The sequence below is a fragment of the Salinivibrio sp. PR6 genome, from assembly GCF_001995955.1.
In the GTDB taxonomy this organism is placed as follows: domain Bacteria; phylum Pseudomonadota; class Gammaproteobacteria; order Enterobacterales; family Vibrionaceae; genus Salinivibrio; species Salinivibrio siamensis.
Genome location: NZ_MUFA01000025.1, coordinates 1 through 42,827, shown reverse-complemented (window position 1 = coordinate 42,827; position 42,827 = coordinate 1). Strand labels below are relative to the sequence as shown.

At 50.6% G+C, this 42,827-nt stretch carries 39 protein-coding genes, 2 pseudogenes and 1 other annotated feature; of the genes and pseudogenes, 18 read left to right on the top strand and 23 right to left on the bottom strand.

Going from position 1 to position 42,827, the window contains the following annotated elements:
* From BZG72_RS16360 to BZG72_RS14795, 3 genes are all read left to right on the top strand, one after another.
* A partial coding sequence (locus BZG72_RS16360) for a hypothetical protein (RefSeq protein ID WP_206744445.1) occupies positions 1-229 on the top strand: 229 nt, incomplete at its 5' end.
* Positions 230-369: 140 nt separating this feature from the next.
* Positions 370-1,515, top strand: a complete 1,146-nt coding sequence (locus tag BZG72_RS14800) for an efflux RND transporter periplasmic adaptor subunit (RefSeq protein ID WP_077667143.1) — start codon at positions 370-372, stop codon at positions 1,513-1,515.
* Positions 1,508-4,636, top strand: coding sequence for an efflux RND transporter permease subunit (locus tag BZG72_RS14795; RefSeq protein ID WP_077667142.1), 3,129 nt, complete (start codon positions 1,508-1,510; stop codon positions 4,634-4,636). The genes BZG72_RS14800 and BZG72_RS14795 overlap by 8 nt, the downstream gene beginning before the upstream one ends.
* On the opposite strand, the gene BZG72_RS14790 is transcribed toward BZG72_RS14795, so the two are convergent.
* From BZG72_RS14790 to sohB, 3 genes are all read right to left on the bottom strand, one after another.
* On the bottom strand, positions 4,623-5,546 hold the full coding sequence (locus BZG72_RS14790; RefSeq protein ID WP_077667141.1) for a TIGR01212 family radical SAM protein: 924 nt from the start codon (positions 5,544-5,546) through the stop codon (positions 4,623-4,625). The two genes, BZG72_RS14795 and BZG72_RS14790, sit on opposite strands and share 14 nt — an antisense overlap.
* Positions 5,547-5,690: 144 nt before the next feature.
* Complete coding sequence (gene topA / locus BZG72_RS14785; RefSeq protein ID WP_077667140.1) at positions 5,691-8,321, bottom strand: type I DNA topoisomerase; 2,631 nt, start codon at positions 8,319-8,321, stop codon at positions 5,691-5,693.
* Between the two features lie 386 nt (positions 8,322-8,707).
* Positions 8,708-9,760, bottom strand: a complete 1,053-nt coding sequence (gene sohB / locus BZG72_RS14780) for a protease SohB (protein WP_077667139.1) — start codon at positions 9,758-9,760, stop codon at positions 8,708-8,710.
* 125 nt (positions 9,761-9,885) lie between these two features.
* On the opposite strand from sohB, the gene BZG72_RS14775 reads away from it, so the two are divergent.
* Positions 9,886-10,629 carry a YciK family oxidoreductase gene (locus BZG72_RS14775; protein WP_077667138.1) on the top strand — a complete coding sequence of 248 codons (744 nt, stop codon included), beginning with the start codon at positions 9,886-9,888 and terminating at the stop codon, positions 10,627-10,629.
* Between the two features lie 45 nt (positions 10,630-10,674).
* On the opposite strand, the gene BZG72_RS14770 is transcribed toward BZG72_RS14775, so the two are convergent.
* From BZG72_RS14770 to rnm, 5 genes are all read right to left on the bottom strand, one after another.
* Entirely contained in the window at positions 10,675-12,801 is a 2,127-nt protein-coding gene (locus BZG72_RS14770) for a TonB-dependent siderophore receptor (RefSeq protein WP_241832562.1), read from the bottom strand.
* Between the two features lie 77 nt (positions 12,802-12,878).
* Entirely contained in the window at positions 12,879-13,778 is a 900-nt protein-coding gene (locus tag BZG72_RS14765) for an AraC family transcriptional regulator (RefSeq protein ID WP_077667137.1), read from the bottom strand.
* Between the two features lie 199 nt (positions 13,779-13,977).
* Complete coding sequence (gene rluB, locus BZG72_RS14760) at positions 13,978-14,955, bottom strand: 23S rRNA pseudouridine(2605) synthase RluB (RefSeq protein ID WP_046073429.1); 978 nt, start codon at positions 14,953-14,955, stop codon at positions 13,978-13,980.
* A gap of 307 nt (positions 14,956-15,262) precedes the next feature.
* A complete protein-coding gene (locus tag BZG72_RS14755; RefSeq protein WP_046073430.1) occupies positions 15,263-15,883 on the bottom strand; it encodes an L-threonylcarbamoyladenylate synthase in 621 nt (206 codons plus the stop codon).
* A gap of 106 nt (positions 15,884-15,989) precedes the next feature.
* Positions 15,990-16,892: an RNase RNM gene (rnm, locus tag BZG72_RS14750; RefSeq protein WP_077667136.1), complete on the bottom strand. Its 903-nt coding sequence runs from the start codon at positions 16,890-16,892 to the stop codon at positions 15,990-15,992.
* A 415-nt stretch (positions 16,893-17,307) separates the two neighbouring features.
* Positions 17,308-17,402, top strand: a sequence feature (Trp leader region).
* An 82-nt stretch (positions 17,403-17,484) separates the two neighbouring features.
* On the opposite strand from rnm, the gene aroF reads away from it, so the two are divergent.
* From aroF to trpA, 7 genes are all read left to right on the top strand, one after another.
* Positions 17,485-18,498, top strand: a complete 1,014-nt coding sequence (gene aroF, locus BZG72_RS14745; RefSeq protein WP_077667135.1) for a 3-deoxy-7-phosphoheptulonate synthase — start codon at positions 17,485-17,487, stop codon at positions 18,496-18,498.
* Positions 18,495-20,099: an anthranilate synthase component 1 gene (locus tag BZG72_RS14740; protein WP_077667134.1), complete on the top strand. Its 1,605-nt coding sequence runs from the start codon at positions 18,495-18,497 to the stop codon at positions 20,097-20,099. The genes aroF and BZG72_RS14740 overlap by 4 nt, the downstream gene beginning before the upstream one ends.
* Positions 20,096-20,710, top strand: a complete 615-nt coding sequence (locus tag BZG72_RS14735; RefSeq protein WP_077667133.1) for an aminodeoxychorismate/anthranilate synthase component II — start codon at positions 20,096-20,098, stop codon at positions 20,708-20,710. The genes BZG72_RS14740 and BZG72_RS14735 overlap by 4 nt, the downstream gene beginning before the upstream one ends.
* A gap of 80 nt (positions 20,711-20,790) precedes the next feature.
* Complete coding sequence (trpD, locus tag BZG72_RS14730) at positions 20,791-21,795, top strand: anthranilate phosphoribosyltransferase (RefSeq protein WP_077662977.1); 1,005 nt, start codon at positions 20,791-20,793, stop codon at positions 21,793-21,795.
* On the top strand, positions 21,792-23,180 hold the full coding sequence (trpCF, locus tag BZG72_RS14725; RefSeq protein ID WP_077667132.1) for a bifunctional indole-3-glycerol-phosphate synthase TrpC/phosphoribosylanthranilate isomerase TrpF: 1,389 nt from the start codon (positions 21,792-21,794) through the stop codon (positions 23,178-23,180). The genes trpD and trpCF overlap by 4 nt, the downstream gene beginning before the upstream one ends.
* A gap of 121 nt (positions 23,181-23,301) precedes the next feature.
* Positions 23,302-24,495 (top strand): tryptophan synthase subunit beta, encoded by a 1,194-nt coding sequence (trpB, locus tag BZG72_RS14720; protein WP_077667131.1) that lies wholly within the window; start codon positions 23,302-23,304, stop codon positions 24,493-24,495.
* Positions 24,495-25,310, top strand: coding sequence for a tryptophan synthase subunit alpha (gene trpA / locus BZG72_RS14715; RefSeq protein WP_443508088.1), 816 nt, complete (start codon positions 24,495-24,497; stop codon positions 25,308-25,310). The genes trpB and trpA overlap by 1 nt, the downstream gene beginning before the upstream one ends.
* Before the next feature lie 76 nt (positions 25,311-25,386).
* On the opposite strand, the gene BZG72_RS14710 is transcribed toward trpA, so the two are convergent.
* The 4 genes from BZG72_RS14710 to cls all read right to left on the bottom strand — a co-directional run bounded on the left by BZG72_RS14710 (position 25,387) and on the right by cls (position 29,460).
* Positions 25,387-26,643 carry a GGDEF domain-containing protein gene (locus tag BZG72_RS14710; protein ID WP_077667129.1) on the bottom strand — a complete coding sequence of 419 codons (1,257 nt, stop codon included), beginning with the start codon at positions 26,641-26,643 and terminating at the stop codon, positions 25,387-25,389.
* A 10-nt stretch (positions 26,644-26,653) separates the two neighbouring features.
* On the bottom strand, positions 26,654-27,187 hold the full coding sequence (locus BZG72_RS14705) for a molybdopterin-dependent oxidoreductase (protein ID WP_052707999.1): 534 nt from the start codon (positions 27,185-27,187) through the stop codon (positions 26,654-26,656).
* A gap of 312 nt (positions 27,188-27,499) precedes the next feature.
* Positions 27,500-27,805 (bottom strand): hypothetical protein, encoded by a 306-nt coding sequence (locus BZG72_RS14700; protein ID WP_046073439.1) that lies wholly within the window; start codon positions 27,803-27,805, stop codon positions 27,500-27,502.
* 194 nt (positions 27,806-27,999) lie between these two features.
* Positions 28,000-29,460 carry a cardiolipin synthase gene (cls, locus tag BZG72_RS14695; RefSeq protein ID WP_046073440.1) on the bottom strand — a complete coding sequence of 487 codons (1,461 nt, stop codon included), beginning with the start codon at positions 29,458-29,460 and terminating at the stop codon, positions 28,000-28,002.
* A gap of 517 nt (positions 29,461-29,977) precedes the next feature.
* On the opposite strand from cls, the gene BZG72_RS14690 reads away from it, so the two are divergent.
* From BZG72_RS14690 to yciA, 3 genes are all read left to right on the top strand, one after another.
* Positions 29,978-31,321, top strand: coding sequence for a sodium-dependent transporter (locus tag BZG72_RS14690; RefSeq protein WP_046073441.1), 1,344 nt, complete (start codon positions 29,978-29,980; stop codon positions 31,319-31,321).
* Between the two features lie 143 nt (positions 31,322-31,464).
* The gene (locus BZG72_RS14685) at positions 31,465-32,007 is read left to right on the top strand and encodes a septation protein A (protein WP_077667128.1); all 543 of its coding nucleotides are present in this window, start codon (positions 31,465-31,467) and stop codon (positions 32,005-32,007) included.
* A 96-nt stretch (positions 32,008-32,103) separates the two neighbouring features.
* Entirely contained in the window at positions 32,104-32,502 is a 399-nt protein-coding gene (gene yciA, locus BZG72_RS14680) for an acyl-CoA thioester hydrolase YciA (RefSeq protein WP_077458922.1), read from the top strand.
* 80 nt (positions 32,503-32,582) lie between these two features.
* Here the strand turns inward: yciA and BZG72_RS14675 are convergent, their stop codons facing one another.
* Positions 32,583-32,864 carry a hypothetical protein gene (locus BZG72_RS14675; RefSeq protein WP_131828040.1) on the bottom strand — a complete coding sequence of 94 codons (282 nt, stop codon included), beginning with the start codon at positions 32,862-32,864 and terminating at the stop codon, positions 32,583-32,585.
* A 319-nt stretch (positions 32,865-33,183) separates the two neighbouring features.
* Here BZG72_RS14675 and BZG72_RS14670 point away from each other — a divergent pair, with 319 nt between their 5' ends.
* Both BZG72_RS14670 and BZG72_RS14665 read left to right on the top strand, forming a co-directional pair.
* The gene (locus BZG72_RS14670; protein WP_077667126.1) at positions 33,184-34,659 is read left to right on the top strand and encodes a sensor domain-containing diguanylate cyclase; all 1,476 of its coding nucleotides are present in this window, start codon (positions 33,184-33,186) and stop codon (positions 34,657-34,659) included.
* Between the two features lie 119 nt (positions 34,660-34,778).
* Positions 34,779-35,543, top strand: coding sequence for a hypothetical protein (locus BZG72_RS14665; RefSeq protein WP_077667125.1), 765 nt, complete (start codon positions 34,779-34,781; stop codon positions 35,541-35,543).
* 79 nt (positions 35,544-35,622) lie between these two features.
* Here the strand turns inward: BZG72_RS14665 and BZG72_RS14660 are convergent, their stop codons facing one another.
* From BZG72_RS14660 to BZG72_RS14620, 9 genes are all read right to left on the bottom strand, one after another.
* Positions 35,623-35,892: a Txe/YoeB family addiction module toxin gene (locus tag BZG72_RS14660; RefSeq protein ID WP_197075724.1), complete on the bottom strand. Its 270-nt coding sequence runs from the start codon at positions 35,890-35,892 to the stop codon at positions 35,623-35,625.
* Positions 35,879-36,139 carry a type II toxin-antitoxin system Phd/YefM family antitoxin gene (locus BZG72_RS14655; protein WP_069590095.1) on the bottom strand — a complete coding sequence of 87 codons (261 nt, stop codon included), beginning with the start codon at positions 36,137-36,139 and terminating at the stop codon, positions 35,879-35,881. The genes BZG72_RS14660 and BZG72_RS14655 overlap by 14 nt, the downstream gene beginning before the upstream one ends.
* A gap of 159 nt (positions 36,140-36,298) precedes the next feature.
* The gene (locus BZG72_RS14650) at positions 36,299-36,796 is read right to left on the bottom strand and encodes an ASCH domain-containing protein (protein WP_077667124.1); all 498 of its coding nucleotides are present in this window, start codon (positions 36,794-36,796) and stop codon (positions 36,299-36,301) included.
* 12 nt (positions 36,797-36,808) lie between these two features.
* Positions 36,809-37,147 carry a hypothetical protein gene (locus BZG72_RS14645; RefSeq protein WP_074212935.1) on the bottom strand — a complete coding sequence of 113 codons (339 nt, stop codon included), beginning with the start codon at positions 37,145-37,147 and terminating at the stop codon, positions 36,809-36,811.
* 115 nt (positions 37,148-37,262) lie between these two features.
* Positions 37,263-37,748: a DoxX family protein gene (locus BZG72_RS14640; RefSeq protein WP_077667123.1), complete on the bottom strand. Its 486-nt coding sequence runs from the start codon at positions 37,746-37,748 to the stop codon at positions 37,263-37,265.
* A 369-nt stretch (positions 37,749-38,117) separates the two neighbouring features.
* Positions 38,118-38,465, bottom strand: coding sequence for a hypothetical protein (locus BZG72_RS14635; protein ID WP_046073451.1), 348 nt, complete (start codon positions 38,463-38,465; stop codon positions 38,118-38,120).
* 93 nt (positions 38,466-38,558) lie between these two features.
* Positions 38,559-39,191, bottom strand: coding sequence for a type B chloramphenicol O-acetyltransferase (gene catB / locus BZG72_RS14630; protein WP_077667122.1), 633 nt, complete (start codon positions 39,189-39,191; stop codon positions 38,559-38,561).
* 134 nt (positions 39,192-39,325) lie between these two features.
* Positions 39,326-39,616, bottom strand: a complete 291-nt coding sequence (locus BZG72_RS14625; protein ID WP_108743079.1) for a transposase — start codon at positions 39,614-39,616, stop codon at positions 39,326-39,328.
* Between the two features lie 73 nt (positions 39,617-39,689).
* A complete protein-coding gene (locus BZG72_RS14620; protein WP_077667121.1) occupies positions 39,690-40,463 on the bottom strand; it encodes a phosphotransferase in 774 nt (257 codons plus the stop codon).
* A gap of 90 nt (positions 40,464-40,553) precedes the next feature.
* Between BZG72_RS14620 and BZG72_RS16625 the strand changes: the two are divergent.
* Positions 40,554-40,661 (top strand): annotated as a pseudogene (locus tag BZG72_RS16625) (IS110 family transposase); the annotation flags it as partial.
* Positions 40,662-40,868: 207 nt separating this feature from the next.
* On the opposite strand, the gene BZG72_RS14615 reads toward BZG72_RS16625, so the two are convergent.
* Entirely contained in the window at positions 40,869-41,513 is a 645-nt protein-coding gene (locus BZG72_RS14615) for a peptidase E (protein ID WP_077667120.1), read from the bottom strand.
* A gap of 105 nt (positions 41,514-41,618) precedes the next feature.
* On the opposite strand from BZG72_RS14615, the pseudogene BZG72_RS14610 reads away from it, so the two are divergent.
* Positions 41,619-42,641: pseudogene (locus BZG72_RS14610) on the top strand (IS110 family transposase).
* The last annotated feature ends 186 nt before the right edge of the window (positions 42,642-42,827 follow it).

Sequence of the window (42,827 nt, the reverse complement as noted above, 5' to 3'; positions counted from 1 at the left end):
GGGAAAGGTCTTTTTTTACATAAAAAAGGTTTTTTTATCGTCAAAAACGGCAAAAAAAACGCCTAAAATTGAGGGTAAATGTAATTTTTTTATGAAAAATAACTACGGCTTAAACTCTGTTTTCGTCATCGGTATTCCCCCGCGACAAAGCCTTGTCTCGCGATTGAGGGCTTTTTGCATCACCGCACAACGATCGCTGTTGCATATTGAGCCGTACTCGCCGTTATAGAAAAACTGATGCGCATCAAAAGTTAGGTTGACCTGTCATTCAATCAACAGATTCGCGTGATAAATTAGTCAATGAAGCGTTAAGCGCCCCCCATAGCGCAACACACCACCACGCCATGGCGAAAAAGGATCCCGGCATCAATGAAAGGACTACGTTGGTTTTTACCTCTTGTTATTCTCGGTCTTGGCTATCTTGGCTATACCGCCATCGCGGCAACAGAGACAGCTACTCAAGAAAATGCTGCGTCCCCGCCCCCACCGATTGTTGAGACACGCGTTGTTCACCCAACTCAACATCAAGTGGTTTTACGGGCACACGGTGAAGTCACCCCCGTAGAGACCACACAGCTTTCTGCCCAAGTGTCCGGTGAAGTGGTCGCATGGCATCCAAATTTCGTTGCTGGCGGCATTGTTAAACGTGGTGATGTGCTGTTTTCAATTGAGCCTGATAACTATCAAGCCGCGGTACTGAGCGCCGAAGCCGACCTTGCCAGTGCAAAAGCGGCCTTGATAGAAGAACAAGCCCAGGCGGCAGTGGCACGACGTCAGGCAAAAAGCCTTCCATCCTCACAAGTCACCGATCTCTATTTACGCAAGCCACAAGTACTCAGTGCAAAAGCCCGCGTAAAATCGGCACAAGCGGCGTTAAAGCGCGCACAACGCGACTTAGAAAACTGCCAAGTGACCGCCCCTTACGATGCGCTCGTCGTGTCGCGAGACGTCGGGGTTGGGCAGTACATTAACGCAGGAAGCCCGGTGGGGGTACTTAATAGCATCGAGGCTGCGGAAGTGCATTTGCCTATTGCTGGCTTCGACACACTCTTTCTCCCTACACCATTAGCGGGGATCGAGGTTCAGCTTACCCGCAACGGCAGCGAACCGACTCAACGCCAAGCACGGCTCGAGCGCGATCTAGGCATCGTGGAGCAAAGCACCCGCATGATGCGAGTTGTGGTGCGCCTTGATGATCCTTACGGCACCCAATCGGCTAAACCTGCCCTACCCTTTGGCAGTTATATCGAGGCGACTTTCAAAGGGGCAACGTTGGAGAACGTCTTTAAGCTTCCGCAATCCTTGATGAACAATCGCCAAGTTTGGGTCGTCGATCAAGCAGGAAAACTCACCCCGCGTACACTGCGCGTGGTGAGAACGGAAGGCCAGTATATCTACGCTGACCAAGGCTTAAGCGATGATGACCAAGTAGTTACCACGCTGCCTGAATTCCCCGAGCCTGGCATGACGGTTCGCGTGGCATCTCAGGTATCGCCGGAGGGTGAAAATGAGTAATGCTGACACGCCAACGCGTGGGCTCATTGCCTATTTTGCCCACAATCCGGTTGCTGCAAACCTGATCATGGTGTTTGTACTCATCATGGGGGTTTCCAGTTACTTTTTCATTCAGCGACAGATGTTCCCTAACATCGAGATTAACTATATTCATATTACCGCTGACTATCCCGGCGCCTCCCCCCAAGAGGTAGAGGAGAGCATCTTAGTTAAAGTGGAGGAAGCCATTAAAGATGTCACCGGGATCGAATCGGTGGTTTCAACCGCGCGGCGCGGATTTGGTCAAGTAGAAATCGAAGTGGATGTTGGGGAAGATCTCAATCTCGTCCTGGACCGCGTAAAGCAAGAGGTCGATGCCCTCTCTAATCTCCCCGCGTCGATGGAACCGCTTAATGTCGCGCAAGTGGAGTTTCGCCAAACCGTCATTCAAATGGCAGTGGTAGGCAATAAGCCGCTCACTGAGCTAAAACGCGCGGCACAGGACATTGAAGACGAACTCCTCCAACTCAAGGACGTCACCTTGGTGGAGCTCAGTGCCCCTACCTACGAGATTGCCATCGAGGTAGCCCCCCGTATTCTGCGCAAGTATAACCTCACGCTTAATCAGGTGAGTGACGCCATTGCCCGCTATTCCGCCAACTTCTCTGCCGGTGAAGTACGTACCGACAGCGGCATGATTGCAATTCGCGTCGAGAACCAGCGTTATCGCGGTGATGAGTTTCGCCAGATCCCAATTAAAATCGGCCCCAATGGCAGTCGGTTATTGCTGCAGGATATTGCCACCATCAAAGACGGGTTTACCGAAGGCGAGCGTTACTTTAAGTACTCGGGGCAGAACGCAATTTTTCTCTCGGTGAATGCAACCGCTAGCGAAAATATGGTGACCGTTGCCGACGCCGTCAAAGACTACATACAAAACAAAAACGCAGCATTGCCCGCCGGGCTGGCACTCAAATCGGTGGTCGACATGACACACTACCTTAATGCCCGCCTTGATATGATGCTAAAAAACTTATTACAAGGGGCGGTATTGGTTGCGCTACTGCTGACATTGTTTTTGCGCTTTAAACTTGCCCTCTGGGTGCTTATCGGTTTGCCCGTATGCTTTCTTGGCGCGGTCATGCTAATGCCAGTGATTGGGGTAAGCATTAACATCGTTTCACTGTTTGCGTTCATTATGGTGTTGGGGATTGTCGTCGATGACGCGATCGTTATCGGCGAAAGTGTTTATACCGAAGTGGAGCACAAAGGTGGCGGCGTCAATAACGTTGTCGCCGGGGCGCAGCGTGTTGCCACCCCTGCCACGTTTGGCGTGCTCACCACCATTGCCGTTTTTGCACCTTTTATCATGTCAAGCGGCCCTGAACGCGCTTTTTTCTTTGGCATCGCGTCAATCGTCATCTTGTGTCTCATCTTTAGCTTGGTAGAGTCGAAGCTTATTTTGCCCGCTCACTTGGCGCACACCCACTTTTCCACGCCCAAAACAAATAGCTTCCGCTCGCGTTTTAATCGGCAATTCCATCGCTTTGTCAATGGACCATACCGCCGCGCCGTCACCTTCGCGGTACATTGGCGCTGGTCCGCTTTCGCATTGTTTGTTGCCTTATTGGCTATCAGTATTTCATTGGTGGTTGCCAGCCACGTGCGTATGGTGCCGACGCCCAAAGTCCCGCATGATTTTCCCAATATTCGCCTAGAGATGAACAATAACGCCTCGAGTGAGCAAACGATTGCCGCACTCAAAGCCATTGAAGGCATGGTCTACCGCGTCGATAACGCTACAGAAGCCGAGACGGGCCAAGCCATGGTGCAAGACACGCTCGTATTTAATGAAGGGCGAACCTCGGGACAACTGGTGATCCCTTTAGTCGATGATACATTGCGCCCCTTTACCACCTTCGAATTGTCGCGGCGCTGGCGTGAGGCGATGCCGGAGATCCCAGGAGTTAAAAAACTCACCATTCAAGATGACGTGAATGGTGGAGAACAAGGTGATGAGTTTGGCTTTCTCCTCTTTGGGCCCAACATCGACACACTCAATGCGGCCGGACGTGCTTTAATGTCGCGCCTTAACCAGCAAGCGGGTCTTTTCGATGTGTCCTCATCCATCGATTCAGGCAGTCAGGAAGTGCTCATTTCCCTCACGCCCGTGGCTCATGATCTGGGGCTGGATCTCACCACCATTGCTCAACAGGTAGGAGGGAGTTTCTATGGCGGGGAAGCCCAACGCCTAATCCGTGACGGTGAAGAAATAAAAGTCATGGTACGTTACCCCAAATTAACGCGGGAGGCATTTTCATCACTGCGTTATGCCGTGATCACCACCCCAGCCGGTCAACAAGTCATGTTGGGCGATGTGGTGAAACTGGAGCAACAACCCGGTGTGAGTAGCCTGCGCCGCGAAGCAGGATTTAGAACGGTTTATGTCTATGGCGCGATTGATGAAGAGTTAGTCGAACCCAATGAAGTAGTGGAAACCATTCAACAATCCGTCATACCAGAGGTATTGGCCGATTATCCGGATGTCACTAGTGAACTCAGTGGTTCGATTGAAGAACAACAAGCACAGCAAGATGAACAAAAGCTTTTCTTTGTTGCCGGGATGATTGTGGTCTATGCGTTATTGGCCGTGCCCTTAAAAAGCTATACGCAACCACTGATTATCATGTCGGTGATCCCTTTTAGCTTAACGGGTGCTATTTGGGGACATTATTGGTTTGATATTGATTTAAGTATGATGTCGACCTTTGGTTTGATTGCCGCCGCAGGCGTGGTGGTCAACGATGCGCTGGTGATGACTGACTATATTAATCGAGCGCGTCACGCGGGGGTTGCGATCAAAAAAGCAGTGATCGACGCAGGCTGTGCCCGCTTTCGGGCCATCACACTGACGTCTATCACCACCTTTGCGGGGGTGTTGCCCATCATGTTTGAAACCAGCCTGCAAGCAAGATTTGTGATCCCTATGGCCGTCGCACTTGGCTTTGCGGTGATGTTTGCCACCTTGCTAACGCTGTTTCTGGTGCCCTGTTTATATCTGATGCTGCAAGATATTGGACAGCTTCTGCGCCGGCTCACTCCCGGCCTTTCCTCGTCACAATCAGAGCCTAACGCGCGATAAAAGAGGTGCCGAGCGCAGCCCCTTGTGCACCGTGTTTGTCCAGCTGGTTAGCGATGGCGGTCATCGCTAGCCAGCGATTCTCGCACCATGAAGGGGCCAGTAACGTCGGTGGACGTGCACTCGCAGACACGCGATGATACACCACCTCAGGAGGCGTTCGCTGGATCATCATACTGGCGCTGTCGACGTAGTCTTCTAACGTAATCGCGTCTTGACGCCCTGCACGCCACGCTTTCGCCATGGTGCTACCCTCGACAATATGTAGCGGGTGCAGTTTAATCCCATCGGTGCCTGTGCTCACGACCCGGTCAATCGTTGTTTGATGATCGGTAATGCCCTCTCCGGGCAGACCAACAATCAAATGCGTGCATACTTTAATGCCCAGTGCACGGGCTTGTTGAGTGATTCGCTCGTACACTGCCACATCATGGCCACGGTTAATGCGTTTCAACGTCTTGTCATGACCCGTTTGTAAACCAAGCTCTAACCACACTTCAAATCCTTGTTGACGATAACCCGCCAACAGCGTCAAAACCTGGCTGGGCACACAATCTGGCCGTGTACCAACACATAGCCCGACCATGTTTTCACGCGCTAATGCTTGCTCGTACAAAGCCTTTAACCGCGCAACCTCGTCATAAGTACTGGTATAAGCTTGAAAATACGCCAGATAACGACGTGCTCGGTCTACCTCTTTCGCACGCTGGTGCAACTGGTGGCTAACGGATTGGTGCTGCGCGGTTTCATCAGAAAAGGATGCGACATTGCAAAAGGTGCAACCGCCCCGCCCGAGCGTGCCATCACGATTGGGACAGCTAAAACCGCCATGCAGTGTGAGCTTATGAACACGTTCGCCATAACGGTGTTTTAAATCTTGGCCTAGTGTATTAACGAGTTGATGCAGCTCCATAACGCCTCAGCGGAAAAAGACAAAGGCGAGATTTTAACAACTGTTATCGAAGAGATATTGGGGAGGATCAAGCAAAGGCGTGCTTGCCCTAAAACAACAAACCCGCCTTGGCGGCGGGTTTAAATCATTGGCGTGATACGCGCATTAGGCTTTGGCTTTCTTCTTGCGTTTATCAGTGACTTCCCACTGACCGTCAACAAAGAAGGCTGACCAGCCCGTTGGCTTGCCATCTTCCTCGCTACGCACGTAATTCTCTTTGGTTTTACGTGCAAAACGAACCACAGTAGGACGTCCATCGGGATCTTCCTGCGGCGCATCGGCAAGGTATTTGAACTTGTCCGAAATGCGGTCTCTGAAGCGATGAAGTTCCTCCACCAGCGGCGCACGTGTCTCGCGGGATTTGGGGAAATTACTCGCGGCCATAAATAGGCCAGAGGCACCATCACGTAACACGAAATAGGCATCCGAGTTTTCACATGGCAACTCTGGGAAGTGCACCGGATCTTCTTTCGGTGGCGCAACGTCCCCATTTTTGAGGATCTTACGCGTATTCTTACATTCCTCGTTGGTGCAACCCATGTATTTACCGAAACGGCCATTTTTCAGCACCATGTCGCTACCACATTTGTCGCACTCTACCACAGGCCCATCGTAGCCTTTGGGTTTGAACTCCCCTTTTTCAACCACATAGCCTTCGCAGCTCGGGTTATTACCACACACGTGCAACTTGCGATGCTGATCAATGAGGTAAGAGTCCATTGCCGTTTCACAAATCGGACAACGCTTCATCGCCCGAAGATCAGCGGTTTCAACGTCCTCTTCGAGCACATTGACAATACCATCTTCGTCCATCAAGTTGATGGTGGTTTTACACCGCTCTTTCGGGGGTAATGCGTAGCCCGAACAACCGAGGAACACGCCAGTCGATGCGGTACGAATCCCCATTTTACGCCCACAGGTTGGACAGTCGATATCTGTCATCACCATGTTGTTGGGTTTCATTCCACCTTCGTCTTCATCCTGCTCAGCTTGGCCTAACTCAGCGGTGAAATCCGCAAAGAAATCATCAAGCACCGCTTTCCAGTCGGCTTCACCTTCGGCAATTTTATCGAGCGACGCTTCCATACGAGCGGTAAAGTCATAGTCCATCAAATCGGCAAAGCTTTGGTTGAGACGATCAGTGACAATCTCGCCCATTTTCTCAGCATAGAAGCGACGGTTTTCAACTCGCACATAACCGCGGTCTTGTATCGTGGAAATAATAGACGCGTACGTCGATGGACGACCAATGCCCGCTTTTTCTAACTCTTTGACCAAGGCCGCTTCGGTATAACGGGCGGGTGGCTTAGTAAAGTGTTGTTTCGGATCAAGCTTGTCGAGTGTCAGTGATTCACCCACCTCAACCGCTGGCAAGGTTTGGTCTTCATTTTTACCTGAAGGACGCTGTACCCGAGTCCAACCGTCAAAGCGCAGTGTGCGCCCTTTTGCTTTCAAGGTGTAATCGCTCGCGTCGACCGTCAAGGTCGTCGAGTCATATTTTGCCGGTACCATTTGGCAGGCCACAAACTGGCGCCAAATCAAGTCGTACAGACGATGCGCATCAGGGTCCATCCCCTGCAAATCACTGGCATTGACAGCCACATCAGAAGGCCGGATGGCCTCGTGCGCCTCTTGAGCGTTGGCTTTGGCACCATACACGTTCGCCGACGCTGGTAAGTACTTCTCACCGTATTCGCTGGCAATGTGGCCACGAGCCGCTTCGACCGCTTCTTTGCTGAGGTTAGTCGAGTCGGTACGCATGTAAGTGATATAGCCAGCTTCATACAAGCGTTGCGCCAACATCATGGTTTTCTTCACCCCAAAGCCAAGACGCGTGCTTGCCGCCTGCTGCAATGTTGAGGTGATATAAGGCGCCGAGGGCTTACTCGTTGAGGGGCGATCTTCGCGATCACGCACCACAAAGCTGGCGTGCTCAAGCGCCGACACCGCCGCCATTGCCTCATCTTTATTTTTCGGCTTAAAGGCTTTGCCATTTTGTTGCGCCACGAGCAGTCGCAGCGCCTGCTCTTTCGGTGTGAGCGTGTCGGCGTGCACATCCCAAAACTCTTCGGGAATAAAAGCTTTTATCTGATGCTCACGTTCAACAAGCAGCTTTACCGCGACCGACTGCACACGACCGGCCGACAAGCCTCGCGCCACTTTTTTCCATAGCAACGGCGAGACCATAAAGCCCACCACACGGTCGAGGAAACGCCGCGCTTGCTGTGCGTTGACACCGTCGATATTGACGTCACCCGGTGCGTCAAACGCCTGTGTGATCGCATTTTTGGTGATCTCATTAAAGACCACGCGTTTGAAGCGGTCGTTATCACCACCGATGAGTTCGCGCAGGTGCCAAGCAATGGCCTCCCCTTCGCGGTCCAAATCCGTTGCGAGATAAACGTTGTCGGCTTTCTCAGCCAGTGACTTAAGCTCGGCGACGACTTTTTCCTTACCGGGCAACACTTGGTATTTTGCTTGCCAGCCATTGTAAGGATCAACGCCCATCTTGTTGATGAGCGCCTTCTGTTCTTTTTCTTTTTTAATGCGCGCTTTTTCTTCGGCGCTGAGCCCTTTCGTGGACACAGGTGCGGCCTTTTTACCGCCTTGCGTCGCTCCAGTTGGCAAGTCACGAACATGTCCGACACTCGACTTCACCACGAAGTCTTTGCCGAGATATTTATTGATCGTTTTCGCCTTTGCTGGGGACTCCACGATGACGAGAGATTTGCCCATAATGACCTAATTGACGCCCTTTGCGCTAAAACTGTCGAAAATTCGTTGCGTTGCACTTCCATGCCGGAGTGCCGCTATCTGTTTACAATATTGAGCGAGTCTAGCCGAATATCAACTAAATTCGCAGCAAAACACGCTGATTGCTCGTCCCTTCCACAATTGTTAAGCAATTGTGATGGTAATATCCCGATTGTTCTTCATGCCGGTTTCCGGCAAAAACGCGCTAATCATTACCATTGCCGCACGCAAAATAGCTAAATGGATGCGGTAATCTTTGGCTTGGCTCACATTATTATGGCTATTTCGCTCATTATCGTGCGCCTGTTACCGCTATTTTCTTCCGTTGTTTATCGCCCAACGCTAACAGGCAGCACTCGGGAAGTGAGTTAAACCAACGGACGCTGACCACGACTAATCCATTTTAGCAGCACACGATCTGCCACCTCCGCGGATGCGCCAGCAAGCTTTTCAGCAATGTTTTTACGCTGATGGTAAGACACCGACAGCACTTTTCGCTCGTTATTCGCCGCCTGGAACAAATACTCGTCGCTGGTACAGACCTCATCAATCAATCCCAGACTCAATGCTTGGTTACCAAACCAGTGTTCACCGGTGGCAACCTTATCGACATTAAGAGACGGGCGGTATTCGCTGATAAACGCCTTGAACAGGCCATGGGTTTCTTCCAGTTCCGTTTTGAACTTCTCGCGCGCTTTGTCAGTGTTTTCACCAAACATGGTTAGCGTGCGCTTAAATTCACCGGCGGTCAGCTGCTCAAATTCAATATCGTTCTTCTTAAGCAACTTGTTAAAGTTGGGCAGCTGGGCAATCACCCCAATCGAGCCAATGATCGCAAACGGCGCTGCAATCAACTTATCCGCGACGCATGCCATCATATACCCGCCGCTTGCGGCCACTTTATCAACCGCCACGGTTAAGGGCACGCCTGCTTGACGGAAGCGTGCCAGCTGAGACGCCGCGAGGCCGTAGCCATGCACCATACCGCCACCACTCTCGACGTTGACCAAGACTTCGTCCTGTTCGGTTGCTACCGACAAAATCGCTGTGACTTCTTCTCGCAACGCCTCCACTTCGCGGGCATCGATGCTGCCCTTAAAGTGGATCACAAACAATTGTGGATCCCGTTGAGCCGATCGCTCATTTTGCTTTTTGGCTGCGGCTTTTTGCGCCTTTTCTTCTTTCTTCTTGGCTTTTTTCTCGTCTTTCTCTCGCGCTTTTAACGACGATTCATTGTACAAGTGCTGCTCTAGCGATTGACGATAATGCTTAAACCGCTCAGTTAAGTCAGTGAGCTTTAGGCTACCTTTTTGCCCCCCTTTGTCGCTCGCGGCGCGCACTAAAGCGACCAATACAAATGCCGCTAATAAGAAAGTGACGACTTTTGCCAGAAAAAGCCCATAATCCGCAATGAAATCCAATGTTGTATCCTCTTTTTTGTCGCTATGTTGGCAATGCCGTTAACCGTACATCACGCACTTGGTTGTCACACCTTACCCGCAACCTTACAATAATCTACGTTTAACAATAAATAAGGATTTATATCGTGGACTACCAAGTAAGCTCAAACGCGCTTGACGGGCGTGTGATTTTGGTGACCGGTGCGGGCGCTGGCATTGGCCGCCAAGCCGCGCTTAGCTATGCAGAGAAAGGCGCCACCGTCATCCTTCTCGGCCGCACCGTGAAAAAACTTGAAGCAGTATACGATGAAATTGATGCTTTGGGCGCGCCACAGCCTGCGATTATCCCACTGGATATGTTGGGTGCCACGCGTCAGCATTATTTGGATATGGCAGACACCATTGAACAGCAGTTCGGGCGCTTAGACGGCGTGCTGCATAATGCTGGCCTTCTCGGTGTGCTGAGCCCGTTCGATCAGATTGATGAAAAATCTCATGACGATGTGATGCAGGTGAATGTCAAAGCCACCATGCTCATGACGCAAGCCCTGTTGCCACTATTGAAAAAGTCTAACGATGCTCGCGTAGTGTTTACCACATCGACTGTCGGCCACCAAGGGCGTGCTTATTGGGGCAGCTATGCGATTTCTAAGTTCGCGACCGAAGGCATAATGCAAGTGCTGGCGGATGAAATGTCTGATACCAAGGTACGAGTCAACGCCATCAACCCAGGCGGTACCCGCACCAGTATGCGCGCGAGCGCTTTCCCAGGAGAAGACCCTGACACGCTCAAAACGCCTCTCGATATTATGCCACTTTACCTGTATTTGATGGCACCAGAAGGTATTGGCGAGCACGGCCAATGCATTGATGCACAACCTAAGCGCTAAACACAGCGCCCCCAAGGCTGGGGGCGCTCGTTTTAGCAAACCGATTTAAAAATCGATGCTGAGTTTGGCTTTGATGTTGCGTTCGTCCCCATACCAACAGTTCAATTCATCAAAACAGCTGTAAGTGGTTTTATCGAACAAGTTTGTCGCAGATAGAGACAATTTTGCGCCTGATAGCGACGGTGATGCTTGCGAAAGATCGTAACTAATCGCGGTATCAAACACCGTATAGTCGGGCACCGTAAAGGTATTGGTGGCGTTACCCTGAGACTCACCCACATACCGTGCGCCTAAACTCACGCGTGTCCCCGCACTGACCTGGTGATTCAGCCACGCACTGGCAGTCTGCTCTGGCACCCAAACTGGGGTCTTGCCCTCTAGGTTAGGGTCATCCGTGATCTCCATATCAATATAGCCATAAGTTAAGGCCACATCCGTCTCTACACTAAGTGCATGATTAAACTCAACCTCTATTCCACGAGAGCGGATTTCACCGGTTTGAATTTTCGCGTATGAGTCGTTGGGATCATTCACCAGCGCGTCTTGCTTTTTAAGCTCGAACAACGCCACGTTGACGCCAGTGCTACCGTCTAGTGACAAGTACTTGAGGCCGGTTTCCCATTGTTTACCCGTGGAAGGGTCAAACACATTACCCCGATTATCCATATCGGTTGGTTCAAAGCTTTCTGAGTAACTCAGATAAGGGGAAATGCCGTTGTCAAACTGGTACATGGCGCCGGCACGGAATGCCAGATTATAGTGACGAATGTTTTTCTCTGAGGCACTACTTAAGGTTTGCTTGTCATCTTTTAACTCGTACTCGTCGTAACGTGCCCCAGCGAGCAACACCCATTGGTTCCACAAGATCTGATCTTGGGCATAGAGGCCAGTCTGTGTCACTTCAATATCATGGTCTTCTTGGTAAGCAAAACTGAGTGAGTCGGGGTTAACCTGGTTATTATCGGGATCGAAAATATCAATATCCGGCACCACATTCGCCAAAGTATCGTCATAGTCAACGTCGGAAGACATATCTTGATAATCAATACCGAACAAGGTGTAGTGCTGTGCCGACCCCCAGTTCAAATCACCAGAAAGCTGTGTATCGACCACCCAAGCCGCCATTGTTTCATCGGTTAAGTAAGCGTTTCGCGGATAGTGGCGGCCGTCATCGCTTTTTTGGTGATACATGTTTTTTTGCAGCAAATCAGCATCTGTGTAGCGTGCCGAGTGCAATAACGACCAGTTTGATGAGAGCTGGTGCTGCACCTTGTAACCCAGCATCAGAAACTCACGATCATAAGTATTCCAGTTGTTGTCGCCGGAAAAGCTATCGCTAGAAAGGCTGCCTTGGTCACTATGCAATACCGAGCCGTTGGCCGGTAATGAGGTATAAATGCCCGCCGCCGGATCCGCTTGGTAATAAAGATTAACGTTCACCAACGTATCTGGCGACACCCGCCAATCTAGCGATGGGGCGACGACATAACGCTCTTCTTCTGAATCGCCCGCTTGGCCATCTTTTTGTCGTGCCAGCGCCACCATCCGGTACGCCAATGGGGTGTCAGAAATCGCACCAGTACTGTCAACAGACACTTCACGCAGTGCATCAGAGTCGGTGCTCATCGTCACACGGTGCGCCGCCTCTTGTTGCGGTGTCTTGGCGATCATATTCACCATCCCACCCGGTGGAATATTCCCGTATAGCACCGACGTCGGCCCTTTGAACACTTCCACTTGTTCAATCGCAATCGGATCGATTTGTGGCTGTAAATTCCAGGTGTTGTAAGGTACCGCGAGACCATCAAAAAAGTTCTGATAGTTGATAAAACCACGAATATTAAAGAGATCGAGTCGCGTGACGGCCCCACCCCGCAGCTCAGTATTTACACCCGGTGTGTAACGCACCACTTCGCTTAGTGAACTGGCTTGGCGCTGTTCGATGGCCTCTCGGTCGATGACAGTGACCGCTTGAGGCGTTTCTTCTGGTGCCAGTACTGTTTTCGTGGCCGTATTGCGGTAGGTGTCGCCTAAGACTTGTATGGTTTCCATCTCGGCGTGTTGCGACTCGGCATAAGCTGATGGCAGCATCAAGCTCCCCATAACCGCCATCGCTAACGGGGACAGTCGCCATCTAGCAACCTGCTGCACGCGTGCACAACCCATATCCATGATGATTTTCCTCTCAATGCAAATTAAACGTAAAACGGAATCATTCGCATTTTAAAGGTGTGCATGGTGAATACTGTTCATTTTGGTGCATGATGGTGACAATCCAGCGGGATCCAGTACGTCATTACCGCGTCATCGGCTTCTGGTTGATATCCAGGCGGATAGACTTCAAGCTCGATACCATCCGTGCATCGGTACCCTGAGGCAGGCAACCAATGATAGATAAAGGTATGCAAGGTCTTAGGCAGTTCACTCACGGGCCCCAAATGCGTAATCACCGCATAGGTCGCCTCTGGCACCGTCCACGTGGCTAAAGATAGGCTTGACGGCGCATCTCGCTGCTGACCGGCGAGGTAGGGTAACGGGGTTTGAAGTGTATCAGCACTGGCCACATCAATCGCACCAATGCTTGGCTGACCAACATCAATCAACCCAGCCTCGTGCGCATCACGCCACAGCTTAGGCACCACGTCAGTAAAATCGGGCTCAGGTGCAAACAAGCCTAATATAGGCGACGTCTGCCCTACCAGCGTGATCGATGATCGCGTTTGAATGTGCACCGACAGCCAAGACGGATTGGGAGTCGCCAGTGTCGTAATATGCAGTGGTGTTCGAATACCATCCATCACCCCCCGCTGGCGATACGTACGAGGACTCACCCCGAACTGCTGACGAAATGCGCGGGAAAAATTCGCCTCTGAGGTAAACCCAAACGACAGCGCGATATCAATCACTCTATCGGGCCGAGAGAGCAACTGTTTGGCGGCATAGCTAAGTCTTAGTTCACGCACATAATGCGCCACACTCACGCCCGTTTGTTCCGAGAACACGCGCTGCAATTGCCAGCGAGACCAGCAGCTGTGAGCGGCCAACTCACTGACAGAAAGCGGTTGGTCAAGGTTTGCGTGGATAAAGTCTAGAACCCGCTCGATACGATCAAAGCGTGCGGTTTGCTCTGGTGCTAATGCCGTTGTCATCACATCCTTTATCGACAAAATTGTAAATAAACTCCAAGATAACACAAACAATAATCATTATCATAACTGAAGTGAAAGAGGCCAACCGATACGACGGATAATAAGGCTGCAACTGTTATAGTGAGCGCGACGAGTTAGAGCGTCACACAGAAATAGAAAGCCCGGCACATGGCCGGGCTTTAGCGAACATCACGCAGAATTACTTACGCGTTCTTGGTTTGCCTTTACCACGCGGCGCGCCCGAGCGCTGATTGCCCTTTTTCGGGCTTCCACCTTTCGGCCCTGCCGCAGGTGCGTTACCCCGACGAGCCTGACGTGTTTTCTTCGGCTTATCATTGCTATCGATGCGCTCTTCGTAACGGCGTACTGCACGACGGATCTTCTGGCGCGACTTTTTACGCTTTTGATCATCTGGCGTGATAACCGTTTGCGACTCTGGCTTCATCTCTACCATTTCGCGCAGATAATTCACTTCTTTCAGATCCATCTCACGCCAACCACCACGCGGCAGATCTTTTTCAAGATAGATATCGCCGTAACGTACACGCTTCAAACGGCTTACGGTCACACCTTGGGTTTCCCACAAACGACGCACTTCACGGTTGCGCCCTTCGGTAATCACCACATAGAAAGTGTGATTCATCCCCTCGCCGCCCGCATAAACGACATCTTCAAAGCGCGCCACGCCATCGTCTAGTTCTACGCCGTGAACAAGGTTTTTCACCATATCTTCGTTCACGTCACCAAACACACGCACCATGTACTCACGTTGCACTTGGCGGCTTGGGTGCATCAAACGATTCGCTAGTTCACCGTCGGTAGTGAACAGCATTAAGCCTGAGGTATTGGCATCCAAACGGCCAACCGCTACCCAGCGCGCATCTTTCAATTTGGGCAAGCGATCGAATACCGTACGACGCCCCTCTGGGTCGCTTCGCGTACACAGTTCACCCTCTGGCTTGTTGTATGCAAGAACGCGACACACAGACTCAGAAGGCGCATTAAGCTGCACCGCATGACCATCAACACGCACCAATGCACTGGGATCATCAAGGCGGTCACCCAGTTTGGCGACGGCACCATTAACACTCACCCGGCCGGCTTGAATGTATCCTTCCATTTCGCGGCGTGAACCTACGCCAGCACGCGCTAGCACCTTCTGTAATTTTTCGCTCATGTTTTTTACCTTACTGTCGCCTTCACAGGCGTCATCACTGTCACGATTGGCATAAGAGCTAACGATAATGAGTTAGCCAGCCGTTAATGATACCAATAAGCGTAGAGATAGAGAAACAGTTTCACGCGTTCACGGCATATCAGCTGTTGTGGCTGAGTCAATCGCAAAACACCTGGACAAAAAAACGCCCAGCAAGGTGGCTGGGCGGGAATGGAAGGTCAACCACAGGTTGACGCAACATCAGAACAAGAACATTGCATGGGTAATTACGCGCGACACTGTGCGTTGGTTCACCCGCAGTCAGACATTAATCAAACGGGGCGGGATCACCACTCCCGTGACGGCGAACCTCAGGCATGCCTTCACTGAAATCAACCACTGTGGTGGGGTGCTCACCTAATACGCCACCGTGCATAATCAAATCCACACTGTGCTCTAACTGATCGCGAATTGCTTCGGGATCGGATTCGGTAAAGTCGTTACCCGGTAAAATCAGTGAGGTCGACATTAGCGGCTCACCCAGCGCCTCGAGCAAATCCAGAGCGATTTGGTTATCTGGAACACGAATGCCAATGGTTTTCCGTTTTGGATTCATCAACCGTTTTGGCACTTCTTTAGTCGCTTTGAAAATAAACGTATACGCGCCAGGTGTATTGTTACGAATCAAGCGAAATGCAACGTTATCGACCCGTGCGTACAGTGATAACTCAGACAGATCGCGACACAACAAGGTGAAGTTATGATCTTTATCGAGGTCGCGAATACGGCAAATACGCTCTAACGCTTGTTTGTTCTCAAGCTGACAGCCAAGCGCATAGCCCGAATCGGTCGGATAAATGATCACTCCACCGTTTCGGACAATTTCCACCGCTTGTTTGATCAGCCGCGCTTGCGGGTTCTCTGGGTGGACATAAAAAAACTGACTCATGGTTCCTCCTGCTGTAGCTTGACCCCGTGGGGATGCGCACCGCAAATCCAGCGTGAATGGTCTGCGCGCCGGATAATCCTTATCGCTATCAATATAACGTATTTCGTTATTGTAACGCGTCTGGCTTGTCGCTATCTAGTTGATTTACTGATTGCCATTTTTGTTCAGCCGCCTCTAACCACGTCCAGTCACACCAAACCGGCTGACTATCCTTCGGTAGCCATAAATTGCGGCCCAGCTCTGTCCACGGCGAAGGATAATGAAAATCCGATCCCAGCGAGGCCAACAAGCCATAATCGCGCGCGTAATCGGCCAGCAAACGACGCTCTTGTTGCGACTGCTGAGGAAGGGCGACTTCAATAGCATCGCCATTGGCGTCAGAAAACGCAGCCAGTAATCGCTTCAGCCACTTGGCTTTGAGTTTGTATCGCCCCGGATGAGCAAGCACCGCCTGCCCGCCGGCCTCATGGATCGCCGCAACGGCCTCTGCAATCGAACACCAGTTCGGTGGTGCATAACCGGTGTTCCCCCGAGTTAAGAAGCGCTTAAAGCAGGCTTGCATGGTTTTCTCATGGCCTTGCTCCACCAACCAACGCGCAAAATGGGCACGGGTGAGCGGCGCATCGCCAGCCAGTTCACGCGCTCCCGCAAGCGCCCCTGTGTAGTGCGAGCGCTCTAACCGCTCAGCAATCAGCTCAGCCCGTTGTTGGCGTCGCTCAGCTTGTTCGGCAATCAATGCGGTTAATGCCGGGCGCTGGGGATCGACATTTAATCCCACAATGTGGATATCAAAGTTCTGCCACAAGGTTGAAACCTCAATACCGTTGACCAGTGTAAGGGGCAAGTTTTGATGGTCGATTTCTGCTTGCGCCTCCACCAGCCCAGCGGTGGTGTCGTGGTCGGTAATCGCCAACACGCCCACGCGACGCTCGACCGCGCGCTGCACCAAATCTTTTGGTGATAGGCGACCGTCGGAAGCAGTGGTATGGCTATGTAAATCAATGATCATGATGTATCGGGTTTCCTTAATGTGCTCGCGCCTTGGCACTGTCAGTGTGTGTCTTATCAGCCTGAGGCTGAGTACGCGCCATGCGGGCTCAGTCGATGTGAATGCGCCAAGTTGACCAGCGCTCGCGAGCACGGTGAATATCTTTGCTCTTTATTATCGTGTGTTTAGTCCGCACTTTTTCTGCATTCTTTTCGATTTCCCCGTTGACACAGAAGCAAAATATCAGTTTACTAGTACACAAGTTAACGCGCACCACTTCTCAGTCTCGGGGAGCAATATGGCGCTAAGGGTAACAGTCACGACGGAGTCTCGCAGCATGTATTTCAACGCCGCGTCTAGATCACATTCGATTCACACTGCACCCACTGCCGCACAGGCCGTGAGTGTGTTGGCGACATCCATGACCTCTGTTGCGCTTATTTGGTGGCACGGCTCCTCACGGGCGGTGTGACGCGCTGTATAAACAGCAACCTTATTCACAACGCCCGCCACTGATGCGGGCGTTTTTGTCTCTCAGTTTTGCCATCACGCGTTATCGTGCCACTACGCATTCAGTCACGGTAACCCGCAACATAGTTGATAAGGATATTTGATGATTATTGTACTTAAACCCCAAGCCACCGAGCAGGATGCCAACGTCCTCCTCAATCAAATCGAGCAATGCGGTTTAAAACCGCTTTATATGCCGGGTGTGGAACGCATTGTATTGGGCGCGCTGGGTGATGAACGTGTGCTGCAACAATGCCATTTTGAGGCCAACCCGCTGGTTGAGGAAGTCAAACCGATTTTAACCAAGTACAAACGTGTGAGCCGTGATGTACAGCCGCATGACAGCGTGGTGCATATCGGCAATGTGCCTGTTGGCGGTCAACACTTCGTGGTCATGGCAGGTCCCTGCTCGGTGGAGTCCGAACAACAGCTATTGTCTGTGGCCGAGCGCGTTAAAACCCACGGCGCACGTGTGTTACGGGGCGGCGCCTTTAAACCACGCACTAGTCCTTATGATTTCCAAGGCATGGGGATTGAGGGGCTAAAGCTGCTCAAACAAGCCAGTGACCTGACTGGCATGCCAACCGTGTCAGAAGTAATGGAAATTAGCCAAGTCGACGCCGTGTGCGAGTACATTGATTGCTTGCAAATTGGCGCACGTAACATGCAAAACTATGGCTTGCTCAAAGCGGTAGGCGAAACGGGCAAACCTGTCTTGTTAAAACGTGGGCTTTCCGCCACTATCGAAGAATGTTTGCTGGCGGCGGAATATATTGTCGATGCAGGTAACCCCAATGTGATTTTATGTGAACGCGGTATTCGCACTTACGAAACCGCCACACGTAACACCTTGGATTTGAATGCCGTGGCCTTGATGAAGCAGCGCAGCCATTTGCCTGTGCTGGTCGACCCAAGCCATGGTACCGGCGTGCGAGAGCTGGTGACGCCACTATCACGCGCCGCAGCGGCCGTGGGCGCGGATGGCATCATTGTGGAAAGCCACCTAAACCCGAGCGAAGCACTGTCAGACGGCCACCAAGCGTTAACCGGCGATATGTTCGCGCAGCTGATGCAAGAACTCACCCCCTTTGTGCAAGCGGCAGGGAGAAAGCTGTGAACACTCATGATCCCCAACATGGCGAGCTCGATACACTCCAACTCTCGGTGCCTTATGTCGCCGACCCGACTGAGTTATATGCCGCCGTGTGCCAAGATAAGCCTTATAGCATGCTGTTGGAGTCGGCAGAGATTGACTCCAAACGTAACCTTAAAAGCCTGATGCTGGTCGATGCCGCCGTGCGCATTGAGTGCCGCGGGCAGCGCGTGACCTTACAAGCGCTCACCCATAATGGCAGCCATTTGCTGGAGAGTATCACCCAGAGCGCAGCGCTTAAAGCCCTCGCCTGTAAGGTAGCGCAGGCCGACGATGGAGACGTTCCCGCCCTGACGTTGACGTTCCGCCATCCCAACGACAGTGGTGCGCTATTGGATGAAGACGCCCGTCTACGCCAAGCGTCGGTGTTTGATGCCCTGCGTGTCATCAAACAAAGTATCGCGTTGGATAACCAACCTGACGATGCGCTCTTTATCGGTGGCCTTTTTGCCTATGATTTGGTGGCCAGCACTGAAACGCTACCGGCGGTGGACGGCACCGAGCACTGCCCCGACTACCTGTTTTATGTCGCGGAAAGCTTACTGGTAATTGACCACCAGCACCGCCAAGCGCGCTTACAAGGCACCTTATTTGGGGGTGATAACGCCCGCGCCCACTATGTGGATTTATCGCGTCGTTTACAAAGCATCAAAGAAGCCTGCTTATCGCCTGCGCCGCTTCCAGAAGCGCCCGTGGTGACCGATCACAGCGTTGCGGTTTCTGTCTCCGATTCAGATTTTTGTCAGCAAGTTGACGCGCTGAAAAAGCACGTGATTGCCGGTGATGTGTTTCAAGTGGTGCCATCGCGCCGCTTTACCCTCGCCTGTCCCTCGCCGCTCAATGCTTATCGAGCGTTGAAGCGTGGCAACCCTAGCCCGTATATGTTTTATCTGCGCGATAGTCAATTTAGCTTGTTTGGCGCTTCACCGGAAAGCGCCCTTAAATATACTCAAGCGACTAATCAGGTTGAGATTTATCCCATCGCGGGTACGCGCCGACGCGGGAAAACCGCCCAAGGCGACATTGATCACGACTTGGATAGCCGCATTGAGCTTGAGCTGCGCAATGATGAGAAAGAAAATGCCGAGCACATGATGCTGGTCGATTTGGCCCGCAACGATGTGGCGCGAATTAGCGCACCCGGCAGCCGCCATGTCGCCGACTTACTCAAAGTCGACCGCTACAGCCACGTCATGCATTTAGTTTCTCGGGTGGTGGGTCAGCTGAAACCCGATCTAGATGCACTGCATGCATACCAAGCCTGTATGAATATGGGCACGCTTACCGGTGCACCTAAACTTCGGGCGATGCAGCTCATCCGTGACACCGAACAGTGCCGACGCGGCAGTTATGGCGGGGCCGTGGGCTATTTTACTGGATCAGGTGAGATGGATACCTGCATTGTGATCCGCTCCGCCTACGTTGAAAACGGCGTTGCCACCGTGCAAGCCGGCGCGGGTGTAGTGTTTGATTCTGACCCACAAGCCGAAGCGGACGAAACCCGCGGCAAAGCACAAGCGGTGATCCATGCGATTCAAACCGCCCATCAAGGAGGCCAATCATGAGTACCCCGCCAATGGACATCGTCCTGCTCGATAACATGGACTCCTTTACCTATAACTTGGTGGATCAATTTCGCGCACTGGGTTACCCGGTCACGGTGTTCCGCAATCATTTAGAGGCTGAGGCGATTGCTCGCCACATTCGAACCCTGCCCCAACCACTGCTGGTGCTCTCGCCCGGCCCTGGCGCGCCGGCTGATGCTGGCTGTATGCCCACATTGATTGAAAAACTGCGCGGCCAAGTGCCAATGCTGGGGATTTGCCTAGGTCAGCAAGCGATCGTCGAAGCCTACGGCGGCACAGTCGCCGGTGCTGGCACCATCATGCACGGCAAGGCATCGGCCATGCATCACCAACAGCATGCGGTATTTGGCCCATTGGCATCCCCACTCACCGTGGCTCGTTACCACTCACTGGTGGCGACTGAGGTGCCTGCCAGCTTGGATGTCATCGCCACCGTGTTTGATGGCGACGATCAGAAAGTAATGGCGGTGGTGAGCAATACCGACTACGTGGTCGGTTATCAATTCCATCCAGAGTCCATTTTGACCGCACAAGGCGCCGCCCTGCTCACCCACACTATCGATTGGGCGAGTGGCTACTATCAGTGCTAACAATAACACCAGCGCTAACAACAACACGTGCCAGATAAGCACGGAGCTCGAACAGACAAATACCGAGGTTAAGTACAGTGATGGATCAACTACTAGAGACGCTCTACCAACAACAGTCACTCAGCCAAGCACAAAGCGAGCAGCTGTTTAGTGCGATCATTCAGGGTGAACTCGAGCCAGCGCGATTGGCGGCTGCATTAACCGCATTGAAGATTAAAGGGGAAACGCCTGAAGAAATCGCGGGCGCAGCAAAAGCACTCACCGACAACGCCGAGCCTTTCCCACGCCCTAGTTATCCGTTTGCCGACATCGTCGGCACGGGAGGCGATGGTGCAAACACCATTAATATTTCAACCACGGCCGCCTTTGTCGCCGCCGCCTGTGGCGTTAAAGTCGCCAAACACGGCAACCGCGGGGTATCGAGCAAATCGGGCTCGTCGGATTTACTCGCCGCCTTTGGAATTGATCTGGCGATGCCTGCCGACCACGCCCGCGAGGCCTTGGATAATCTGGGCGTTTGCTTTTTATTCGCCCCGCAATACCACACCGGCGTACGACACGCGATGCCCGTGCGCCAAGCGATGAAAACGCGCACCATCTTCAATCTGCTTGGGCCGTTAATTAACCCAGCGAAACCTAGCATTGAGCTGATGGGCGTCTACGACCAAGCCTTGGTTGCGCCAATTGCACAAACCATGCAAAACCTCAACATGACGCGCGCGGCCGTGGTTCACGGTGACGGTCTGGATGAAGTGGCTATCCACGGCCCCACGACGGTGGCAGAAATCACCCCGACCCACATCGAGCATTACACCTTAACCCCCAGCGACTTTGGCGTATCTCAATATCCGCTGGACAGCATTGCCGGTGGCACGCCGGAGCAGAACCGGGCGATGATCAGCGCGATTTTGCAAGGTAAAGGCACAGACGCCCAGCAAGCCGCGGTGGCTGTCAATGTGGCACTCTTGCTACGCTTATTCGGACAAGAAGACTTGAAAGCAAACACACAACAGGCCTTGGACGTGATGGCGTCGGGCAAGCCTTACACCATCATGCAAGCGTTAGCACAAAGGAGCGCAGTATGACCACGTCAGCCCTCAACGACACCATTTTAGGCCGCATTGTCGATGACAAAAAACGCTGGGTGGCCGCGCGCAAGCGCACTCAGCCGCTGGATAGCTTTATCGACCAACTAACGCTCAGTGATCGCGATTTTCGTGCTGCGCTGTCTGCACAGGGCTCACAGTTTATCTTGGAGTGCAAAAAAGCCTCGCCTTCAAAAGGGTTGATTCGAGAAGACTTCGATCCAGCCAGTATCGCCGGTGCCTACCAACCCTTTGCCGCGGCCATTTCGGTCCTGACGGACGAGGACCACTTTCAGGGCAGTTTTGACTTCTTGCCGATCGTGCGCGCGCAAGTCGATGCGCCAGTGCTTTGCAAAGATTTTATTATCGACCCTTATCAGGTTTACCTCGCGCGTCATTATCAAGCCGATGCGATCTTATTGATGCTGTCAGTACTCGACGACGCCGAATACCGCGAGCTGGCCGATTTAGCCGAGTCGCTAAAGCTCGGAGTGCTTACCGAAGTGAGCACCGAAGACGAGCTCGCGCGTGCCAATGCCTTAGAGGCGGTGGTGATTGGCATTAACAACCGGAATTTACGTGATTTAAGCATCGATCGCGATCGCACCAAACGTTTAGCACCACAAGTGGGCGAAAAAGCGATCGTGATTTCAGAAAGTGGTATTCATAGCCATCGTCATGTGCGCGATCTTGCCCACCACGCGGATGGCTTTTTAATTGGCAGTGCATTAATGGCAGAACCTGATCTGACCCTCGCACTACGTAAAGTGATCTTGGGAGAAAATAAAGTCTGTGGGCTCACCACCGCTGATGATGCCCTCGCCGCCTATCAGGCAGGCGCGGTCTACGGCGGACTTATTTTTGTTGAGCACTCCCCGCGTGCTGTCACTCCCGCCGTGGCCGAGCGCGTACAGCAAGGCGCGCCGCTGCGCTATGTAGGCGTGTTCCAAAATCATGCGCTAGATACCGTGGCTGAGTACGCACAACAGCTCAGCCTTCACGCGGTGCAACTGCATGGTGATGAAGACGCAGCATATCTACAAGCACTGCGCGAAAAGCTCCCTGTGCACTGTGAAATTTGGAAAGCGCACGGTGTCTCTGATGTCGCACCGGCCTTAGATGGCGTGAATGCTGATCGCCACCTTATCGACAGCCGAGTCGGCCAACAATCTGGCGGCACAGGTAAAACCTTTGATTGGCACCTGATCCCTAAAACCGCCAAAGACAAAGTCATGATTGCCGGCGGGCTCACCCCCGAGAATGCGGCCAAAGCGGCTGAACAAGGGTGCCTTGGGCTGGATTTTAACTCCGGCGTCGAGCATGCGCCCGGCGTGAAAGATGCCAACAAGTTACAAGCGGCGTTCCGCGCCCTTCGCCGCTATTGATTTTTCGAGATAGTTGATTTTCCGAGATGGTTGATTTCCCGAGATAATTTAGCTGAGAGGATAGATGTCGCCAAGACAGTCAACGTATCTCGGCCCCAGTTAAAGACGTAAAAGGATAATTATGAGCAAGCTTAACCCGTATTTTGGCGAATTTGGTGGTCAGTACGTGCCCCAAATTCTGGTGCCTGCGCTTGATCAGCTCGAACAGGCGTTTATTGATGCCCAAGACGACCCAAACTTTAAAGACGATTTTATCCGCCTGCTGCAAGAGTATGCCGGACGACCTACCGCGTTGACGCTTTGTCGTAACCTCACCAAGGGGACGAACACCAGGCTGTATCTTAAGCGAGAGGACTTACTGCACGGTGGTGCGCACAAAACCAACCAAGTACTGGGCCAAGCGATGCTTGCCCAGCGTATGGGCAAATCAGAGATCATTGCCGAAACCGGAGCTGGCCAGCATGGTGTGGCGACTGCGCTGGCGTGTGCGCTACTGGGGCTGAAATGCCGCATCTACATGGGGGCCAAAGACGTTGAGCGCCAAAGTCCTAATGTGTTTCGAATGAAGCTGATGGGTGCCACCGTCATCCCAGTACATGCGGGCTCTGCGACGTTAAAAGATGCATGTAACGAAGCGATGCGCGACTGGTCAGCCAACTATGATACCGCCCACTATTTGCTCGGCACTGCGGCGGGCCCGCACCCCTTCCCGACCATTGTGCGTGAGTTTCAACGCATTATTGGCGAGGAAACCCGCACGCAAATTCAGCAGGTAGAAGGTCGCTTACCGGATGCAGTGATCGCCTGTGTGGGTGGCGGCTCAAACGCCATTGGCATGTTTGCTGACTTTATCGATGACAAAGACGTGCGTTTAATTGGTGTTGAGCCGGCGGGTAAAGGACTCGATACCGATCAACACGGCGCGCCTTTAAAGCACGGCAAGCCCGGTATTTTCTTCGGTATGAAATCCCCATTGATGCAAGATGAATATGGCCAAGTCGAAGAGTCGTATTCTGTATCAGCCGGATTGGACTTCCCGTCGGTGGGGCCGCAGCATGCGCACCTTAACGCCATTGGTCGTGCCGAATATCCGGCGGTCACCGACGATGAAGCCTTAGAAGCGTTTCAAGCTCTTGCGCGCAACGAAGGTATTATTCCCGCGCTAGAATCTGCCCATGCACTGGCTCAAGCCCAAAAAATGATTGCCGCTGATCCTGAAAAAGAGCAGCTTTTGGTGGTCAATCTATCCGGACGTGGTGATAAAGATATCTTTACTGTATATGACATTTTAGAAGGCAAAGGAGAGCTGTCATGATGGCATCATCAACTCGATATCAAGCGATGTTCGCAAATCTGGATGCCAAACAGCAAGGTGCCTTTGTTCCTTTTGTCACCTTGGGGGATCCAAATCCAGAACAATCACTCGCCGTGGTCGATGCCTTGGTTGAGGGCGGTGCCGACGCGCTTGAGCTCGGCATGCCGTTTTCTGACCCATTGGCCGATGGCCCGACCATTCAGGATGCAACCATTAGAGCAAGATCGGCAGGCACCACCCCCGATACCTGCTTTGAAATGTTGGCAGCGATACGCGAAAAACACCCTAACGTGCCGATTGGGCTGCTGATGTACGCTAACCTCGTCTACGCCCGTGGTGTTGACGCTTTTTATACCCGCTGCGCGGAAGTGGGTGTCGATTCGGTGCTGGTAGCAGATGTGCCAATTGCTGAATCTGCGCCATTTCGTGAACAAGCCTTGGCGCATGGTATTGATCCGATTTTTATTGCGCCACCCAACGCAGACGATGCAACCTTAGCTAAGGTGGCGGAGCTGGGTCGTGGCTATACCTATCTGGTGTCGCGCGCGGGGGTAACGGGGGCAGAGGCCAAGGCGGGAACGCCTGTTGAGCACTTACTCGGCACCTTGCATCATCATGAAGCACCGCGTCCGCTGCTTGGCTTTGGCATCTCGACCCCTGAGCAAGTCAAAGCGGCAATTAGCGCCGGGGCGGCAGGCGCCATTTCTGGCTCGGCGGTGGTGAAGATCATCGAGCACCATCAACATGATGTACCTACGATGCTCCATACGCTCACGCAGTTTGTCCATGAAATGAAAGCGGCGACGCAACAATAAAACGGCGCCAGTTACCACAATGGGCAGAATTGCCTGCCCATTTCACGTCACCCACCTATTAACGCTCGCGATAGCGTCATTCACGCGCATTAGGTTTACTGATTTGGCGGATTGTCGCGAGCGAAACCTTAAATGCATCACCCTGATCAGTCTGTGTTTCATTGCTGTCGTCGCTCTCCAGCGCTGGTCGACGCGCGCCACGACTGTGCAGTCGGTGGTCAGATGCTTGCATCGCGTCATGGTAAACACGATATTGGTTTTTACCGCCGTGTTTTGCCGCATACATCGCCGTATCCGCATACCTCAGTAGCCTTTCACCACTGATGTTATTTTGCCCGAATGCCAGGCCAATACTGGCGGACACTTTGCACCGGTGGCCAAGCAATACCGATTGTCGCTGCGCAATATTGACCAGTGTCGTCGCTATCTCACCAGGCATATTTGCCTCTTGATAGGGAATTATCGCCGCAAATTCATCGCCACCTAATCGCGCGATAACAGCATGACTAGGGAGTTCATCAGCAAAGCGCTTTGCCAGTGTGCGCAAAAACACATCACCCACATCATGCCCATGCGTATCGTTTATCGCCTTAAAACCATCCAAATCGATCACTAAAATCGCCACCCCTTCTGTCGAGGTCGCAAAGCGGTGGTTCAAGGCATCAAACAGCCAATGTCGATTATTCAGGCCAGTCAGTTGATCCTCTCGGGCGAGTTTGTAGTAACGTTTCGCGTCATGCGCGATAAGCAGCAGAACCGTCGCACCAACCGCCATCATCCCCAATGTCATCATGGTGGTCAGCTGCCCAAGTTGATTAAGAAGCCGTGTGTGTTCTCGATAACCATTGCCTGGCAATGACAGTGTCTGCGCAAAGTAGTCTTCCAGCTGTTGCCGCTGTTGGCGATAGCGCGCCATCACGTCACCAATATTGTGTGTAGAAAAGCGTAAGGCATAGAAGCTAGCTTCGCTCGCCTGAAGATCGCGATATATCGCGTTAAGCAACATCCTAGGATTAGGCTGTGATGCGGTTTGTTCGCGAGCCATATTGATCGCGACAGGAAAGCGGCTCCACAAGATCTCATGCTGCACCGCCACATTATCAAAACTGCTCTTTCCGCCTTGATAGCGTGCCAGCAACGTCATCAGTGCATCGTACTCTTTGGACAAGCTAAGCATGTACCATACAAGTTTGCTTTGGCTGCTGGTTAACCGATCCGATAAACTGGTTATCTTGTGCGTCGTCAACACCACGCCGACTGCCATTAAGGCGATACAGCCAACCAAGATCACGCGCTTAGCAGGCATGATCTTCAATTGCTTACTTCTCATCATTCATGCCTCCTCAAGGCTCAACCTCAATGTCTGTTAACTGCCAAACCATCGTCTCGTAGTAGCGATCGGATTGCAGTTGCGGGTAATCATCCAAAGGGTAAATCAACCAAAGTGGCCCTAATGTTCGAATGGTCATCGGTTTACCATTACGCTCAAACGCAATAATGGGCTGATAGCGTGTTACCACATCCCGTGGTAAACGTGCCTGATAGCGGTTCATCGCATGAAGCGTCAATGCTTGATAGTGCGAGACATTGGCGGCTTCAAGCAATGTTGATAGTTTGACTCCTCGAAAGGTTTGCAACCCGGCGGTAAAAGGCGTGTGTGTACTGATATCGATGTGGGGCAATCTATCTAATTGTTGGCGATCAAACGTGATACGCTCCGCATCGCCCACCGTGAGGGTCAGAGACACAGGAAGACGAAGTGAAGCTTGTGCGCTGTCTAATGCGAGCACAGAGACAAATACCACCACGAAGGGAATGAGTACGCGCGTCGACGCGCAAAATACCGTTATATAGGTTGGGCATGATTGTATGTTCATCGCTCACCATTTACGTCTCTACGGTTGTGTTTACCAGCTGTCGCTCAACCGTTACCACTCAACAAAAACAGGTTTAGGTTCACACCCTGACCAAGCGTATTGCGTGCCCAGAATGAGCCACCTGTTAGCATCTCGCCACGTGTGTGGCGGACTTGCGACTAGTGTGCTTCAAAAGGATGCATATTGAACAGTGCTAACAAGCGGGTTTATTGATAATTCGCATAATTGAGACAGTGGGGAGTCAATACGGTCAGACCACACGTCATGAAGATAAAAAAGACCCACCAGTAAACGCACTGGTGGGTCAGGGTGTTAGCTCAGGTCGCGCATTAATATCTCAAACTCTTCTTGAGCTTGATCGATCAATGTCGCGAGCTCGTTGGCATCGCGATGGTTCAAAGGTAACGCCCAATTATCGTGTTTGCCAGGCTCAATATGCTCAGCCAATAACTGGGTGATTTTTCCTTTGCGCTGAAACGTCACTTCATCAAATTCAGCGAGATGAGGGCTTTCCTCGTCGGCGATGTGCACCGTCACATTGCCATTGGGGATCACCCGCACATGCGCTTGACGCGCGGGGGTGGTGTTTAAGGTATAACTACGTGAATGGATAGACATGTTAGCCTCCTATCACTCGACTTGGGGCACTCCCTATTATAGTGCTTAGCCATAAGGTATGGAGGACTATCCAGCTTTGTATTGCTTAAGATCATAGATGGTTACATTCTTGTTGCATTACCCCATGCAAAAACAAATGCTTATTCAATAATACTGCATACGGTAAATGAATTCGCCCGGCGACTCAGCACCCCTTACAACAACGGGCTAAACATGTAAAAGAACTGCTCAATCGGCTTATGATAGACCGGTCTTTGTTGCCAAGCGTCCGCACTAATGCGGGTCGATTGTGCCAAATAGTGTCGATGTAGCGCATGAATACTCGCACAAAACTCGGGATCGTCGACGGTCAGCGTGAGCTCAAAATTCAGCCATAAACTGCGCATATCAAGGTTAACCGTACCCACGAGGCAGTACTGCTCATCGACCAACACGGATTTGGTATGTAATAACCCACCACCGAAACGGTAGATTTCTATCCCTGCTGACATTAAATCCTCAAAAAACGAGCGGCTCGCCCACTCCACCATCAAGGAGTCATTTTTCTCGGGAATAATCAGAGTGACTGACACCCCACGCTGCGCGGCCGTTTGTAAGCTCACCATCAGACCTTCACTTGGCACCAAGTACGGGGTGGTGATCACAATGCTCTTCTCTGCTTGATGGATAGCCAGAGTCAGCACTTGTTGAATCATCCCTTCTGGCAAGCCAGGTCCAGACGGGATAGCTTGCACCGCGTGATTGGCATGTTGGTGATCTTCAATCAGCAAACACTCTGGCGATGACGGCAAGTCGCGTAGCCCAGTTTCCACCTCCCAATCCCACGCAAACACGCTACTTAGAACGGGTACCGTAGGGCCCGAGACCCGCACCATTACATCCACCCATTGCCCGACCCCCGCGTCCTGCTTGAAAAAGCGAGGATCCACCATGTTCATCGAGCCAGTATAGGCAATATGGTTATCAATGATCGCCACCTTGCGGTGCTGGCGAATATCAAGGCGACGGAAGAACATCCGAAATGGATTCACGGCAAGAGCTTCAATCAGCTCAACGCCGGCTTCACGCATTGCATGTGGCCATTTGCTGCGGAAAAAAACTTTACTGCCGGCAGAGTCCAGCATAATACGCACGGGGATCCCACGTTTGGCGGTATCGCAGGCCGCCTGCGCAACTTCATCGGCATGGCCGCCGGGATGCCAAATATAAAACACCATATCGACGCTTTTTTGCGCTTGGCGAATATCAAGCGCGATCGACTTAAGAATATCGGCCGGTTCTGTTTGCAACGCCAGCTGGTTGCCGGTGAGCTCCGGCACACCAATTCGGGCATGGCAGAGTCGATTGACATGGTGAGATTGTTCATTGATATGCTGAGGACGATGTGCAGGGCACGCCTGCAAACTGAGCAGCCATTGGCGATATGGCTCAAACATCGCTTTTGCTCGCATTGCACGCGTCTTACCAAGGTTAAGTTCGCCAAATAGCAGGTAGGCAATCACCCCCACGATCGGGAGGATATAAATGATCATTAACCAAGCGATCGATACACCCAGCGCGCGGCGCTTGAATACCACTCGGACTGTCACCCCAGCAATGGTTAACCAATAGACCAGGAGCAACAGTAAGGTTACGATCTCGTAGACTTTTTCCATGCCTAATTGCACACCTTAATAATAACTGACGAAAGCGTGTTCTCTCGCTTTCTCTATTCTGCCTAGCTTGCCACTCGGTGCAAGCCATGATTTGTCTTTAGAAAAGGACAAGCGGCGTAAAAATCGTGATAAATACCACACTAGTGCAATGTTTAGTGCACCTTAAGGTGCATTTTAACGTGACCCAAAGCAGCAATGTTAATAATGTGTTAAATCAATAATTGCGATAGAGAAAGCCACTGTGATACTCACTATAGGCAGCGGATTCACCTTATCGATGCACACTAAGTAATCACACGGAGAGAGAATATGGGGAAATGCGGCGATATGATGGCATTACGTACGGCATGATCTTCAAATTCTACGCATAAACTGGTTTACTTACGAGTCTTTGTAGAGGGAACCACTCGTCTCATGGTGTAATAATTAGTTTACACAATGAGCGAGCACCTGACGGGAGCAACTGAGTATGCGCCCATAAAAATCAATTAATTATCGAATACGATATCGAGTAGGTATGGCAAACACACAACGCGCACAATTTTCATCCCGATTAGGGTTTATCTTGGCGGCAGCCGGCTCTGCGATTGGGCTCGGCAACATTTGGGGTTTCCCCACGCAAACAGCCTCAAACGGCGGCGCCGTTTTTCTGTTTATTTACTTGCTGATGGTCTTTGTCCTAGCGTATCCCCTTTTGATAGCAGAACTCACTATTGGACGCTATGGCAATGCAAACCCCGTTCGCTCACTGTCAGCCGTCTCCGGTGGACAGAAATGGATTGGTCGGTTACTTGGATTAGTCGGCTTACTCGGCGCGACTGGCATTTTAAGCTTTTACACCATCGTGGCCGGTTGGCTAGTGGGCTATATGGTCTCCCCCTTACTTGCATTAATAGGCTTTACCGATGCGGCAGCATGGTTAGAGTCATTTAGCGAGACCCGTAACCTCGCATTAATGCTGTGCTTTATGGTGCCGACGATTTTGGTGGTCCGTAATGGTATTGCCAACGGGATCGAACGCTGGTCCTCACGTTTAATGCCCGTCCTCTTTTTACTGTTCGTGATCATGGTGGTTTACATTTTGTTTCAGCCTGGTGCGATGGAAGGGCTGAAGATGTACCTGATCCCAGATATGTCGCACCTCTCGCCGGGGCTGGTCGTGAGTGCCATGGGGCAAGCGTTTTTCTCACTCTCTCTGGGTGTGTGCGTGATGATGGTATACGGCTCGTATTTGTCCAAAACCGCCAACATTCCTAAAACCGCTGCACAAGTAGCACTGCTGGATACGGGCATCGCCTTTATTGCGGGGCTATTGATCATGCCTGCCATGTTTGTTGCCCAACACAATGGCGTAGCTATCTACAGCGATGCAGGCGCGCTTCTCAGCAGTGACACACTGGTATTCAGTGTCCTCCCTGCCATGTTCGACACCATGGGAACAGCGGGCATCTTTGTCGGTTTTGCCTTCTTCTTGCTGATGGTCATTGCCGCCCTCACCTCAGCCATCTCATTGCTTGAAGTACCTGTAGCCTGTGCTACTGAGGAATTCCGTCAATCACGAGAGAAAGCGGTATGGTGGATTGGCGGCCTTATCACCATTGCCTCGGCGGTGATTGTTTACAACTTTGGCGATCTGTTTGGCTTGGTGGTTACCGTCACCACCGAGTACGCACAGCCTATCCTTGGCCTGCTGTTTGCTCTGGTTGCAGGCTGGCTATGGCACCGCAATGAAATCTTGAAAGAACTGGTGCAAGGCAGCCCTGAGCTCGGTGAAACCTGGTTTTGGAAAATCTGGCCAGGCTATGTTCGTGTTATCTGCCCGATACTGATGCTACTGGTGTTCGGCTGGGATTGGATTTAATCTTCAACGCGCCTTGGCACCCCCCTGCCAAGGCGCCTACCTTGTTATCTTTTCTCTCTCCGCCTTGTCGTTTCCCCTCTCTGCGCATTTGGGTACACTGCGTACATACTTAGCTTAAATACACCTAGTTACGCGGCGGCGTTATGAAACAACTGATTGATTTTATCCCTTTAATTATCTTTTTTGCCTTATACAAATTTTACGATATTTATATGGCAACCGGTGCACTGATCATCGCCACCCTAGTGCAAGTTGTGCTGGTTTGGGCGTTGTATAAACGCGTTGAAAAGATGCAAATCATCACCGCCGTTCTGGTCGCCATATTTGGCGGCATGACGCTATTTTTTCACGATGACAACTTCATCAAGTGGAAAGTCACCATTGTGTATGTCTTATTCGCCATTGGCTTGGCGGTGTCCGAGGCGATGGGTAAGCCTTTGATTAAGAATATGCTCAGCAAAGAGATTACACTGCCAGAACGCGTGTGGCGCACCATTAACTGGGCCTGGATTGGGTTCTTTTCCCTATTAGCCGGCGTGAACATTTATGTTGCTTATAGTATGCCGCTTGATACCTGGGTGAACTTTAAGGTCTTCGGCACTTTAATCCTGACCTTCCTGTTTATGATTGCAACTGGGGTGTATATCTATCGCCGTATGCCCAAAGAGAGCAACTCAGACCAATAAAAACTTGCCCAAATGCTGTGTTAGCGGTCACAATTCTTATCTGTTCTATAAAAAAGGGGGTGCATGCCCCCTTTGCGATAAGATGTGAAGAGAACCATGCCTGACAATAAAAACAACTGCCCACGTGGCCAACTGCTGCTTCGTACATTAGCAATGCCCGCCGATACCAACGCCAATGGGGACATTTTTGGTGGTTGGATCATGTCCCAGCTCGATTTAGCCGGCGCGATTCTCGCCAAAGAGATTTCTGGTGGACGCGTTGTCACTGTCTCTGTCAACGACATTACATTTAAATCGCCCGTCAGTGTCGGCGATGTGGTTTGCTGCTACGGGACGTGCCAACGTATCGGCAATACCTCGATTACCATTGAGCTTGAGGTCTGGGTTAAGCCCGTCAGTCATGATGAGATAGGCGATCGCAGCAAAGTGAGCCATGCGACCTTTAATTATGTCGCCATTGATGAGAACGGTCGCCCTCGCGCAATCAATAAATAACGCGAATCAACGAGTAAAAAGGGCCTGTTAAATTGCAGGCCCTTCGTGTATCCGCTCGATAAACATCGCCACCGGCGTGGCTATGAGATTAACAACCGCTTTAATTGCGCGACGTGCTGATCAAAAAGCATTTTATCTGTTTTCTTTCCGCTTTTGGCGATGGTCAGCCACTGCACGCCCGTGTCATCCTGGTGGTTATATTCAATGCGTAGCACGTATTTTACGCTTGCTAACAACGCGCCTGCAGCAAAGCCCACTGCAGGCAAATACTCCGCGTAAGGCAGCTCACCTACCAATATAAAAACAAAAAGCTCGCGCTTAGTATTCCTAACCCCAACATCCTTAGTAGGTGATCTTTCCACGTGAGTTCTTCAACGCTGGCATCAACAATATTGCGCATTGAATAGCAATCATCATTCACACATAAATGGGTTGGCGTTTGTTTTATTACCACTGACTTTCTCATTTTTATTTCCATACTACGATGCGTTATTGACTCACACTTCACAGGGCTCATCCCACTGCGGCGGTTATTATGTCTATTTTTATCAACAGGGCGAGTGCGACTAAATGCAAACGTGACCCACAACACTGAACATTTAATGTGTTCCGTGTTAACTATTTATACACGCGCCTGCTACGCTCAACAAAGTGGTGACTTTGTAGATAACGGACTATCGCATGACCATCCTAACCGGGATCCAACCTGAACTTGATAGACACCAGCTCTCTGAGCTGAATGTCGACCTGCTGTCGGCTGTGCTACGCGGCGCAGACATGCTGGTCAGTGGTGACGACAGGCTTGCCAATATTAATCACTTGCTCGCTGAAATTGGAGCTGTCACGCAAGTGAGTCGCGTGTGGGTGTTTCAAGTATTAGCACTCAGCGACAGCGATATTTTGCAAGATTATGTTTTTGAATGGGCCAACGAGAAGAAGTATGCGCAAATTCGTCTCCCCCACTTCAATCATTTTAGCTCTAGCCTCGCTCACCCCGAGTACCGCGAGTTGATAGAAAGCCGACAACGTGGCGAGTATCAATCTGTCATTACTGATCAATTACCCTCATCCTGGCTCAAACGCTATTTAACACAACAGCGCATTTTATCGATGTTAACCATCCCCATCATTGTCGATAATAAATGGTGGGGAACACTAGGGTTTGATGATTGCGAGCGTGAACAACGCTGGTCAGAAAGTGATGTGACCTTGCTGCGCGCCACGGGACATCTCATCGCCAGTACAGTGCTAAAAAACGAGCTATTTTCTAAACAACGGCAAATCGAAATCATTAAAGACAATACCCACTGCAGCACCTGGCAAGTGGATGTTCAACGCGGTATCTGTTGGTGCTCGTCAGAGATCATCGGTGACAGTGCTGCCAGCAGTATTCGTGACTCCCGTACCTACACCAGCCGACACTGGCTGCGCCGCATTCATCCTCAGTATCGTCGAGCGTTTTTCTCGCGGGTGCGCCATTTTTTATCGCCCGCTGGCAACGAGCTAAAAATGGACTTACAGGTTAAACGTGATAATGGTGAATATACGTGGGTAGAAATCACCACCAATAATGATCCGAAAAATAAGCCTCAAGGTGTGGTCGCTGGGGTGATGTGGGATATCAGTCAGCGTAAGGCGGAAGAACAAGCATTAATGCGTCAAGCTGCGACTGACCCGCTGACACAACTATACAACCGCCGTCAATTTGCCAGCGACCTTGCCCGCTTTGGTGAACAAGCCCGGTACCGACATCAGCCTCTATCCCTGCTTATTATTGATATCGACCATTTTAAACGCATCAACGATAACTACGGCCATATCGTTGGCGATCACGTCCTCGAAGCCTTCGCGTCATTACTCGAAACGCATCTTCCTCTGCACAGCAACATTTATCGCATTGGAGGGGAAGAGTTCGCTTGTCTGTTGGCGAATACCGACCAAAAAGCGGCGCAGCACTATGCCGCTCAGCTCTGCGAGGCCGTTTACGACCAACATTCGATCCTCGACTACTCCCCCGCTATCCGTGTGTCCGTGTCAATTGGCTGTGCAGAGCTCGACGTGGCCCAGCTCGATGCTAAGCACCTCTACCAGCATGCCGATGACGCTTTATACAACGCCAAACTCTCTGGACGCAACCGGGTCGTCAGTTACGCTTAAACTTGTAGGGCATTCTCGGTCAGTACATTTATCTCGCCACCGCCGTTATTCAGTGAAGACGGTGATTTGCTAAACTACAGCTAACACACTCGGTTTTATATCCCCCTCAAGGAGCTTCTATGCCAGCTCGCCCGGACTTTCTCGACAACCTCTCTCCTCATCACGGCAAAGTCGTCCCTGGCGTACTGAGCCTAGAGACACAAACGGCTCTCGCTGCCAAACTCAACGCCATGCCAAATGGGCAAACTTGGTATGCCGACATTTACAAAAAAGCGATCTATGGGCCCATGGTATTCCGCGACCCAGATCTCAACATCGCCGACACCATTGAGGCACTGCTGCCAGACTATCGCATTTTGGCCGATTTATATTTGGAGAAAACGCCCGAGGATCAAGGCTTTCCTTTCCATACCGATTTTGACTCGATTGGCTTTATGGAGCGGCCGGAAGATATGCTCACGGTATGGATCCCGCTGACGCCAGTGAAAGAACCCGGCTCAGGGCAGTTATCTATCGTGATGGCAGAGGGGGCGGTGCGCCTATCGCTGATCCGCGAAGCCAATCAATTGCACTCACTGGTGCGCATTGCCGACCCGTCGGTGCCCGAGCACCCGCCGTTTCAAATCACTCAGCAAGAGTATGACTACATGGAGAAAGGTAAGGTGACGCCTGCGTTGGATGCAGGTGATGCGCTGCTGTTCTGTAACGCTTTTTTCCATAAATCAGAGGATGTCTACCAAGGCAAACGCGCGGCCTACATCATGCGCTTGGTGCCCAAAGACGCTAAATTTAGCAAAACACGCTTGCTGGCACTGAGAAAGCTCGGACAGAACCTGGCGGTGGTCGAAGAATTACTGAAAATGCACTATCCAGAGGCGTTATAAGGAGTGATTTTTATTGAGGGTGGTGAGCATGACGCCTCGCGCCTTCATTGTGCCATTGTGCACCGTAGGCGCTAGATGACTAATAGTGATATCGGCAAGATAGGATCGTAATAGACGTATCATCCACGGCGTAAACCAGCCGATTGGTGTCATCAATACGCCGCGACCAGAAGCCTGTCAGATTTTCTTTTAGTGCCTCAGGCTTACCTATCCCCTCGAATGGCGTTCGTTTTACATCGATGATGAGTTTGTTGATTCGCTTGAGTGTTTTTCTATCCTGACTTTGCCAGCATACGTAGTCACGCCACGCATCATCCGTCCAGCAAAGTAAGCGACTACTCATCGTCATCGACTAACGCGTGCTCCATCGCTTTCCCCATCTTGTACTGAGTAATGGAGCGATTTAGGTGCTCAGCATTTGCGGGCGAGCGCAACAGATGGACGGTTTCCATAAGGCTGTTGTAGTAATCAAGCGACATCACCACCGCATCCTCTGCATCACGTCGGGTGATGATAGCGGTATCAGCGTCGTCAACCACCCCATCTAATACCGTTTTGAGGCCATTTCTCGCTTCAGTAAACGAAATGATTTTCATCGGATCACTCCTATTCTTACACCACCGAAGTATAGAGCAACAAACTAGACATGTACAACTTAGAGAACATGTCTAGTCGCTATTCGCTGAGCACAACTGTCCCACAGTGACAGCGGGCCAAGTGTTCAGGTTGGATGAGCGTTTGACCGACTTGTTTTATCATGCGCTTACCTGCTCAGTTTCATGGTGATCAAGCGGATAGACTTTCTCAAAGCGCTCTAACACCAAAGGGGATTGGGTTGTAAACGGCACGCCAAGTGCTTGCCCCTCTTCCTCAAAAAACGCAAGATGTGCCTGCCGCCACCACGCATAACTCTTATCGCCCTCTCCTTCCGCTTCGGCGAACTCAGCAGTCACTTGATCAAACGGGCACTCGCTCACTTCAGTCACCTTGATAATGCAAACGGGCTGCTGCGCCCAGTTAAGCACCACGGTTAAACGCCCCACTTGCGGGTAAGGTTCGTTTTCTATCTCGTAGCATGCTTTTAAGCTGCACGATGCGCGTTTTATACCTTGATCAATTAAACGGGCGCATTCGTTGGCGTTGTATTCATCCGCGCAAAAGTACTCGGCAATCGTTTCAGGCACGGCCTGACGTTCTGCTTCACTTAAAGTGGCAAGGTAGGCGTTTAAAAATGCCTGTTGTTCTGTATTCATGAGTGTCCTTGTTTATTCAATCGTCCAATTCGCAGCGCCAGCTCCTGCCTCCTGAAAGCGAAGTTTTATTGGATAGGTGTCATCACAGCCTTCGACAATCCATAGCTCCCGCCAAACCCTTGTGCCTACCTCGCCTGACGGCATTTCCCGCACATAAGGCACAAATTCCTCTGGCTTCTCACAGCCTTGAGATGCCACCGTAACCAGCACCCCTGCCATCGCATCTTGGATCAATTTTTGATTAGCCAGCGATCCTTCTTGGATCGCTCCTTCTGGCAGCGACTGCGCTATCGATGACCAAGAAAACATCAAGGCAAAAATGGCAAGTAAGGCGCGTGAACGGTCATTCATGATGATTAACTCCAATATCAACTTGTATAGATAAACAAAACTTTTGATGACGCTATTATCTCAACAACCCTATGCTTTTAATGTCACACTCATCTCCGCGGTAACCGAGTGACCCTTACGCCTGACTGTGTCTAATAGGCTTATGGTGACCTTTTATACACAAGAAATAGGCCCAAGCAATGAGTATCACCTGTAGAGGACCGCGTATTAAAAGATAGCTCGGCCCCCATTGATGCCCACCAAGGCCTATCCCATTGACTGCGGCATAAACATTCGCTGGAAAGAAAGCGATAAACACAACGATAGCAAGTTTTGCTGCGAGAGGCTGATACCGTGGAACAAAAAGCGCGGTGCCAATTAATAGCTCAATCAACCCCGTGAAATAAACTAACTCCAAACGAAGTGGCACCCATGTAGGCAGCATTTCTACCATGCCCTCAGCTTTAACAAGGTGTCCAATAAAAAAGAATATAAAAGCGACTCCCAGCCCCCAACACGCATACTTGCTCACGTTCAAAAACGTGCCATTCAATTTTGAATAAATGAAGGCAATGGCCAACGGGCTAGATAAAAGCACTAAAATAATGATTGGTGTTATCATGTTTCCTCCTTGAGTCATGATATTTTTTGAGTCTGCTTAATTTTTATTTGGCGTTCATCTCACCAAACACTGTTTTCTCTTCACGCGGTGGATGACCACGGAAACGTCATTCTCCATAACTCTTTTTCATACGCTACATTATTGGCTGCGTTAGCCAGTATGCCTACAATATGCATAGGTATTGAAGCCTGTAGTGATACACACGATGCCGTTGCCATTTGTGACGCTGTTCAGCGTCCAAACAGCCGGTTTATTCCTGTTAAGTCACCTGATCGCCGAGTGATGCGTGTGCTCCACCAGAAACAAAAATTCCCTACGGATTAATTGCTTTCTCTGGGGAATTAACGCTGAGTACAGAGACGGCTCAGTTTAGTTATCAAAGCAAGGGACTCCCTGCTGATATGACCAAGATGGCGAAACCGCCAATAGTCTATCGTCGTCGCCAAACTTCAGACCTACCCAGCCCACCCAAGTACAGCCTTCTTTTTCATAAGTCTCTTGGTCTGTGACAGACTCGAATGCAGCAACAATTTCCGCCTTTTCCTGAGAAGCTGCCAGCTTGGGTATGGCAGCCATAAGCTGCGCCTGTGTTTCCTGGAGCTTATCGATTGAGTCATCCCGATAAGCTGCCGTGATACCAGAATCTAGCGCTTGGTAAAACCAAAACGCATTGGTTCCGACCAGCAGAATGATTAAGACAAATATCGCGATTTTCATAGAGACTTATAACTCCAGGATTTGGGGCTGATTTGTGGCAGCGAAGCGGTGGAAAGGCTGTCCCAGCCCCGAAGGGATGGCAACAGCCGTTTGTTAGGCACCTGAGCGTTGCGAAAAAAGGTACAAGCCTTCAATATCGGACGAGCACAAAAGAGGCATTGCTTCTTTAATTTTCTCCAACGGCCAATCCCACCACTTCATATCTAGTAGCATTGTAATTTCCTGTTCTGAAAAGCGCTTCCTTATTGCTTTTGCGGGGTTGCCACCAACAATTGTGTATGGTTCTACATCTTTGGTAACCAAAGCCCGACTACCAATTACCGCTCCATGGCCAACCTTTACACCAGGCATAATCATTGCCTCGGACCCAATCCACACGTCACTCCCTATGACGGTATCACCTGCCTTTTGGAAAGCATCAACTGACTCCGAAAATGCCGGCTCCTCATTCATATAGAAAAAAGGGAATGACGTCACCCAATCATATCGGTGGCCTTGATTGCCAGCCATGATAAAGGAGGCTCCCGATCCGATAGAGCAAAAGCTTCCAATTATCAATTTATCGACGTCATCACGATCAGGCAGGAGGAATCGAGCGCAATCATCAAATGAGTGTCCATGATAATAGCCTGAATAATAGCTATAACGGCCTACCTTAATATTGGGGTTCTTAACTTGTTCTATCAGAGGTTTTCCCTTAAACGGGCTCTCAAAATAATTTTTCATTTAATTACACATCCAATCCAGAATGACATCATTGCCTAACGAATGACATAGATTTTCCCTCTTGAAAATCTGCCACACTGAGGTGCGGCTTTTAATAACGGAGGTAACCATGTCGGCTCAATTCTTTTGTGCCGTTAATCTCGCCAAGCACCACTTTTCTCTTCAAGCTCCGTGATCCGTCTCTTGAGTGCCGATAACTCATCCTTCGCCTTGTCTGGCTTCACTTTATTCTTTTGGGACTTGACCATACCAAACTCTCCATCTCGATACGCTTTACGCCATTTCGATAGCATGAATGGATGGATATCAAGCGCCTCTGCAACCGACTTCACTGTTCGATGCGTCTCATAGCTCCATTCAACCGCTTTCAGTTTGAAGTCTAGTGAATATTGCGCTGTCTTTTTACCCGTATTATAGACTGGCATACTGACCTCCTCAGATCGTCTGATGCGTGTCCAGTAAAACGGATCAAGTCCAATTCCCCCTCTTGAAGCGTTGTTAGTTGCACAGCGCGCGCTGAATTTTGTGCTTGTTAGTTTCGATGTAATCTATGTCATTAAGGTAAGATTGTAGATGCCCTTCCTCAATGTTTATCGCAAATTGCTCGTCGCCACTATCTGCTTCTTTTCGCATAAAGTTCACAAGGGCATTTAATCGCCGAACTATTGCATCCGCAAGCTGCTCTCTTTGACTATATGTAGCATCGTAGCTATCGCAGAATAACCTTGCCCTTAAAAGTTGTTCTTCCATTGTGCCAAGGCCATCAATGCTGTCCGTTTTAAAAGGTGCCCAACAATATATTGAATAAGCTAAGTCCCACACTCTTGAAGCGGGATGTGCTGTGTCAAAATCAAACACACCAACTACTGAATTTCCTGAAAGTGCTACATTGTACGGCGTGAAATCACCATGACATATAACTTCGAATGGCTCTCGTGGGTCGAGCATCCACGGTAAATTTACGATGTCGTTATTACTGACAAACGATGCTGTTGAGTCATGAATTTTTCTAAGCAATTTAGCTGCTGATCTCAAAGCTTCTGACGTTGCAATAGCACCAACTAATGGATAATTATAAGTATCACCAACAACGAAACTTAATTTTTCTTGTTTCCCTTCAATGCCAAGAAATATAGGCGACTCTGTTAAGCCTGAGCTTTGTAAATGCGTTAACAGTTTATGAATTGTTGGGCTCCATAACTGTAATGGTCGATAAATAATTTCACCATCACGATAAATTGCAGACTCTCGCCCACCTGATAATTCTTCCATATTTCTCCTTTAGCAACTAACGAATGACATGGATTCCCCCTCTTGAAGATCTGCCACACTTAGGTGCGGCCTTTAATACCGGAGGTAACCATGTCTGCTCAATTCTTTTGTGGCGTTGATCTCGCCAAGCACCACTTTTCTCTTCACGCGGTGGATGACCACGGAAAAGTCATTCTCTATAACTCGTTCCCACGCTCCTGCGAGGGAACGGGAAGCAACTGTCACATGATTGGCAGGCAGCGGTGAGACCGCAGTAAGAGACCTTCTATATGTGTTTGCCGTAAGCAATGACTTAATGGCGGAAAATGACAGAGCGAAGTAGACGACTTTGTTGTTCGAGAGCATTGGCTGCTGGCGCAGCCAAAAAATGCTATTGCCTATTGACCGGAGAAGGGCTCATATGTGTTAGAGTGCATTTTCGAACGTTACTTTTGCATCAAATTTACTAGTAACCGTCTGATATAATTGACCATTAACAAAGTGCAGGGCGGCATAATCGCTAATACCATAGCACGGTACACTACTGTTATTTTGAGAAAAATCAGAAAATAAGTCAGCCTTTTCATCACTGCCATTAAAATGAGCTGAGGCTAGACCACGCACGAAACCCAAGCCGTCAATAACTGTATATTCTTCGGGATTGCTGTCGGTAATGCCTAAGCCAAACCAACATATAGCCCCTGCACTCATACCGCACAATACCACACCATTTTCGTAGCATTCTTTGAGTATTGTATCTATGCCCCACTCTCGCCAGATAGCTAACATTGAACGGGTATTACCGCCCCCAACATATATAACGTCTTGCTCTTGCAGCTTTGTGCGCCAATTGGAGTCTGGTTTGAACAATGGAAAATGGGTCAAATTACAACTAAGACCTGAATCGTAAAAACGTTGAATAGCTTCTTCTGCGTCACCAGTTGCTGTAGAAAGATAGCAAACTTTTGGTTCACGCTTGCCCGTAAGATCAAGTGCATAACGGTCTAATTTGCTGTGTTTTTCTCCCATCATCCAACCACCACCGCCTAAAACAACGATGTGTTTATCCATAAACTATATTCCTATGTTGAACTCGGCACTCTAACGAATGACATGGATTTCCCCCTCTTGAAGATCTGCCACACTTAGGTGCGGCCTTTAATACCGGAGGTAACCATGTCTACTCAATTCTTTTGTGGCGTTGATCTCGCCAAGCACCACTTTTCTCTTCACGCGGTGGATGACCACGGAAAAGTCATTCTCCATAAATCTGTTTCACGCGCTAAACTACTGGCTAAATTAGCAAATATGCCTACGATGTGCATAGGTATTGAGGCCTGTAGTGGGGCACATTATTGGGCCAGAGAATTCAACAAGCTCGGTCACGATACCCGTATCATGGCCGCAAAGTACGTCGGTCCTTATCGCACAAAAGGAAAAAATGACCTGAACGATGCCGTTGCCATTTGTGACGCTGTTCAGCGTCCAAACAGCCGGTTCATTCCTGTTAAGTCACCCGAACGCCAAGCGATTCTCGCGACTCATCGTGTACGTGAGCATTGGGTCAATGAACGTACCGCCCTCATTAATCGTATTCGTGCATTACTGGCAGAGTTCGGCATTATTATTCCAACGGGACGAGCCGCCATTCACAGAGAAGTACCACTCATTCTCGAGGCAGCAGAGAATGGCCTGCCTGATATTGCTCGTGCTGTCGTGGCAGATTGTTTTGACCACCTACAAACACTTAATCAGCGTATCGACGATACCGAGCAGTGTTTCGATATGGTTACCAAGGCCAGTCCTAATGCCCAGCGTATTCTTAATGTTCGCGGCATTGGCCCACAAACAGCAACGGCGATTATCGCCACTATAGGAAAAGGCGAACAGTTTGATTCCGGTAGAGATTTTGCTGCTTGGCTTGGATTAGTGCCCAAACAGTACTCAACCGGAGGAAAGCCTCGATTAGGTCGTATTAGTAAACGAGGAGATAAATATCTCAGAACACTCTTAGTGCATGGCGCGAGAGCCGTCATCACGAACCTAGGCGATAAGCAAGATAGGCTCAGTGTTTGGGGGTGAAATGTCCTTGAGCGACGTGGCATGAATCGCGCCATTGTCGCTCTCGCAGCCAAAAATGCACGCATTGTGTGGGCGTTATTGCACCATCAAACGGATTATCAAGACTACGCGGCCTAACTCGTCGCTGTCGTAAGGAGAAATACACCAACCGGGTCATTGCACACGCAAGTTGATGAGTATCGGTGAAGACCATTTGCAGAGAGCCTGTTAATGCGGCGGGCACCTTGATGCCTTCTAACGAATTAGGCACTGCAACCGCGCAATGTCATCAGGGCCATGACGTGAGTCAGTAAAAGGCCGAAT

Bases quoted from the DNA above. Each gene is read 5' to 3' on its own strand.
- rluB (WP_046073429.1), bottom strand. From the start codon at position 14,955: ATGAGCGAAAAATTACAGAAGGTGCTAGCGCGTGCTGGCGTAGGTTCA.
- BZG72_RS14620 (WP_077667121.1), bottom strand. From the start codon at position 40,463: ATGGAAGAATTATCAGGTGGGCGAGAGTCTGCAATTTATCGTGATGGT.
- topA (WP_077667140.1), bottom strand. From the start codon at position 8,321: ATGGGCAAATCTCTCGTCATCGTGGAGTCCCCAGCAAAGGCGAAAACG.
- BZG72_RS14800 (WP_077667143.1), top strand. From the start codon at position 370: ATGAAAGGACTACGTTGGTTTTTACCTCTTGTTATTCTCGGTCTTGGC.
- rnm (WP_077667136.1), bottom strand. From the start codon at position 16,892: ATGATCATTGATTTACATAGCCATACCACTGCTTCCGACGGTCGCCTA.
- BZG72_RS14660 (WP_197075724.1), bottom strand. From the start codon at position 35,892: ATGACGATGAGTAGTCGCTTACTTTGCTGGACGGATGATGCGTGGCGT.
- BZG72_RS14665 (WP_077667125.1), top strand. From the start codon at position 34,779: ATGCCAGCTCGCCCGGACTTTCTCGACAACCTCTCTCCTCATCACGGC.
- aroF (WP_077667135.1), top strand. From the start codon at position 17,485: ATGATTATTGTACTTAAACCCCAAGCCACCGAGCAGGATGCCAACGTC.
- trpB (WP_077667131.1), top strand. From the start codon at position 23,302: ATGAGCAAGCTTAACCCGTATTTTGGCGAATTTGGTGGTCAGTACGTG.
- BZG72_RS14700 (WP_046073439.1), bottom strand. From the start codon at position 27,805: ATGTCTATCCATTCACGTAGTTATACCTTAAACACCACCCCCGCGCGT.
- BZG72_RS14640 (WP_077667123.1), bottom strand. From the start codon at position 37,748: ATGATAACACCAATCATTATTTTAGTGCTTTTATCTAGCCCGTTGGCC.
- BZG72_RS14635 (WP_046073451.1), bottom strand. From the start codon at position 38,465: ATGAAAATCGCGATATTTGTCTTAATCATTCTGCTGGTCGGAACCAAT.
- BZG72_RS14670 (WP_077667126.1), top strand. From the start codon at position 33,184: ATGACCATCCTAACCGGGATCCAACCTGAACTTGATAGACACCAGCTC.
- trpD (WP_077662977.1), top strand. From the start codon at position 20,791: ATGGATCAACTACTAGAGACGCTCTACCAACAACAGTCACTCAGCCAA.
- trpCF (WP_077667132.1), top strand. From the start codon at position 21,792: ATGACCACGTCAGCCCTCAACGACACCATTTTAGGCCGCATTGTCGAT.
- BZG72_RS14790 (WP_077667141.1), bottom strand. From the start codon at position 5,546: ATGGAGCTGCATCAACTCGTTAATACACTAGGCCAAGATTTAAAACAC.
- BZG72_RS14755 (WP_046073430.1), bottom strand. From the start codon at position 15,883: ATGAGTCAGTTTTTTTATGTCCACCCAGAGAACCCGCAAGCGCGGCTG.
- BZG72_RS14650 (WP_077667124.1), bottom strand. From the start codon at position 36,796: ATGAATACAGAACAACAGGCATTTTTAAACGCCTACCTTGCCACTTTA.
- BZG72_RS14645 (WP_074212935.1), bottom strand. From the start codon at position 37,147: ATGAATGACCGTTCACGCGCCTTACTTGCCATTTTTGCCTTGATGTTT.
- BZG72_RS14710 (WP_077667129.1), bottom strand. From the start codon at position 26,643: ATGATGAGAAGTAAGCAATTGAAGATCATGCCTGCTAAGCGCGTGATC.
- BZG72_RS14735 (WP_077667133.1), top strand. From the start codon at position 20,096: ATGAGTACCCCGCCAATGGACATCGTCCTGCTCGATAACATGGACTCC.
- yciA (WP_077458922.1), top strand. From the start codon at position 32,104: ATGCCTGACAATAAAAACAACTGCCCACGTGGCCAACTGCTGCTTCGT.
- BZG72_RS14705 (WP_052707999.1), bottom strand. From the start codon at position 27,187: ATGAACATACAATCATGCCCAACCTATATAACGGTATTTTGCGCGTCG.
- catB (WP_077667122.1), bottom strand. From the start codon at position 39,191: ATGAAAAATTATTTTGAGAGCCCGTTTAAGGGAAAACCTCTGATAGAA.
- BZG72_RS14770 (WP_241832562.1), bottom strand. From the start codon at position 12,801: ATGGATATGGGTTGTGCACGCGTGCAGCAGGTTGCTAGATGGCGACTG.
- BZG72_RS14655 (WP_069590095.1), bottom strand. From the start codon at position 36,139: ATGAAAATCATTTCGTTTACTGAAGCGAGAAATGGCCTCAAAACGGTA.
- BZG72_RS14690 (WP_046073441.1), top strand. From the start codon at position 29,978: ATGGCAAACACACAACGCGCACAATTTTCATCCCGATTAGGGTTTATC.
- BZG72_RS14765 (WP_077667137.1), bottom strand. From the start codon at position 13,778: ATGACAACGGCATTAGCACCAGAGCAAACCGCACGCTTTGATCGTATC.
- BZG72_RS14795 (WP_077667142.1), top strand. From the start codon at position 1,508: ATGAGTAATGCTGACACGCCAACGCGTGGGCTCATTGCCTATTTTGCC.
- cls (WP_046073440.1), bottom strand. From the start codon at position 29,460: ATGGAAAAAGTCTACGAGATCGTAACCTTACTGTTGCTCCTGGTCTAT.
- BZG72_RS14685 (WP_077667128.1), top strand. From the start codon at position 31,465: ATGAAACAACTGATTGATTTTATCCCTTTAATTATCTTTTTTGCCTTA.
- BZG72_RS14625 (WP_108743079.1), bottom strand. From the start codon at position 39,616: ATGCCAGTCTATAATACGGGTAAAAAGACAGCGCAATATTCACTAGAC.
- BZG72_RS14615 (WP_077667120.1), bottom strand. From the start codon at position 41,513: ATGGATAAACACATCGTTGTTTTAGGCGGTGGTGGTTGGATGATGGGA.
- trpA (WP_443508088.1), top strand. From the start codon at position 24,495: ATGGCATCATCAACTCGATATCAAGCGATGTTCGCAAATCTGGATGCC.